Consider the following 48448-nt stretch of genomic DNA (forward strand, 5'->3'; position numbering starts at 1 on the left):
TGGCGACATAACCGAACTGGATGCCCACGGCAACCAACTGAATTTATTCAACTTTTAACCGGACACTAGTGCAGCGCAATATATGATATGGCCTCCCGAGGCCAATTTCCCTCGCCAATCAAGATTGGCCCCCGTGCATCGGCCTGGGTTGCCGCTGAAGTCGATGCCTGGATTGAGCGCAGGATCGTCGAGCGAATGACATCCTGAGACCAGTCCCCTCGGGGTCGGGGCGGGTGCGAGTTATCTCTGGCACCTCGGCTTCCCATGCTCCCTTACTCCGGCAGGGTTGGACCCAGCCCAAGCAGTCTGGATTTGAGGGCATCCTGTCTTTGCGCTGCATCATCTGGCAGCGAGGGTCTTTCCCCGTTAGCGGGTTGGCCTGCCGTAGACTGGCCACCTTTCAGAACAAGCTCTGCGTTTCCCAGGAGTGCCAGTCCCAGAGCGGCAAGATGTCGGAGACGCTCCGCGCGCTGCCGGGCAGGGATGCGAGCGAGTTCGGTATACAATTCCTGCGCAGCCCCCTCGGTCACGGTGACAATGACTCGCATTGCTCAGACCCCCAAGTACCAGAACCCGATGGCATTGGCGGCCACGGGATCAATCGGCACATGTATCGTCAGGTTCGGGAAAGCTTCGCGAATGGCGGGGTAGAAGAGGGTGGCGCCGCCTCCGGTGAGCAGTATCAGGTCCGCCTGAATGTCCAGGCTACGCATGTTTCGCTGCAACAGCTTTATCGCCTGGGCGGCCGCAGTCGCCGCGGCATTGCCGATGGCGGGCCTGATGTCGATCTGCTGTCCGCCCAACAGGGCGCGGTTGCGCTGTTCACGCAAGGCGCGCTCGAGGCGGTCTATTCCGGGATTGACCTTGGTGTCTTGAGCCAAGTCTGCGGCGGCTAACTCGAGCACGCGTGACACAGCTTCCAAACTGGTGCCCGATGACGATTGCCGGATCGCACCACGTTCCAGCGCGACCCAGTCCACGGAGAAAAATCCGGGGTCGATCACCACCACCCGGCCTTGCTCGATGAGATCCAGATGCAGTCCGCTGCGAACCAGATCCAGGTAGGCGCCCACGGGCTGCGGCAGCACAATCACCTCTCGGACTTCGATCACCCGATCTTCTTGAACACGATGTTTACCCTGGAGCCTCTCGATAAGCGACTTGCGCAGGGTGGTGTTCAGATACTGGCTGACCGGCAAGCCCGTGACCACCCGGTCCAGATATGGCTCCCCGGTCTGTAACAGCGCCGCGTGATAAAGGGCAAGATACGGGTCCGAGAATGGGAAGTCTGGGGTGAGCTCTCGCTCCCAGTGCTGGCAGTGCTCCGGATCCATCGCGGCGGCCCAGGGGTTATCCCGTACAGTGACCCCAAGATAGGGCGTATTGCGGCCCTGCTGGATCGCCTGCGCCACGCTCTCCAGCGGGCACGCCCCGCCAGGGCGGATCATGACGCGAGGTCCGGTACTGAAGTTACCGATGACGACTTTTAGGTTGGAGTAGCCGATATCAATGCCTGCCGTGACCATGGTGACTCCCAGTGCACCTGCAGTGCACTTTGCGTGAATGGAAACAGGTCGATGTACCGCCGCAACACCTACAGTGCACTTACCGATCCTGAAGCCATTCTCCGTATCCACGGGCCTGCTGGTGACGATCAAAGCGTTGAAATCGCGTGCCATGCTCGCTATTGGGGAGCCCTGATGTGCCGATGATGGGGCGTGATTCGCAACACCCTCGATTCAGCGGTTTTGGTGGGTCCGCCATACTCTACAGGCGCGGCCCGGGAGGGCGAGTCAGGTAGACCGACTCGGCCCGGGGAATTCGGGTTCATCCCGATCAACAGTGCGCATGGCCCAAAGTCGGGCCAGGCAATGGCCAGGATCATGTACGGGGGAGTAGGGCGCGCCGAGAGAAGAGCGTTTCCGGGGAACTTTCAGTCTGGCGTACCCTGCCAGGGTGAGTCAGTAGAGTAGGTAACCGGCGGACCCACCCTGGATGGGCCATGGCTTCATTGGACCAGAAGACAGATTGTGTAAGCGAGACATGGACAGATTCCAGGGCAAACCACATACTTTTGCAACTACTCCGAACAAGCCTGCCACCGTGTTGAGACTGTGCGCTGTTAAACAGCACCAAGCTGCCGCCGAGTTTCTCGGTAACCGCGCTGTGGATGGTTGGCCATGACCGCCCACAAATGGCAGTTCACCGCTCGCTTCCGCCGCCAGGCCTTCGGTTGGCGCTCTGACCTGCCCATCAAGCGGATCCAGGAAGCGGTCAAGGAAATCAAGCAGGCCGCCCGCAAGGAGCCTGTGCTGGCGGCTGAGGGCGCCGTCACCCTGCTGGTGAAACTCTCTCCGGCGCTGGAGCAGGTGGATAGCTCCTCGGGTGCCCTGGGTTCGGCGGTCAATAGAGCGATAGATACCCTGGTGCCGATCATTGCCAGGGCAGACGTCGATACGCCCCTGCGCGAGCGTTGGCTGAACCGCTTGTGGGAGGCGCTGCAGGAAGACGATATGCCTTACATCGAAATCCTGGGCGATTATTGGGGCGAGTTGTCCGTGACACCCGAGGTGGCGTCACAGTGGGCTGACGAATTCCTCCCTGTTCTCGAAAGTATGTGGAGTCCGAAAGCACCTCCCCACGGATTTTTTAAGGGCACGACGGCCTGCCTGGCATCCCTGCACACAGCGGGCCGCCACCGGGAGCTGCTGGCGTTGCTCGACAGGGCACCGTTCAAGTGGTGGCATGACCGTCGTTGGGGCGTAAAAGCTCTCGCCGCAATGGGCAAGAAATCCGAAGCCATCCGTTATGCGGAGGATTCCCGCGGTCTCAATGATCCCGGCTGGCAGATTGCTCAGGCTTGTGAAGCCATCCTGCTATCTTCCGGATTGGCCGACGAGGCGTACCGTCGCTATGCCATTGAGGCCAACCAGGCAACAACGTACCTGGCAACATTTCGCGCCATCGCCAGAAAGTATCCCGACAGGCCAGCGGAACAGATCCTGCGTGACCTGATCGCCAGCACGCCCGGCGCCGAGGGCAAATGGTTTGCCGCCGCCAAGGACGCAGGCCTGTTTGCGCTTGCTGCTGAACTCGCGACGCGCAGCCCGACCGATCCACGCACCCTGACGCGCGCTGCCCGTGACTACGCTGAGAAGCAGCCTGACTTCGCGCTGGCGGCGGGATTGGCTGCACTGCATTGGATCTCACAAGGCTACGGTTACGAGATTACCGGTGCTGATGTGCTCAATGCCTACTCGGCGGTAATGCAGGCGGCCTCAACGGCAGACATTACGGCGGAGGTTAGGACGCAGATCGGGGCCATGTATGCAGCACCGGAAGGAGAGTTCTTGCGGACCGTTCTGAGTCGCCAGTTTTAGAGTTGAAAGTCATTCCTGCGAGCAGTCCCGCAGTGCGTGCGCCAATGCAGCAGTCTTGTCACAACAGGCTTGGCATGTCGCCATGAGGTTGCATTATGTCGGTCTTTGTCAATAAATACCGACAAATGCAACATCATGAGTTGGCAGCGTCTTTAGGGTAGGTGATCAGCGGATCTACCCATGGATGGTCATGCAACATCCGCTATCGCGACCGAGCAACACGTGCAGTATTGACACCTTGCCGTCCACCATTCAGTCACAGAATCAGCATAATTCTGTTCAGATGCGCATGCCCGAGGACGGATTACAGCCGTCCTCTGGAGCCGCAACTGCATATTACATGTCTGAGAGGGAGGTGGCCGTGACGATACATGACCAGGACCCGTGGTATCTTAGTTTCCGGGAACTGATTGCCGTCGAGGTTTCTGCACTTCGGGAGCAGACGCAATCCCAAGTGAACTATTTCTGGCAGCAGCATCACGAGATTCACGCGACGCGCCCTTACGATGAGTGGGGGAGTCTTGGGTTACGTCTTCGCGAGCGCAGCGTGGTGTTCGGGATCGAGTGGTATGTGAATTCCTACTTCGGTCCGCGCAAAAAGCGGGTGGTTGTCAGCAAGGCGGTTACTCTGGCGGCTGATCGTAGTGCAAAGTTGGCCGATGGGACGGGTAAGTTGAAGGGATGGGAGCTGGAACTCAGCCAATCACTGGAGCCGCAGTTTACGCTGGTCCGTCGTCAGCTGGATGAATTTGTAAAAATGAACCTGCGTGCGCAGATCTACATCCAGCGCAAACAGAAATTGCAGAGCGCGAGCGAATAAATCGGAAAGATCCGGGCAGTGGGCGGGACTGCCACACTGCCGCAGGAAAACAAGTTTAGGTGGAAATCTCACAACTCTCGCGGGAATTGCCGGCGTCGAAGTACGCTTGGAATACTTTCGGGGTCCGCCCACGGCCTGACCATAGGTGTTCCTGGCCGTCGAGTTCCAAACGATAACGCGGCGGCACAGTGGCTCGTTTGCCAGCCTTCTTCGCGGCGGCGGGTTTACCTTTCGCGGCAGCTTTGCTCGCAGCCTTGGGGGTTTTGGCTTTGGCTTTGGTTTTCGCCTTGGTATTGATCTTGGCCTTCGCTTGGCCCTTTGTCTTTACGGTGGTCTTCTTCAGATCATTGGGCTGCAGGCCACTCTCTGCCAACAGCGCGTTCACCTTCTTGATGGTGGCACTGCGTTCCTGTGATTGTTTCTTTTCCAGTTTGGTTTTCTCGGCCGCAAGTGTTTTGTCGAGCGATGCGACTAGTTTTTCGAGATCGCCTATAGGGAGCCGGCGCGCTTCAGTCCGGGTCATCGTGATAGATTTGACAAAAGGTGCCAGAGCGGAGGTTTTGCCTTTCATAAAAGATTCCTGTTGAGATTACTGCGCGTATTATAATTTTTTATCACAGTTAAACGCAAAGCGTGTTTTCAGGCAAAAACTGTTCAATCATTTCGTACACGATTCTTCTAATGTCTATTTTTTCTCCATCAGCAAACCGATAATTTTCGACGTCTTGCGCAGCTCTACCCGACGTTATACCTGCCACTCTCTAATGTAGTTTCGGGAGGCCATGCATGCTGAAGATGTTATCAGGGAAGCTTCATCCGCAAGGTCTCGAACCGGAGCGGCCGGCGATACCTCGTTATCCACCGTTTCGCGAGGGCCTGCCCTATGTGCCGGTGGAGGCCATCCTGGAGAGCCAAGATGTTTTGGTCAGCCAGTTACAGCAGGTATCGGGTCTTAGGCGTGAAACATTCGGTCGACTGCTAATTCCGGTGCTGCGCGCTCTGGCGGACTGGATTCAGCTGCTACCCGCTTCGGAGCAGCACCATCACTGTGGCGCCGGTGGCCTTTTTCGGCACAGCCTGGCAGTGGCGGTACTGGCAGGACGGCTGGCGGACAGCGTTATCTTTGCCTCCGATGTAAGCCCGCTGCAGCGCAAGGAGTGTGAGGTCCGCTGGCGCGCCGCGGTCGTGGTTGCGGCCTTGCTGCATGATGGCGGCAAGCCGCTCAGTGACCTTGTGGTAAGTGATGCCGGAGGCAGCCAGCGCTGGCAACCGTTGCTGGAATCCTTGTCGGGCTGGACGCAGCGCTATGCGCTGGAACAGTACTACCTGCACTGGCGGGTAGGGCGGGGTAAGGCCCATGAACAGCAGGGATTGTTGTTAGTCCCCCGTCTTGTTCCCACGGCGGTTCTGGCATGGCTGACAGAGCCTGGGCAGGACATGCTGCAGTCCATGCTGCTGGCGATCGGCTGTCTTGATCTCGAGAACAAGGTATCCCGGCCCATACTGGAGGCGGACCGGTTGTAGCGGAGCAACTGTCGCATACGCGCCCCCCGATCGATTCAATGTCCGTGTTGCTTTATATCACAGCAGGGGCACCCCTAATGAATACGCTGCCGTGACACCATCAAGTATAGACAACCGCAGCTGCAGCGCTTGAGTGCGGCCTGTCGGCTGCGCAAGTCGCGGGCGAGTACCCAGCCTTCGTTCAGGGTCAGCCGGCGCCAGGGTTTGGTGTCCGGGAGGCAGGCCTCCTTTCTGGCCTGGAGATAGGCCCGGTAAGCCCTGCTTAGGGCGTCCAGGTCTACCTGTCGGTACACCTCCGGACCGCCAATCTCCACGTACAGCCCCATCAGCAGCGACCCCTCGACCAACACGCGCCGGGTATTTACGATGGCATCCGCCTCTGGCAGTTGGCCGGCTCTGGGCGGTCGCCCGGTGATTTCCTTGTGCAACTCGCGCAGGTATTGGCCGTTCAGTCCCGTATCCAGTGCGACAATCGTGGTGCGGTAGCCTGCATCCAGGAGCATCGCCGCCCGGTTGATCATTTCTCGTCGGTTTGGTGTGTTCATCGCGCTTCTCCTGGAGTGGAGAGGCTGGATAAAAGGTGCGCGATACGGGGGATGCCGTTGCCGCGGGCCTTGACCATGTCCAGCAATTGGTGCGGGTTCCCCCGAGGCTGAAACATGAGGAAGGAAGAGCTTGCCAGTCGGTGCAGGTCGTCGATACCGACCTCCTCCAGAGCCTTCATCAGGTCCAAACTGAGGCCAAGTCGAGCCACGGCCTCAGAAGGATCCAGTCGCGCCAGTTCCCGCGCGGCGTGGAGGTAAGCCAGGTTCAGTTCATAAAAGTCCTTCTCTCTCGGTGTCATCTTCGTCGCTCCATGCGAGTAATAAAGCCCCATAGATGGACAGCACACGGTCTCCGTACCAGCGCGCCCTGTCGTCCCGCCAACTTTGGCAACGCCCTATACCCAGGGCTGGGTCCTGCGGTGCTGAAGCCATCGCCTTAGCCAGGATTTGTGCGCCGACGTTGAGGTTAATCCTGCTATCCAGCAGGGCGGCGGGATTCTCCACACGGTGGCCATGCCAGTGCAGATTGATCTGCATAAGACCGACATCCAGTGTCCGTGACGATTCGGCCTCCAAGAGTGAGGCCAGCAAGGTGCTAGCGGACTGCACGTCTCGAGGGTAGTGGGTCTCGGTACCTGCCCGCAACGCATAGCGCCACGGGGTGACCTGACTAGTCCCTCTGGGAGTCGCGGACTCGGCCAAGGCGACCGCGTAAAGCAGAACGGGGTCCAAACCGTGGATCTGTCCGGCAATATGCCATTGCTCGCCGGGGAAGGCGTGGGCGGTGCTGCAGAGGGCAGCGATGCCTAAAGGGAGCAGACTGTAACCGTCCGGTAAACCCATCTATTCGCGCCCCGCAAACTGCGTAAGCTAGGTGCCCACCTAATCTTAAGTGGGCACGTGATATGGATAACGAAGCGGCTCTTCCAAGGATCATCAAGCGGCGCCGTCGCTACTCTGCGGGGTTCAAAAATCGAGTGTTGGCCGAGTGCCAGCAACCGAACACCTCCGTGGCCGAAGTTGCGCTGCGTCATGGCCTCAACCTCAACCTGGTACACAAGTGGCGCCAATTGATGACTGTCGAAGACACCGGAGAGTTTGTGCGGCTACCCATGCCGGCCAAAGACCAATCCAATCCACGCCAGAGCGTAGGGCGCGTTCAGCCCACTGTCAGCATCCGGCTGGATACGCCGCGCGGTCCGATCACCGTCGAGTGGCCATTGAGTGAGATTGACCACTCGGTCGCCTGGCTCAAGGCGCTCGTTCAGTGATCAAGATTGACGAGATCTGGCTATCCCGCGAGCCGCTGGATATGCGCGCCGGACCGGATACGGCGTTGGCGCGTGTCATCAACCGCTTTGGCAAAGCACGTCCGCATTGCGCGTATGTCTTTGCCAACAAGCGCGCCAACCGGATGAAGGTGCTGGTGTGTGACGGCTTCGGTATCTGGCTGGCATCGCGCCGGCTGCACCAGGGTCGGTTCGTCTGGAGTCAGCTGCGCACCGGCGATCCACTGGCCATTGATCTGCCACAGTTGCAGGCGCTGGTGGTCGGCTTACCCTGGCAGCATGCTGGCGCTGGGCACTTCATGGACCGGCATTAGATAACACCAGAATCCCGCTCGCAGTTCCAGAGAACGATTGCCGATGATTGCGGCTGGCACCGCTTTGCTTGTGCTGGCACAGTATTCCCATGCAAGCGCCTATCGATCTCAATCAGCTCAACGAGACCGAACTCCGCCAGATGGCGGAGCAAATGCTGGCGCAATTGGGCGAACGCGATGCGCGCCTCGTGGCGCAGGACGCCGAGCTTGCTGCACGTGACGAGGCCATTCGCCGCTACTCTATGCGCGAGGAGCAGCTGACTCACGAGATTGCCCTGCTTAGGCGCCATCGGTTCGGCAAACGCAGCGAAGGCGTCAACCGGCAGCAATACAACCTCCTTGAAGAACTCGTTGACGCAGACACGGCGGCCATTGAACAAGAGCTGGAGCGGCTGGCGGAGAGTCGTCCGCGGCCCGAGCCCAAGACCCGCACACCGAAGCGCCGACCCTTGCCGCCCCAGCTGCCACGCACCGAGATCCATCATGAACCGGAACACACCACCTGCAACTGTGGCTGCGCCCTGACCCGGATTGGCGAGGACGTTAGCGAGAAGCTGGATTATGAACCCGGCAGCTTCTCGGTGGAACGTCACATCCGCGGCAAGTGGGCCTGCCGGCAGTGTGAGACCATCACGCAGGCCCCGGTGGCACCGCACGTGATCGACAAGGGTATCCCCACCACGAACCTGCTGGCGCAAGTGCTGATCAGCAAGTATGCGGATCACCTCCCGCTGTACCGTCAGGAACAGATTTACGCCCGAGCAGGCGTTGAACTGCCGAGGTCCACCCTGGCGGACTGGGTCGGACGCTGTGGCGTGGAACTGACGCCGCTGGTGGAGCACCTCCGGAGCAAGTTGCTTGAGCACGCGGTGCTGCACGCTGACGAGACGCCGGTGCCCATGCTCTCGCCGGGTAAGAAACGAACGCACCAAGCCTACATCTGGGCCTACGCGACGACGCGCTATGCCCCGGTGCAGGGTGTTATTTACGACTTCCAACCCTCACGCTCCGGCAAGGCCTCCCGGGAATTCCTGGCGGACTGGCGAGGTCAGCTGGTCTGCGACGATTACACCGGCTACAAGGCCGGCTTCACCACAGGCATGACCGAAGTGGGTTGCTGGGCACATTATCTGGAGTTGTAATTTATCCAGAGTTTCATGCTGGAAAGACTAGTTTACAAGCAGTTTTCTCTATCCGATACGCTGCATAAATTTCGGTACTAAGTCTCCATTCACGTTCAATGCCGACAGTTTGGGCGCAGCTCAAACGTCATTACTCTATACAGGCTAATTGACATTCCGAGCTATGGAGTGACGATGACAATGCAGTCAGTGTGGGATAAGCGATTCTCAGCAGTCGCCAGGATTTGGCGGCAAAATCGATGCCTTAAATCCAGCTCGATTTCTGTCTACAAGCTTTGGGTATGGCGGTTTTCCCTCTACTGCCAAGACGGGAGGCTTGAGGAGAATTCCCAACTCACACTGCTACGAGTTTCCCGGTTTGCCGAGTGGTATGCACAGACGCATGATGTCGATAGTGTTGTCACGTTTGATGCGGCTCGTAGTGCACTCCGGAGCTGGGCTGTAGCACTGCAATTGCTGGGTGAGACGGTACCTCCGTGGACGCCGTCGAAGCGCCCATGTCACCCACGTGCAGCGCTACTGCGTGATTTCGCCGACCATCTGCGCCTTGATCGCGGCAACCCGGAGGGCACAGTCCATAAGAAGCTTAGGCATATTTCCCTGTTCAATACATTTCTGATCAGGCGAAGCCGACCGCTGCAACGACTCCGTTTACAGGATATTGATGATTTTGTAATTGAGAGCCGCAGGCGCTATGCACGTGTCACCGTCGCTGACTTTTGCTCAACGTTACGTGGTTTTGTCCGCTTCCTGCACATGAGTGGGCGCTTATCTGTCGATTTTTCCTCCTCGATCTCCGCGCCTGTAGTACGCCGCAGTGAACGTCCACATCGTACACTCCCGTGGGCGGATGTGCAGCGCATTCTGCGATCTGTCGATCGCCGAAGCCCTTGCGGGAAGCGCGACTATGCACTTTTGTTGATGATGAGTACTTACGGTCTGGGTGCAGGTGAAGTCATTCGACTAACGCTTGACGATATTGACTGGAAGGTCAGCACACTCCGAGTAACACGTCCTAAGACCGGCGTCGAGTTTATGTTGCCATTGCTGCCCGCTGTGGCGCGGGCACTGGGAAGTTATCTGCGTCACGGACGACCAGTGCACGCCCAGACCCGACATGTGTTCGTGACTATGAGCACGCCGCATAAACCTCTGGCCTGCGCGGTGACCATTCGTCACATCCTGCATACACACGCCCAGCGAGCTGGCGTATCTGCAGCCTATCTCGGCACCCACGTTTTGCGCCACACGCATGCTTGCCGCCAGATGGAACTGGGCACCCAGCCCAAGCTCATTGGCGATATTCTCGGGCATCGGGACCCAGAGTCAATTTCTGCATATCTGCGGGTCTCGATCGAGCGCTTACGTGATATGGCGCTGCCGGTACCGACATCATGACGAACGTCACAGGTGATGAATTGGCGCGTGACATCAAGGATTTTCTCGCGTTCAAACACGCTTTGGGTTATCCATATACGCGGGGGGAAGCCACCTTGCGTAGCTTTTACCGATTCGTTCAATGTGAACTCGAACAGCGTCTGACGAAGCAGCCGACAATAGCCCTTGAGCCAGCAATTCAGAGCTGGTTGTCACGAGTTGAAGGCCGCAAAGCCGTGACTATATCGCTCGACCTGGGAGTCGTGCGCCAGCTATGCCGCTATCGGCGACGCCGCCATCTAGGAGCATTTGTACCGGAACACGCGTACGCACCGCAGACCGAGTCGGTGTACTCCCCCTACATTTTTTCACACAAGGAGGTCCAACAGCTCATTACTGCCGCCAAACGGCACCAGGGACGCAATATCTGGGCGGCGATGCTGCATCTGTTGCTGCTGACCCTCTACTGTACCGGGCTACGCTTCGGGGAGGCAGTACGTTTGCGTCTGTCCGATGTCAATCTCAAACAGTGTCGGTTTGCTATTCGCGAGAGCAAAGGTCGCAGCCGACTCGTACCATTTGGCCCTGACCTTGCTCGCGAGATCAATACTTATCTGGAGAAACGGACGCGCATTACCGTCGACACCGAATACACAGGGACAGATGCCTTTTTCATCCGTCTCGATGGATCTCCGCTAACAATTGGAGCCGCCTCAGAAGCAGTTAGGCGGCTTTTACGCAAACAGGGGTTGAAGCCAACCAAGGGCCGGATCGGACCGCGTCCCTATGATTTTCGTCACGCCTATGCAGTTCATCGCCTGACCGATTGGTACCGCCAAGGCGTCGACGTCCATGCGCGACTGCCTTGGTTATCAGCTTACATGGGCCACCTCAATGTGCTCGGTACCGAGGTCTACCTGCATGCCACGCCGGAGCTGTTACAACTGGCCAGTAATCGCTTTGAACAGCAATACAGACGCCCAGGATCAGTCCGATGATACGGGAGAAGACACCTGGACTGTTGTCGTTAGTCCAGTCGTTTTTCCGGGAACACCTCGAGTCCAACTGCGGTGCAAGTCCCCATACCATCCGGGCATATAGGGATGCGCTTCGATTACTCTTTCGGTTCATGGCGGATAAAAGAGGATGTGCTATAAGTGATTTGCGACTCGAAGACCTAACTATCGAATCGATCCAGGCCTTCTTGGCGCACCTGGAAATCGAACGGGGTAATACACCGGCAAGTCGCAACTGCCGGCTCACCGCCATCCGAGGATTCTTCAAACATCTGATTCGTCATGACCTATCACGTGGCAATCAGTACTATCGTGTGATTGCACTGCCATCAAAGCGATCACGCACTTCGCCTGCTCACTATCTGGAGCCAGAGGACGTGCGACTGATTCTTCAACAGCCTGATCGCAGAACCGTCCTGGGTGCTCGCGATCACGCGTTGCTGCTCTTCCTTTACAATACCGGGGCGCGCGTCAGTGAAGCACTTTCCGTTCGTGTTCAGGACTTGAGCCTGCTACCGCCGAGACAGGTGTATCTTCAGGGTAAACGCAAAAAAGTTCGGCACTGTCCTTTGTGGGGGGAGACTGCGACCTCCCTGCAACATCTGTCCACTGTACGCGACGGTCGTCCAAATGAACCGATCTTCCGTAACCGATATGGCCATCCGCTGACCCGCGACGGGGTGGCCTACATTCTACAAAAGTACGCCAAGCTGGCATCTCGTGATTCTCCCGGGATTAATAAGCATCGTATCGCGCCGCATCTACTTCGTCACAGTTGCGCGGTGGCCCTACTCCAGGCCGGCGTCGACGTCACGGTGATACGCGACTACCTGGGACATTCCAGTATTTCTACTACCAGTCGCTACATCACCACCAATCTTCAGATGAAGCAAGATGCGCTTGAAGCATTCTGGCGCAAGTCAGGTCTCGTGCCTGGGCATACTTCACCCTGGAAGCCGAAACCCGATCTCCTGACTTTCCTGGAATCTTTGTAGCGTGTGTATTTATCCGGAGCAAATCGAGATTACGCTTTACCGTGGGGTCGCGAATATGCGATAAATAAGGCACTCGCTGACCAGGTTGATGAATGCAATACCAGGCAGTCCGGATAAATTACAACTCCAGATAATGCACCTTATCTGGAGCACGGGATAAGGTGCACGCCCGACGCAAGTTCCACGAGCTGTTGGAGCGGAACGAAAGCCCCATCGCCGAGAAAGCGCTATCGTACATCGGCATGCTCTATGACGTTGAGCGACAGGCCAGCGGCCTGCCGCCAGAGGAGAGGCAGCGGCTGCGCGACACCGAGGCGCGGCCCGTTGTAACGCATCTGCGTGAGTGGCTGACGGGCCAGCGATCCCGGCTAACCAACGGCACACGGACTGCGAAGGCCATCGATTACACGCTGAAACGGTGGGCCGCCCTGGTCCGCTACCTGGATGACGGCAATCTGCCTATCGATAACAACTGGGTGGAGAATCAGATCCGGCCCTGGGCCCTTGGCCGAAGCAATTGGCTGTTCGCTGGCTCCCTACGCAGTGGCCAGCGCGGTGCCAATGTGATGACCCTGATCCAGTCGGCAAAGATCAACGGTCTGGATCCGCAGGCTTACCTGCGTGACGTTCTGGCACGCTTGCCCAGCGCGCGACAGTCAGACCTTGATGCTCTGCTGCCGCATAACTGGACACCTCCGATCAAGGTGTAATCACCGGACGCATACAGCAGACTGCGTCGAAGGCGAGGCAAACGCTGCCTTAGCCCTGCCGCCAGATACCACTTGGCGTTCAGTGCCGCCGACGCCATACCAAACAGGTGATGGAAGGGTGGTGCTAAATGATGAGGACGGCAGTACCCCTGGCTGATACCCTGAGTTTCACTCGGGTGGCAGATGGTACCTTGGTCCCTGTATAGGCGCTGTGGCATGCCCTGACCTGCAGGAATAGTTGGTAGGCGCTATCAACTTACCGTAGGACAGGCTATGCCGAATGCAAGCAAAGTGCTGGAAATGATTGTTTTTCGGCCGTAAGTCGGTCCATTTCAGCTTTGCTTGGAAGGTCCCGAGCGAGTGTCCTAACATCTGCTGTCCGTTAGGTAATACGGACCCACAGCTGGTCATTGTTCCAGCATGTCACAAATATAACGTGCGAGATTACTTTCCAGATTTTTTAGCACAACCCGCTTAGGTTTGCCAAACCGCATTACGACCATGAGTCCGTCAAACTCGGATGTGATAAGCCAAGCAATCTCTTGCGCCTTGTCAGCCTTGAGATCTGGAGACGCGCTTAATAAAAATGAAGACAGAATATCAACATATTTCCTATAAAATCGCCCTGTGATTGCCTGGATTTCTTGGTCGTGAGCTGCCATGCCCCAGATTGCGAGCCATAGGAATAACGTTGATCGAGATTTGACGTCGCTGAGAAGAAAGGTAACGATCTCCTCTATCTTTTCGTACTTGCTGTGACCAGTGTGGGATACGCCCGACAGCCGATCCTTGTAGTTTTCCAGTTCAGGTAGTAAAACCGCCCAGAGGAGGTCTCTCTTATTGGCAAAATAATACTGAACGTTACCGGGTTCGACGCCTGCTTCCGTTGCCACTCTCCGAAAGACAAAGTTGTCATATCCTTCATCTAAAAGAAGTCTTCTGGCCGCAGCTACGATGGTGTCACGTGTCTGTTGACCTTTCTTGCGTCGTGGGGGGTTAATCACCGTTTAAAACTCTACTAACAAAAAAAGTCATCGCCATCTCTGCAGAAATTGGCCAATACACCGAGCGGCCAGCGGGGACCGAATATATCGGCGACAAATGGTAGCATTTGTAGGTGTGAGCAGAAAGGGTATTAGCTCTTCATATAGGAATTTTTGGGGTCACATAGAGGGAGCAAAGAGATCTCCGCAGGGTACCTCAATTTACCAACTTCAACTTCATAAAGCCCCTCGTTGAAAAACCCTTTACGAAACACCTCGGGGTGCTGTATATACGCCAGTCCGACTGGGCAATTGAGGGTATGAGAGAAGCCACCAGAGGTTACTCGACCGCTTATCATTTTATTAAGCAACAACGGCTCCTCGCCATAAATGAGCTTATCGCATGTGGGAAGAATAAAGCTTACGAGACGCTTGCCGGGCGGGCTATCCTTTTGTTTAAGCAGGGCTTCCCGGCCCCTGAAGCCACCCTTTTTGTTCCAGTCGACCAGAAAGGAGAGGCCAGCTTCAATTGGGGTATCGGTGGGACCAATGTCGTGACCCCATTCCCGGAAGCCCTTTTCCAGTCGTAGTGTATTAAGCGCATGATAGCCGGCGTGCTTGAGGCCAAAATCCTTTCCTTCGTTGACGATTCTTTCGTATACATGAGCCGTGTATTCGGTTGGTACGTAGAGCTCCCACCCAAGTTCACCAACGTAGGAAATTCTCAGTGCCTCTACATTCGCATAGCCTATTTCGATAGTTTTTTTAGTGGCGAAGGGAAATGCTCCATGGCTCACATCATTGGGAGTCAGTTTTTGCATCAGGAGCCTGGCGTTGGGACCCATGATGGCGAGTGTTGAGTAAGCTGATGCAACATCAGTCACAAAGAGGTGGTTGTCATTGGTGCAGGATCGGTTGAGGCAGGAGTATACGAAGTTATGGGTGGCCGCACCCGCTATTACCATGAACGTGTCTTCTTTAAGGCGCATAATGGTAACGTCGGCCTCGATACCAGCGTCGTTGTTGAGGAACTGTGTATACACTACCCGGCGTGCGTCTACAGCTACATTATTTGTACTTAAAAAATTTAAAGTTGCTTCCGCATCACGGCCCTGGACAAGAAACTTTGAAAAAGAAGAAAGCTCGAAGAATGTGACATTCTCCCGCGTTGCGCGATGTTCTTTGGCTGAGTAATCAAACCAATTTTGCCTGTCCCATGAATAGACATATTCAGCTTTCTCGCCTTCGGGTGCGTACCAGTTGGGGCGCTCCCAGCCGCCTACTACACCAAAACAGGCTCCCTGATGCGAGAGTTTCTCATACAAAGGAGTTTGCCTGGCATTCCGAGCGGTTTCTGGTTGTCTGTAGGGCCAATGCATTGCGTACAAAAGTCCAAGAGTTTCCTTGGTACGATCATAAAGGTACTGTGAGGTATTCTGAAAACTTTGTACTCGCTTCACGTTCACGGGCACGATATCCACAGAAGCTCTTCCTTCAAGAACAATCTCAGATAGCACCTTGCCGACTCCCCCTGCTGATTGGATTCCAATGGAATTAAAGCCGGCAGCGACGAAAAGATTTTGGATCTCATGTGATTCGCCGAGGTAATAATTGTCGTCAGGTGTAAAACTTTCTGGCCCATTAAAGACTAGCTGAAAGCCAGTATTCTCCAACTGTGGTACCCGACGAAGTGCATTTTCGAGGTAGGGCTGAATGTGTGCGAAGTCATCGGGTAATTGATCAAAGCTGAAGTCCTCGGGTATACCATCCATCCCCCAGGGGACAGCCTCGCGTTCGAATACGCCTATCAAAAGCTTCCCTGCGTCCTCCTTGAAGTAGATACAGTTATCCAAGTCTCTGATTATAGGAAGATCCGAGGGTAGATTGGGTATGTTTTCAGTTACCACGTAATAGTGCTCAGCGGCATGAAGAGGGATTACAGCTCCACAGTGATCGCCCAACGCACGTGCCCACATGCCTGTGCAGTTAATCACATAGCGTGCTTCCATGTGACCGAATGTTCCGCTCACCCCAACGGCCTTCCCATTTTTTAGATGGATACGATCTACGCAGGTGTTTTCAAAAATTAAGGCCCCATGCTGCCTGGCGCCTTTTGCCAATGAGAGTGTCGTATCAACTGGGTTAGTTTTACCGTCAACCGAAATATGCACCGCACCGTGAAGATCAGAGGCACAGATAAGCGGAAGTCGTTCTGCAATAGCATCCGGCGAAAGAACTTCCACATCGAGTCCGGAGTAAGCAGCGACAGATGCTGAACGTTTTAGCTCCTCGAATCGTTCGCTTGTGCTGGCAAGAGAGTAAGACCCAATCCGTTTATATCCGGTTGGCTGCCCAGTCTCGGCCTCAAGTCCGGCATAGAGGTCCGCCGTGTATTTCGCCATTTCAGTTAGTGCGTGGTTATTTCGCATGCATCCGACAAGCCCTGCTGCGTGCCAAGTGGTGCCGCAAGTTAGATTCTTTCGTTCTAAAAGAACAGTGTTCTTACAACCCGAGCGAGCTAAGTGGTATGCGACGCTGCATCCGATGATTCCCCCTCCTATGATTACGACTTCAGTTGAATCTGGCAGCGATTTAATGGACATGAAGATTATCCTTATAAAAAACAATAGGTTGGAAATTCGAAGATGTTTGCTTGTGTTTTACTCTTTGGGCTGTCGCCGCTACCGAAGCGAAATTTGATTCACCTCATACTAGTATAAAACACTAAAATATATATTGTACTAAAAACATTAATGGTCTAGGTTGAATATTGCGGATATGCTCGATCAGCTGGTAGTGAGGTAAGTCCGTGTCGAACAACAAAATGGAGTATAGGGGAGCTGTTATGATCAGGGGTAAAAAATGTTCTACAGCCATATTGATTTCCTTTTTTTGCTCAAGCCTTCCAGTACATTCACAGGTTCTTGAAGAAATAATCGTAACTGCCCAGAAGCGAGAGCAAAACATTCAGGATGTGGGAGTTTCAATTTCTGCATTCACGGGTGCTCGGGTACGAGCCATGGGTTGGCAGAGTAGTGAGGATATTGCAGCTCAAACACCAGGTTTGATAGCAACCTCTTTTTCGGGCGATTCCACTGTCTCATTATTTTCGATACGCGGGGTAGGCCAGAATGATTTCGCGGATCACCAAGAGGCGCCTACTGCAGTGTATGTAGATGGCGCCTACGTCGGCTTTACTGGCGCAGCGGGTATTCAACTGTACGATGTGGAGCGTGTAGAGGTACTACGGGGACCGCAGGGAACCTTGTTTGGAAGGAACGCAACCGGTGGGCTTATTCACATTATCAGCAAAAAGCCTACTAGAGAATTTGAGGCCTATGCTGATCTGACTATCGCCGAATATAATCAATTGCGTTTCGAAGGTGCCATCAGCGGACCGCTTACGGAGAACCTGGCCGCCCGTTTTTCTTTATTGCAGGATAAGGCGGATGGTTATTTCGATAATGCGTTGGGGGATGACGCACGGGACCGGGACTTCACCAGCGCACGACTCCAATTGGACTATAGTCCGACCTCATGGCTGGATGCAAATATTGCACTCAGAGCGACACGCAGCGATACGGTTGCTGGTGCGTATGACTTCCATCCCGCTTTCGAAGAGTTAGATGATATGCTGACCGACTTCCAGGGGACGCCAAACAACTTTCCTGGGGTTAACGATGGCGCACTAAACCCAACTGGAGTGAACGACCAGGAGGCCTACGGTGGTACAACAACATTAGTGTTCAAAGCGGACGACTTTACAGTGACATCGATCACAGATTTTACTGATCTGGAGAAGTATTATCTTGAGGACTCAAACGGTAATGAAAGCCGGTCTCTTGATTATTTCACGGATCAGGACAGTACACAGTTCTCGCAGGAGTTCCGTGTTAACGGCGAAACCCGGAACAGCCGCTGGGTCGCAGGTTTCTACTATCTGAACCTAGATGGCGATTACGTCAGCTTCCTGAATGCTCCCACCTTCGGTGGCGCGGTTACCAACAGCTATTCTCTGGAAACGGATTCGTGGTCACTTTTCGGGCAGGTCGAATACGATCTCTCCGATACCCTTACGCTTGTTACCGGCGCTCGGTTCGTGAAAGATAATAAGGATTATTCGTTGTTGTCGCAGTGCAGTCCGGCCACGGTGATCCCCGTTGGGGAGCCGTGGTTGCCTGGTTTTCCTCCCAACGACTGTAGTATATTTACCTCCGGCGATCCGACGAGCCCACTCGCAGTTGAAGCCGGGCCAATCTCTCTGCAAAGCAATGATGAGGATATTACCGCAACTGTTTCGTTAAATTATGTGCCCAAGGAAAATTTGCTGACTTACGTCAAATTTAGTAGAGGCATGAAAGGAGGAGGATTTACAAACCCCTTGGACGGTTTTCTTTTCCTGGACGAATTGTCGTACAAACCTGAAATCCTTCATAGCTATGAGGTGGGTGTCAAAGCTGACCTGTGGGAGGGTAGGGCAAGGGTAAACGCTAGCGCGTTCTACTATGATTACCAGGATTACCAAGGGTTTGTTTTTCAGGGTATCACGACACAGGTCAAAAATCTGGATGCGGAAATCTATGGTGGTGAACTCGAGTTCTTTCTATCACCCGCAGAAGGATGGGAGTTTGCCGCCGGACTTTCACTGATGGAGGCGACCGTAGAGGGTGTCGAGTTGGCGCCCGGGATTTTTGAAGATCAGAACATGATTACGGCGCCAGACGTGTCAGTTAACTTTCTCGGTCGCTATGGATGGCAGTTGCGGAACGGCGGCAATGTGTCTGCACAGATCGACGGCGTCTATGTCGACGAACAGCAATATAACACCAATAACAGCCCACTGACTCTCGGTGAAGACTATACACTTTGGAACGCGCGGGTCGGGTACGAGCATCCCCACGGGGACAACAGTTGGGAAGTGGCAATGTTTGTCAATAATTTGACTGATGAGGAATACCAGACCTATCGATTTGATCTCTCAGATTTCTTCGGCTACGCGCTACTGGTTTACGGGCCTCCCCGTTGGTTCGGAGCTGAATTTAGATATAACTGGAACTAATACTTCTGTGCAGCAGGTGTGGATGTGGTACGCCCGAAGAGCAAAGGAATGAGTTATGGCAAAGAAAATCGCAGTATTTCCTGAACCTGGTGCGATTGGGCCCCTCATGAATCTTATCGGTATCAGTCAGGGGCTGCGTAACCGGGGATATGACATATATTTTATTTTGGAGCCCGGTCTTCGTGGCACTGCTGAGCAATATGGGTTCAAGGAAAACTACATAAGTTGTATGCCGCCTATGTCAGAGGCGGAGCAGGCCAAGTATTGGGACGACTTCATGGTGGATTACATGCCGACGTTCCGTTACTCGCCACTGGGTCAAGTCGGAACCTATGTCAAGGCGTGTTGGGAAGCGATTACGGATACCTCCAGATGGTCTGTAAAAAACGGGCTCGACAAGGTAATTGCAGATATAAACCCTGACCTTATTATAAACGACAATGTAGCGGTTTACCCGGCAACGCAGAAGGCGGGCTGTCCTTGGGTCAGAATGATTTCATGTTCCGAGAATGAAATCATTGATCCCGATATACCGCCCCACCTTTCAGGTTGTGCGGAAAAAGACAAAAAGTGTTTTGAACAATATAACTGGGAATTTGAAAAGCAGATAAAGCCTCTGCACGATGAGTTTATGGATTTCCTGGAAGAGTGTGGATGCCAACGCCTTCCGTTCCCGGAATTCGTGTCGCCTTCACCCTATTTGAACCTACTGCTTTATCCTAAGCCTTTGCGCTTTAATAGACGTAACCCTCTCGATCCGAGCCGATTTGTCTACCTTGACGGTTGTGTCAGGGATGAACCCCAGAATTATACACTGCCTTCCTTCGAATCGAATAACGATTCTCCATTAATCTACCTAAGCTATGGAACGCTGGGTGGAGCCGATGTGGAACTTATAAAGCGCATGATAAATATTCTCGGAGACCAACCTTATCGTGTTCTAGTCAATGTCGGGGAATATATGGATCAGTACAAGGAAGGACTGCCTGACAATGTGCACATCAGCGCCTGGTATCCTCAGGTGGCGGTACTTCCACATGTGGACATTTTTATACAACACGGCGGAAACAATAGCTTCAATGAAAGCCTGTATCACGGTATACCGCCATTGATTATGCCTTTTGTCTGGGATGGGCATGATAACGCCCAGAGAGTGAATGATACGCGCCATGGTATCGGTATGCATCGTTACGAGTGGAGCGATAATGAATTCTTAGACAACATCAGGACCTTGTTGTCGGATGAGGAAATCCGATCCAATGTGCGGGCTACGAGCGAATACATGCGATCGCAGGACGGAAAGGAAAAAGCTGCTGAAGCAATTGACCAATTTCTCCAATCATCGACAGGATGACATTATGCTTGAAGCGAAGTTACTGACGAATCCTCTCGAACTGCAACAGCATGAACTGACGGATTGGGGTAAGGTTGCCGCGCCTATCGGCGACCCAGTTTCGCATGAAAGTGGCGTGCTCCTTTTCAGAAGGGAAGACAAATCCTCTGAAATGGGAATGTGGCAATGTACTCCCGGTGTCTGGCGTTGTGACGTAGTAAAAGACGAGTTCTGCTACTTCCTCTCAGGGAAAGCAATCTACCGGCCCGACGCGGGTGCGGAGTTTACCGTGACCACTGGTGTTGCGGCAGCATTCCCGGCCGGTTGGTCTGGCACCTGCGAAGTGCTGGAAACCGTCAGAAAAGTTTACATGGTCCGCTAACGAGCCGCTAGAGGTAGGTGTGATGTCAGGCTTCGATCCGGGGAAGGCCCAGCTCTTTTCCGAAAACCAGTATAGGGAACTATCCGGCACAGAACATGATGTGATCAATCCGGCTACCCTTGAATCAGTAGGGAAGAGAGGTGTGCCGCATGCACAAGAAATAGATCGCGTTTTGTCTTGCGCTCGGCGTGCCCAGCAGGAATGGAGTAAATTAGATCCTAAAACCCGAGCAGCGAAATTACACGAAGTTGCACATTCAATGAGCCATCAACTCCAACGGGAGGTGTCAAGGCTGATGACCATGGAAGTAGGTAAGCCTTTTCCGGAATCGATGGGAGAGCTAGCTAACATTGCGTCCATATTTGACTATTATGCCGAGCTCGCCAGAGGTGACGCGGGAAGTGTTGCGGGATCAATTCAGCCGGGCCTGTTCCAGTTCAAGCGCTATGACCCATGCGGCGTGACGGCCCACATTGTTCCGTATAATTACCCAATTCTCATTATGGCGTTCACGGTGGCCGCATCACTCGCAGCGGGCAACGCTGTGATCATAAAGCCATCAGAAATTAGCACGCTCTGTACGCTTTGTTTTATGCAGCACTTTCAATCGCTCCCGTCAGGGATTGTGTCCTGCATACCGGGCGACGGTTCTACTGGGGCATTCCTTGTTGATTCAGATCAAATCGATGTGGTTGCGTTTACTGGGTCTGCTGAGACGGCGCAATTGGTGGCGATTGCATGTGCGAAAAAAATGAAACCGTCGGTTCTGGAAGGCGGCGGAAACGATCCGCTCATAGTTAGTGATCATGCCGATATCGATTTCGCGGCGGCCGCTGTGACCTGCTCCGCCTTTCACCTGTCAGGTCAAATATGCACGTCTACTGAGCGGATTTACGTAATCGACTCTGTACACGATGACTTTGTACGGAGTTTTGTTGAACGTGTCCAGGCACTGCGTGTAGGAGATGGTTTTTCCCACAGTGAAATTGGCCCAATGTCTACTGAACGTTCACGTGCGAACGTGATCAGGCTTATCCAAGGTGCGGTGGAAGAGGGTGCCTCGGTTGCGTGCGGTGGAGGAGTTCCTCGAGAAAGGGATGTGGGTTGGTTTTTTGAGCCGACCGTCCTCTCAGATGTGACGCCTGACATGCAGATTATGCAGGAAGAACTATTCGGGCCTGTAGTGGCTGTGTGCCGCGTGAAGGATTTCGACCAGGCTCTCTTACTATGTAATCAGTCCCGATATGGGCTGGGCGCGTCCGTATTGACGACAAACCTCGGCGAGGCAATGAGAGCGGCAGAGGAACTTCAGTGCGGAATGGTGTGGATAAACAACCCTTTGGTTGACAATGATGCGTTGCCGTTCGGAGGGCGTAAGCGTTCTGGGCTGGGAAGAGAATTGGGCTCTGAAGGTCTTAATGCATTCAGGAACGTTAAATACGTAACCTTCGATGGTGAGCAGCGTATTCAGGATTGGTGGTATCCATACGATGATTCAACATTCGATGTTTGAATGCAGGGGTGAAGGCGCAATCGTTTTATATCTGTCGTTTTATCGTTGGGAGATTAGTCTATGAGAGTAGTCATACTCGGTGGCGCGGGGCTTATGGGTAAGGGGATTGCGCTCGATCTACTTTCTGAACAAAGCGAGGACGTTACGGCTGTTGTAGTAGCTGACAGTAACAAGAAAGCTTTGTCAGGGCTGAACGAGGCAATCCAGGACAAACGTTTCAGCGTTTTTCATATCGACGTTCGGGAAGCGGATGCTGTCAGGGATATCCTCAGCGAGGCTCAAGTGTGCATAAATGCCGTGCCTACATTCGCAGGGCTGCAAATGGACATTTTCAAGGCATCGCTTGACGCTGGCTGCCCCTACATTGATCTGGGCGGGATGGGTATATACACACAGAAGCAAAAAGACCTTCATCCTCTGTGGCAGGACGCAGGGTTGAGCGCAGTGCTAGGTTGCGGCGCCGACCCAGGGATGTCGAATGTACTTTGTAAAGCCGTCGCAGAAAAACTTGACAGTATTGAAAATATTAATCTGTTTTGGGCAGGAAAAATAGTGGGACCGGACAGCCCGGTGCTTATACCACTTTACAATATCTACACATTGTTAGCGGAGTATCACAATTCAAGTTGGCAGTTTTTAGATGGAAAACTGAGAGAACAACCGGCTCAAAGCGGTCATGAGACAATCATACTACCCGAACCATTCGGAGAGACCGAGTTTATGTTTTCGCAGCATTCCGAGCCGCTTACCGTGCCATTTGCAAAAGGGATCGCGGAGAAGGGTATAAATGAAATGACTTGGAAGCTACATTTACCCGAGCAGGATGACCGGATCTGGAAGAGCTTGGTTAAAGCGGGTTTTGGAAGCTTTGATGAACCTGTGGACCTGAATGGAATGAAAGTTAGCCCCGGGGAGCTTCTGAGTGCTGTTATATCGCGTAATATTGAGCGTAATCATGAGCGGCTTCCCGAACAGGAAGATTATCAGATTCACTTTGCTGTCGGACACGGGGAGTGCGGTGGACTCCCGACTACTGTGCGTGCAACTGTAACGTCGGTACCTGATGAATTCTTCAGTGAGTATCATGATGCCGGTACCTCCATGAACGCTTCCATCGCTGCACAGCTTTTGGTGCGGCAGGAAGGGCAGGCAGGTGTTTTTAGTCCGGAGGAGTTTTTTGATGTTTCGAGATATTTCGCTGAGCTGAAAAAACGGCGTTTTAAAATAACACTTGACGTATGCACGGACGTGCCAGTTTAGCGATGAACAAAAAGGAGTGCAGTCCCTCGTTCGACGACATACTGGATCGTTACAACTTGAAAGGTGCTTCCGTCTGCAGGGTCGAAGAGGGGTTGATAAACAAAACGTTCCGTGTTCATTGCCCCAGTGGTCGGATCTATATATTGCAAAAGGTCAACCCTGTTTTTCCGCTTTCCGTAAACCGTAATATCGATTTCGTGACGCAGCATCTGTTACGCCAGGGGATGCTGTCGCCTGCTATCTTGCGAACTTTGGATGATAGCACCGAGGTCACAGCAGAAGACGGGGTCTGGCGAATGCTGACATATATAGATGGCGTCAGCGAGGCAACCCTGAGTTGCCAGAGAGGAGCCTTCGAGGCAGGGCGGCTGGTTTCATCGTTCCATTCTGCTCTTGTTGATCCTCCCGCGGGATTGGATTTTCATGATCTGCACCTTCTTGACATGGCGTACCATACGGAGCAGTTGCTTTCCTGTGAAGCAGAATTGCGTAGACACAGGCGTTACGATTATCTGGCGCCGCTTGTGGAATCGCTCCTTGAATACGTGAGACACAGTGAGAGGCTGCCTGACCTATCCCATCGAATCTGCCACGGAGACCTAAAGATTTCCAATGTTATTTTTGACAAGACAACATATCGCGCTTTGTGCTTGATTGACTTAGATACGATTGGGCCCAACCTTCTCCCGCTCGAACTTGGTGACGCTATGCGGTCCTGGTGCAACCCCGTCGGAGAAGACCTTAATGAAGCGCAATTCGATACACAGATATTTGCTGCTGCAATTGACGGATATGCTTCTGTAGGGCGTGATTTTATAGAGGATGTCGAACGAGCCTCTATCGCCACTGGTATTGAGAACGTTTGTTTGACGCTTGCGTTGCGTTTCTGTGTCGACGCGGTTCGGGAGGATTATTTTGGATGGGATAATGCCCGGTTCAGCAGCCATAGCGAGCATTCACAAGTTCGTTCTGAGTCTCAGCTATCTTTGTTCCAAAGTGTGCGTTCTATCCGGTCTGAATTGGAGCGTGTTGTAGAACGCGCATTTTTAGTATGAACAATCTGGTGAACGGAGGGTACTCAATGCGAAGCGATCTGTTTATCAATGGCGAATGGGTCAGCAGTGATAGCGATGAAAGAATTAGTGTGGTAAACCCGGCGACTGGGTCTGAATTTCATTCGGTGCCGGCGGCAAGTGTGATTGATATAGATCGCGCCGTTACGGCGGCCAGAGAAGCACACAAAGCTTGGGCGGAAATTGGCGGAAAGAGGCGTGCGCGCTACCTGCATGACATGGCTTCTCAGATCGGTGCGCGACGAGAGGAACTGGCGCGATTGGAAGTGGCGGACAACGGAAAACCACTTGCCGAGGCCTTTGACGATATGGATGAGGCTGCCAGGTGCTTTACATACTACGCGGAACACGCCAGAGCGCTCGAGAATAAGCAATTTGAGATCTTGGATTGGCCTCATAAGGAATTCAGGTGTCGGATACGTTATGAGCCGATGGGAGTCGTTGCGGGGATCATTCCTTGGAATTATCCGTTTCTTATGGCGGTTTGGAAAGTAGCGCCAGCGTTGGCGGCCGGATGTACGATTGTCCTAAAACCATCTGAGATAACGCCGTTGACTGCCCTGGAGCTAGGTGCAATGGCCCGCGAGGTAGCGTTACCGCCAGGTGTACTCAATATTGTCACTGGAACCGGCCAAGGTGCCGGTGCCCCTCTGGCGGGCCATCTGGGTATAGATAAGATCGCCTTTACTGGAAGTGTGGAGACAGGGCGGAAAATAATGTCAGCGGCATCCCGCGACGTCAAGAACATAGGTCTTGAGCTTGGTGGAAAGTCCGCTTTGCTGGTGTTCGATGACTGCGATTTTGAGAACGCGATCGAATGGATCTTGTTTGGGATTTTTTGGAATAAGGGTGAGATATGCTCGGCTACCTCGCGCGTCCTCATTCACCGCGCTATATACCGGCGTGTCGTAGACAGGCTGGTCGAGGAAGCCGATAAGCTGGTAATCGGCAACGGCCTGGAAGATGGCGTTCAGATCGGTCCGTTGGTGAGTGAGCAGCAATACAAAAAAGTAAGCAGCGCGATAAGCAAGGGTAAGGCTGAAGGAGCAATGTTGCTTACGTCAGAACAATTGCCGGCACATCTGCCAGGCGGCTACTTCCTGCGTCCAGCCATTTTTGAAGAGGTCGATTTTTCCAGCGATCTTTGGCGGGAAGAAATTTTCGGTCCGGTTCTCTGCGTAGCGCCTTTTGATACCGAAGAAGAAGCGATTCAAATCGCTAACGATTCAGAGTACGGCCTGGCGGCTAGTGTAATGTCGCGTGACAAGGAGCGCTGTGATCGAGTTGCAATATCGCTGCAGGCCGGCACAGTTTGGCTCAATTGTTCCCAGCCCAATTTTGTCGAAGCGCCTTGGGGCGGCGTTAAACGCAGTGGCATCGGCAGGGAACTCGGTCGCTGGGGTCTGGAAGGGTACCTGGAAGTTAAGCAGGTAACAGATTTCGATACCAGAGAGCGGTGGGGATGGTTTCTGGGTTGAGCATCACCCGCCAGAAGCGGCTGCAGCAGACATGAACTCAAACGCTACGCGTCGCCTCAGACCCCGTCACGGAACAGTGAGATAGTCCACCTACTCCTGCATCATAAGCCGTCGTTTGGCAAAAAGGCCCTCCATGCCAGTAGGCAGCCTCGATTTTGTTTTCGCACAATCGTCAGGTGCGTATTCCGGCCCAACGTGACCACTCATTCGGGTTCTACCCCACCGTAGCCGGCAAGTGGAGGACCGTTCTTCACCCGGGGAGTCAGTCCATAGCCTTCCTCGCGAGGCAGATGGACGAGCATGGTGAATCGACTTGATCGCTCGACAAGCGTCCCTATCGCTGATCGGTTCAGACCGATGATCAGATCACCCTCCCAGTGACCTGGCAACGCACGATCTTCTACCTCGGCAGGACGACGGGAGATCATGACGTCTTCGCTGACGTGCGCCCATGCTTTGGCCTGCGCCCTGGCTCTCGGTACACGCAACGCCCGCCCGGTGCGCAGACAGCTCACCAGTTCGCGCTTGCGAGCGGCGCGCCCCTGAATGAAGAGAGCTTGGTATATGCATTCATGAGAGATGCGCATGGATTCGTCATCCGGGAAATCAATCCGCAGCCGGTTCGAAATCTGTTCAGGCGACCAGCCATTGACCCATTTACGGTCACCGCGATGGGGTTTGTTTCGACCCTTGAACGGTGCCTGTAGAGGCCCAGCAATCTCACGGCCACCTGCGTCCTGAACCTTACCCTCCAAGCGCTCTTGTACGTAATGGCGCAGTCGCGGGTTAGTCACCAGTTTCGCCTGCTTTGGTCTTTTGGCAATCAATTCCGCTTTCCACTGCGCAACTGANTTTCAAGTCGGCGAGCAATCTCACGTATGCTAACACTTTGCGCCTGGAGCAGCCCGATCTCTTCTCGCTCAGACAACGACAAATACCTTCCTAAAATGGGGGTAGACATGAACAATGGCATTCCGCCGCGATGACGAAACCAGCGTGCGCCTACCGCTGACGAAACGCCAATAGTCTCTGCCGCCTTCTCGCTTGTGATCCCGGTTGCAATCTGCTCCCAAAATAGCCGCTCGGTCTCACGGCGAAGTGACGGCGCACCTGGTGAGCGCATCGCACCACGCCCGGTCAATTCCTGCATCCATCCCGCAGGCCTTCCCATAAACACCTCCAATATCAAAGGTGTTGCGACGACCGGTTGAATCCACCATGGTAGCCCCGATCTGAATGAAACTGTCGGTCTCTCACCAGATGCCAGCGTACCGATGGCCTCATCAAGCATGTCGTGCACAAGATCGGCATTGGGTATCGGACTGATTGACCAAATGACCATCAGACCGTCGAAGCAATCGATCCTCGGTGAGAGATGGACCTTGCCGGAAGGGATCGCGAACTCGCTCAGGTCCGTAAGCCACTTTCTGTTCGGCGCAGGCGATCGGAAGTCTCGAGCGATGATGTTATCCGGCGCCGGACTCAACTCACCGCGATAGATTTTGAAGTGGTTGCGCCGTGTGCTGCCAACCACCAGGCCTTCTTCCAGCATCAGCCGGCGGACCACCTTTTCAGAGACCTGTGATCCGCTGCGCCGAAGGCACTCGCCAATGCGCCGATAGCCATAGCAGCGGTAGTTGCTCTCGAAGATGATCCCGATCTCTTGTCGCGTCTCGGCATACTTATCGGGGCGCTGCAGCGCTTCTCGGTCGTAGTAGTACGAGCTCCTGGGCAGGTCGAGGGCCGTGAGCAGCGTGGCGAGCGGATACATGTTTTTCAGGGCGTCAACCAGTAGGGTCTTCTCCTGATTGCTCAGGGCCCGCGGATCGACACCCTCGTCTTTTTTTACGAGTTCGTTCGCCTTGATGAGAATGTCGTACTCTAGTTGTAGTTCGTGGACGCGCTTTTCGAGGGCTTCTACTTCGGCCCTCAGTTCATCACGATCGTCATCAGTGGTCCGGTTACGTCGTTGCTTCATCGTTATGCCCGTCTCAGCGTCGAGTAGCTGGTTACGCTATTTATACAGGGCTTGACGGGTGACGCCGAACTTGTTGGCAACCTCAGCGGCCGAGGTTTGACGGGTGCATAGGTCAATGACCGCGCGTTTTCTCTCTGCACCCGAGCGATCTGCCGGCGCCACCAAGTTGGGCAGTTTCGTCGTTGCAGCTGGCGTTTCACCGTTCAGCCAGGTACGCTACCACCCTTTACTCGGATAGCCGAGCACTCTGACCGTTCGAGCGAGGCATTTGCCCGTAAGGAAATACTGTTCGACAGTTCGGCGACGCTCAGCCGCTGTGTATTTTGCCTTGCGCTTTTTACGCGGTGGTACCTGGCCGGAAGCCGCGTAGTTTCGATACCAACGCCGTAGCTGCTTCTTGGACGGATAGCCGAGAACTCGGACCGTTGCCGCCGCGCTCTTGCCATACTGGATGTACAGTCCGATAGCCTTCAGGCGATCAGAATAGGAATACATGAACTACCTCCAAAGTAGTCCAAGATTTTGGCCGCACCCTCGGGGGTCAGTTTTATATTGCCGTTGACAATTGGTTTACACTCCTTCCAAGGCATCTGAAGTCCTCCCTCAACAGCGTTATTATGTCGATGATGGTGCTGTAAAGGAGTTTTCTAAATCTGGTGTTAATTGAGATGGCGTCGCGTGGACTGAGTGCTCGTGTGTTTGCCTGACAACTGTAGTTCTTTGTCTTTCTATGTAATCGTTGTCGGCGCGCCTCTCAGGCTACACAGAACAACACCAGTCTCCTTGATCATGTAGTCGTCGTTGCTGAGGGCGACCACTTCCTTCACTCCATCGATGAAATATTTGATGGTGGTCTGTGACCTCGTCTCGCGGCTAAATGTCATGATCGGCGCTGTGCATCGAACGCTTCTAATTAGATAGGTGATGCCATCTTTGCAGACCGCGTCGAATTCATCCAAATGTTCCAACATTGAAGCCGTAACTCCACGCGCCTCTCGTTACGAGAGTTGATAATTATTCGTCTAGTGATGCTCGGATATTTTCCAGGCGCTCAATCATGCCGATGAATTCGTTCAGTAGCTCGAAGTCAAAGAAACGCTGGTCTCGTTGCAGAATCTTCAGAGTGTCATCACAACTCACGCCCTTGTGGTAGGGCCGGTCTTCCGTGAGGGCATCAAAAGTATCGCATATCCTCATCATCCTCCCGAAAATGGGGATTTCATTTCCGCCTATGCCGGCGGGGTAACCAGTTCCGTCATAGTTCTCGTGGTGGAAGAGAACCGTGTCCCTGACGCACTGTTTAAGACCCAGCGGATAGATAATTTCGTGTCCGATATTCGTGTGCTGCTTGATCAACATCATTTCAGCCGGAGTAAGTCGAGAAGGTTTGTTGAGGATGTGCTCGGGTATGGCCATCTTCCCGATGTCGTGAATCTCGGCGCCTGTTTTGAAAGTCGCAGTTTGCTCGTTCGAATACCCCAAGTGAAGGGCAAAATTCTCGGCATGTTCCCCCAGGCGCTGATGGTGCCCAGCAAGATCCGGATCTCGATATGACACAATGCGCTCTACGAACTGAGCAATCTCATCCATCTCCGGCCCCGAATCCCTTCCACCGTTTGCTATTTTGAGGACGTTTCAAAGCCCTATGCGCACCGGCTTGGTGGGTTTTGTACAACGTTTGTCCAGGTATTGTCAAATTGATAAGCTACGGAGCGTTAGTAATCTAGATTTTTCGGTGCTGGGCCAAACTTGGCCAGGGACGGGTTGAGTTTTACCAGGGGTCCGTATCGTCACCTTTCCCGCCAGTACAGCGGGTGCAGCCACTTGGCGCCTGAAGCACACCCGTGACGTGGAGGTCGACGACGACGGTTCGCTTCTCCTGATCACCGATCAGGAAGACGGACGTATTCTGCGCATCACGCGGCCCTGATCCGGCTCGGGGCGCAGATCAAAAACCAGGACACCCATTAAATTCACCGCAAAACTTGCACGTTGTCGGCAGGACTCGGATCATGGCCGAGAGGACACTTCGCTGCACAGGGCTTGGGACCGAGGAAGGCACCGATGCTGAATTTCATTCGACAGGGCGCAGGCCCGCCGCTTCTCCTCGTGCACGGCCTCGGCGGCTCGTGGCGATCCTGGACCACGATCCTTCCTGCGCTTTCCGAGGCGCGCGAGGTTGTGGCCCTGGACCTGCCGGGGCATGGCGAAACTCCGGCGCTTGCCGACAGCGGCACGTTCAGGGCGCTCGCCGACAGCGTCGATGCCTTCATCACCGAACAGGGCCTTGACGGCATCGACATCGTCGGCAGCTCGCTCGGCGCAAGGATCGTGCTCGAGATGGCGCGCCGCGGCAAGGTCGGCGCGACAATTGCCCTCGATCCGGGCGGCTTCTGGCAAGGCTGGGAAAGGAAGTACTTCCGTGCCACGCTCATAGCGTCGATCCGCCTCTTGCGCGGCCTTGGGCCAGCATTGCCGGCCCTCTCCCGGTCTGCCGTGACCCGCAGCATGCTGCTGGCGCAGCTGTCGGCACGGCCCTGGAAGCTGGACGGCGATATCGTGGCGACCGAACTGAAGAGCTTTGCCGCGACGAAGACCTTCAAGGCGCTCGTGCGCGACCTCGCCACGGCGCCGGCACAGGAGGGACCGGCGGCAGAGACATCCCGTCCCGTCGTCATCGGATGGGGGCGCCAGGATCGCCTGTGTCTGTCGCGCCAGGCGGCCAGAGCGAAAGAAGCGTTTCCATCCGCCAGGCTGCACTGGTTCGGCACATGCGGCCATTTCCCGATGTGGGATCGGCCCGAAGAGACCATTCGGCTCATCCTTCAGGAAACGGAAAACCGGGACACCCACGACCCCGATTTTCTCGGCTAAATCAGGCTCGTCTCGGTCCGCTGGGAGGACAAGAGCGGAGTTTTCTGAGAGAAGATTCACAGCATGGTGGATTCTTTGCACGACAAGCCTTGCAGCCCGGGGATTGTCTTGGGCAATGTAGTCGGCCTCTTGGTTGAGGTTTTGAAGGGCTGTGGCCAGCCCTGCTGCAACGCAACTTATGCGTTCGACACCGAACAGACATCGCTCAGACGAGTGAAGGTTAATAAGAAGTCTGTGCCAGGCTTTTTAACACTAGTAGAAAAAGACGTCAGTTTCCTGGGCTCTAGGCTTGCAGCCTGAGCAGCGATTGCGCGACCTTAAATCTGCACTTTTCTCATTTTGGAGGACTTTAACATGGACCAGGATAAAGAGATGATGGGGGGAAGCTGGGGCCGGTTTGCGGCGATGATTGCGACATCGGCTTTTATTATGTTCTTCTTGATGTACCAGCTCGTCTACTCGTTCGATCATGCAACGTTCAGTATAAACCGGTTGGTCGCCTCCCTGGTTATGGCCTGTGTCATGACTATCGTCATGCTTTCATTTATGTGGTCAATGTACAAAGGCAAGGGTACCAAGATTGCGGTATTGGTTGTAGCGGCAGTTTTGGGCGTGGTTTTACTATTCGTGAATAGGGGCCAGTCGCTGATCGGGGATGGGAACTTTATGAAGTCTATGATTCCTCACCACTCAATTGCCATCAACAACGCGCGCAGAGCAAGCATCAGTGATCCTCGAGTCCGCGAGTTGGCTGATGAAATTATTGCGGCCCAGGTTCGCGAAATTGCCGAGATGAAGCTGCTCCTTGAGGACATCGATCGGAACGGAGAAAGAGGGGAGGGGGCATTACCCCCGCGCTCTACTGAGATAACCCCTGAAATGAGACGTAAAATCGAAGAGGTGGTGCAGTAACAGGACAAATGCTACCGATCTCCGGGGCTCCTTTAATTGGTCCAGAGCCGGGTCTGAATATACTATTTCCGCAACTTTCATGTTTGGCCAGATTTACCTGAATACCTATCAGCCTGACCATGTGTGGCTCAGCCAAACTCGCCTGTTTATGACCTTCATCATGGCGGGCTCAATGGCGTTGGTCATGCTCTTCTTTATGCGGCATATGGACAAGGACAAGCGCGCAAATATAGCGATGGTAGTTGGGAGCACGCTCCGGTACCACCAGTCCTTATACAGGAAAATTCAGACGATATTCTCTGCCTGTAGCCGGCTACGCGTTGCTCGCGGTCGTGGGAAAAAGAGCGTAAAAGTGGTGCTACCCCCGGCCGAGGCTGCCTCCACGCGGCCACCGTGGGCCTCGACTATGGAGCGCACTATGGCCAGCCCCAGTCCGGCGCCCTCGGTTTGTCGCGTCCTGGAAGGATCAACACGGTAAAAGCGATCAAAAATGTTGGGCAGGTGTTCAGCAGGTACCGCTGGCCCCGGATTCAGCACGCTCAGTGAGACTTCTTGTTCCGACGGCATGGCCAGCCGAATCAGTACCGCGCCACCCGGGGGCGTGTGGCGGATGGCATTGGATAGCAGGTTGGAGATCCCCCGGCGCAACATGGCGCGATCCCCCTGGATGATCGGTGCGTCGCCCTCCAGAGCCAGTCGAATGTGTCGCTCCTCCGCCAGCGCCTCGAAAAAATCGAAAAGTTCATTGACCTCACTGGCCAGATTCAGCGGCACCTGTACCAGTTTGAGCAGGCCATGGTCACTTTTGGCCAGCCACAGCATGTCATTGACCATCTTGGCCAGGCGTTCCTGTTCCTCCAGGTTGGAATACAGGAGTTCGCGGTATTCTTCGGCGGACCTGGCCTTGCCCAGCCCGACCTGGGTCTGGGTGATGACGTTCGTCAGTGGGGTACGCAGCTCGTGGGCGATGTCGGCAGAAAAGTGTGAAAGACGAGTAAAGCTGTCTTCCAGGCGACCGATCATATGATTGAAGGAGATTACCAGGTCCTGTAATTCTCGCGGGACCGAGGATGGCGCAAGTCGCACGTGCAGCCGGTCAGCCTGAATGTCTCCTATCTTATTGGAGAGTGCTCGAAGAGGAGCGTGCGCCTGGTGTACACCATACCAGGCGGCGATCAGGATAGTGACGCCGGCGAGACTCATGATCAGCCACAGGCTGGGGCGGAACCGACGAAGAAACTGCAGGTGGAAGTCCATGTCGATGGCGGTGATGATCGTGTAGTTCTGGCCATTGACGCTACTTTTTGTCAGCCCCCCCCGAAACGTCCTCTCGCCTGCCTGCCAGGTCTGCAGGTTGTCCGCGAGAACACTGGCCACGGGTGTGAGCGTTTTTGCTGCTTGCGACAGAACCGCCCCGGGGGTGCCGTAGACAACCCTGTCTTGCCGGTCCCGAACCTGAAAATACACACCGTGGTGTCCCGATACCGCGCGGGACAAGGCCTCGCGCCTCAGTTTCTGGTCGTTGCCGCCATGGCGCAGGGCATTGATTACGGCTTCATTCACCACCGTAAGTTCACCGGCATCCTGCTCCGCAAAGTGGCGTTCGACGGCACTGAGCACCAGGTTCCCGATCAGTAGGAGACTTAGTCCGATGGCCAACCCGACGAATGCAATTACCCGCGTGGCCAGAGACAGTGGCTGCCGTTCAGTCGGCTTCATCGTTGGTTTCCACGTCAAGCTTGTACCCCATGCCGCGCACGGTATGGATCAGCTTGGGCTGGAAGTCGTCATCCATTTTGGCGCGCAGCCGGCGAATCGCCACATCGATCACGTTGGTGTCGGAGTCAAAGTTCATGTCCCATACCTGGGACGCAATCAGAGAGCGAGGTAATACCTCACCGCGACGACGAACCATCAACTCCAGAAGGCAAAATTCCTTGTGGCTGAGATTGATTTTCCTGCCTGCTCGGGTGACGCGGTGCTTGGGAAGATCGAGGACCAGATTGGCTACATGCAGTTGGTCCGACAGTGTGGGCGTGGGGCTACGGCGTAGCAGTGTACGCACCCGGGCCAACAGTTCGGCAAACGCGAAGGGCTTGACCAGGTAGTCGTCAGCGCCCAACTCCAGGCCCTTGACGCGGTCGTCAACCGAATCACGGGCAGTGAGAAAGAGTACGGGGGTCTTGCGGTCCGCGTCACGTAACGACTGCACGATTCGCCAGCCGTCCACATCCGGCAACATGACATCCAGTACAATCAGGTCGAATGACTCGGTCATGGCCAGATGATGACCGTCGAGTCCATTGCGCACCAGCTCGACGATGAAGCCAGCTTCAGCCAGCCCCTGGCGGAGATAATCGCCTGTTTTCACTTCGTCTTCCACCAACAGCAGTCGCATGATGAATGTCTCCAGGTCGTGCATTCCAGCCTAGATGGCTGTGCCCAACACCAAGATTACACAATGATTACGAAAGTGTAATGAGTGGGTCACGCAACAGACAGGGCTCACTGGTTACGCTGATCTTGGGTCTGGGAAGGATACGCTATTCACATTCATCGTGCCCTGCGGAGGTCTTTTATGCCCGAACGTAAAATCGATAACGAGAGAAGGCGACTGCTTCAGGCGTTAGTCAGTACCGGCCTGCTCGCCGGCCTGGACACGCTACTGCCAACCTATGCGCGCGCTGGAAATGGCCATGATGGGGTCACGATGGCGGGACGGGTTCCGGGCGGACCGGCGCACGACGTGGTGATGGACCTTCACATCCGGCGCAAGACTATCGATATCGCCGGTGGCCGGGCGTCGGCAATCACGATCAACCATTCTCTGCCCGGACCACTTGTGGAACTGTGGGAAGGCAGAAATGCTCTGTTGCGTGTGCACAACCACCTGGACGAGTCCACTTCCGTCCACTGGCACGGCATTCTGCTGCCGTTCACCATGGACGGAGTTCCAGGCGTGGCCTTCCCCGGGCTTGACCCGGGCAATATCTTCGAAGCGCATTTTCCGGTACGTCAGTACGGCACCTACTGGTACCACAGCCACACCGGCGTGCAGGAGCAGCTCGGACAGTATGGTCCGCTGGTCATCCATCCAGAGCGCCGCGAGGACCACATCCCTGCCGATCGCGAATTTGTGCTGGTGCTCAGCGACTGGACCTTCGAGGACCCGCACAAAATCGTCGCGACGCTGAAGAAAATGAGCGACTACTACAACTTCAATCAACGTACCGTTGAGGATCTCGCCGAGGATATTTCCGCGGCAGGTTTGCAGGCAACGCTGCGCGACAGACTGGCGTGGGGGGAGATGCGTATGTCGCCGCGCGATATCGCGGACGTCACCGGCTATACCTACACGTACCTGATGAACGGCATGCACCCGGAGACCAATTGGACCGGATTGTTCAAACCCGGGGAACGGGTGCGGCTGAGAGTGATCAACGCTTCGGCAATGACCTACTTCAATATACGCATTCCGGGCTTGCCCATGACTGTGGTGGCGTCTGACGGCCAGAATGTGGAGCCCGTCGAGACTGATGAGTTCCAGATCGGTGTGGCGGAACGCTATGACGTTGTGGTCCAGCCTCGGGAAGATCAAGCCTATACGATCATGGCCGAATCCATGGACCGCAGCGGCTTTGCGCGCGGCACGCTGGCGCCGCGACCTGGCATGAGCGCGACGGTGCCGGCACTGCGGGAGCAGCCAAACCGCACCATGGTAGACATGGGTATGGCCATGGACAATATGGCCATGGACGATATGGGTCAGCCCGGTCATGGCGAGAAGAACATGTCTGACATGTCCGGGCAGGGCCATGCAATGGACGCCGAGAAGCAGGGAGACCACCCGATGTCGGGCATGGGTGAGGACGATAGCCTCGCCCTGATGGAGCCAGCCGGTCCCGTCGTCGCCCGGCACGGGCCGGACCAGCACGGCCCCGGCAATATCAGCGTGGCCGATGTCCAGCGTGATCGTCTGGCGGAGCGAGGTACTGGTCTGAAGGACGTTCCCCACCGGGTTCTGACTTACAGCCAGCTGCGCAACACCAAGGCCATGGCGGACCGGCGCGAGCCGAGCCGCACGGTGGAGCTTCACCTGACCGGCAACATGGAACGCTACATGTGGTCCTTTGACGGGGTGAAGTACACTGAGGCCGACAGTCCGATCGATTTCCCCTACAACGAGCGCGTGCGGCTGGTCCTCATCAACGACACCATGATGGAGCACCCCATCCACCTGCATGGCATGTTCATGGAGCTGGAGAACGACCAGGGTGACTTTCTGCCGTTCAAGGACACCATCAGCGTGCTGCCGGGGTCGCGGGTCTCGCTTCGGATTACCGCCAATGAGCCCGGTCGCTGGGCCTTCCATTGTCATTTTCTCTACCACATGGAGATGGGCATGTTTCGCGTGGTCCGCGTCATCCCGACTGAAAACGAAGGAGCCCGTAATGCGTAATTCGATTCTTGATGGCGCTATTGCTCTGGTGCTGCTGGGTTCCATCTCCACGGCCATTAACGCTGCACCCGAAGACACCAGGCCAGCCGAACTTGCCGGATCAGAAAACCGCCAACGGGACACTGAGGAAAGCGACAGCTTGCCTGGCAAAATCACGGACCCGGATATTGTCCTGCCGCCGGGTGATCGCGCCTCATTCAGCGGCGCACCCGCTGGCTGGAAGAATTTCATCCCGGATTCCAAAATATATACCTTTACCATATTGGATCGCCTCGAGTATGGCGCGAGTGACGAAGGAGATTCGTACCTGTGGGGCATACAGGGCTGGGTCGGCGGTGATTACAACAAACTCTGGTGGAAAACCGAGGGCGAAGGCCCGACGTCCGGCGATCCGGAAACAGTGGAGCTACAGGCGCTGTATTATCGTACGATTGCGCCATTCTGGGGTGCACAGGCAGGCCTGCGGCATGACACGACCAGCTCCGGGCCGGACACCAGTTACGCGGTGCTTGGCCTGCAGGGCCTGGCACCTTATTGGTTCGAGACAGCTACCGCCCTGTTCGTCAGCGACGAAGGAGACGTGAGTTTTCGTGGCGAACTCGAATATGACTTCCTGCTGACCCAGCGCCTGATTCTGCAGCCGAGACTGGAGTTCAATCTCAGCGCCAGCGATGTCCCCGAGCGGGGGCTTGCCAGTGGCCTCAATAGTACCGAGATGGGATTGCGCCTGCGCTATGAGATCAAGCGCGAGTTCGCGCCCTACATTGGTGTACGCTGGGAGCAGCTTTACGGCGACACCGGGGACATCGCGGAAAACGCGGGTGAGCCCACTTCGGTGACGTCGTTGGTGCTCGGGTTTCGAGTCTGGTTTTAGCGCACAGGAACAACTGGAGGAGTTATGGCGAAGGAGCAGGATAGAACAACACATTACAAGGAAGGTAGCCTCACGTTACCGGGAACGGTGATGTTGGGAACCGGCGTCATGATAGGCGCGGGCATTTTTGCGCTGACCGGGCAGATGGCGCAAATGACAGGCGTTCTGTTCCCGCTGGCATTTCTCGCTGCCGCCGTTGTCGTTGCCTTTAGCGCTTATTCCTACATCAAGATTTCCAACGCCTATCCCTCCGCCGGAGGCATCGGCATGTATTTGCACAAGGCCTACGGCGACCGGTTGCCGACGGGCTTCAATGCCTTGCTGATGTATTTTTCGATGGTGATCGCCCAGAGTTTTCTGGCGCGCACTTTTGGCTCATATACCATGCAACTCTTTGGAGGTGACGAAAGTGGCTTGATGGTGCCCGTTCTCGGCGTGGCGCTTATTCTTGCAGCGTTCCTGATTAACCTCTCAGGTAATCGACTGATCCAGGGCGTGGCCTCTTTCATTGGTGTTCTGAAGATCGTCGGCATCCTCATTTTTGGACTGGTGGGAATCTGGATCGCTGACAGTCTCTCGGTCGACTTCTCAAACCCGGGAGAGGCCGGAACCGCAGGCAACTTCCTTGGCGCAACGGCACTCGGGATACTGGCGTTCAAGGGCTTCACAACGATTACCAACAGTGGTTCTGAGGTCAAGGACCCAACACGGAACGTGGGTCGTGCCATCGTGATCTCCATCGCAGCCTGCGTGGTGATCTACACCCTGGTCGGCTTTGCCGTTGCGAGTAATCTTTCGCTTGCCGAAATCATTGAGACACGGGACTACTCCCTTGCTGCCGCCGCCCGACCGGCATTGGGCAACTATGGCGTCTGGTTCACGGTGGCCATTGCCATGATGGCGACCGCTGGCGGAATTCTGGCGAGCATTTTTGCAGTCTCGCGGATGCTGGCGATGCTGACGGAAATGAAACTGGTTCCCCACAGCCACTTCGGCATGCCGGGCAGTATCCAGAAGCATACGCTGGTCTATACCGTGGTTCTCGGCCTGTTCCTGACGGCATTCTTTGACCTGTCCCGGATCGCGGCGCTGGGAATCGTGTTCTACCTGATCATGGACATTGCCATTCACTGGGGTGTTATCCGGTATCTCCGTGAGGACATCAAGGCCAGTGCGTGGGTGCCAGTCACCGCAATTTTTCTCGATGTTCTTGTGCTTGGAGGCTTTGTCTGGGTCAAGCTGAATTCCGATCCGTTCGTGATTGGGGTTGCTGTTGTCGCAATGATCGTCATAGCGATTGCCGAGCAGATCTTTCTAAAAAGATCGCTGTCGGCCAGACAAGCGGGACAGAAGGAATCTCATGCACACGACCACTGATCCCCGGAATTGAAACGGACATCACTGATTTCAGTGCTAACCCGTATTGTTTGAAAAAAACCGGTACAGGGGAACGAATATAACCGCGATGTACCAGCCATACAGGTAGGCTTCCACCAGGCCGATCGCAAATCCCGACCACGTCAACCACTCAAAGCCTGGCAACAAGGGAGCCCATGCTTCGTACATGCGCATTTCTTGCGGAGCGATAAGACCAAACCCCACACACAGCAAGTAGCTGATTGCGAAGAGCATTGAAAGACTGTTCCCCACTGGGGATATCTGTAATCGAGAGTCTTTTGAAGTCGGGTTCTGCATGTTCTTTTCCTCGCAGCAGTGGGCATGGCAGGATAATTAGAGCAGGGAAATACGCAAGAAAGTGGGCAGCGTGCACGCGCGTTTTTACGGAGTGTAGAATAGAAACGTTTACCTCAGCATGGCCAAAAGATTACAACTATGTAATTATTGGGTAATCATTCTGTTGGGTCTCTCTTCTATTATAATAATTGAGGATGTCTGCCATGGCCGCGGTTTATTACGAGCTGAAGTAAGAGGTCACATGGGGCGTTCTGTGTGGAGTATTGATGATTCGAGACAGGCGAAGGCGCACACGGACGATTTGTAGCATACGCTGTGTAGTGGCACTGATATTGGCAGCGCTGTGGCAAGCTTCTGCTGCGGCGGTACCTGCCTGTTGCGCCATGGAGAAAGCAGCAGACGCGCTGGCGCCAATATCCCAGCCTGCTGACGCTCGCCTGGACCAGGAGACGATGCGTCCTGTGGCCTTTCCACCGGCGCCGGTCTTTCCTTTGCTACGGCCTCCCATCGTCTGATTTAACGCGCGCAATCCGTTCTGAATATTCAGGCAGGGGAACCGGCCTGGAAGGGCAGGCTTATGCAAACAACCCTGTCGCTGAAACCTGAATTTCATTGGCGATGTATCGCCGGAGGTAACCATGAATCTATCGCGAGTTAAAGGCCTTGTGCTGGTCCTGCTTCTCGCGCTCGACGCAGCGCCGGGCAGTGCGCAGACACAAGACGCAGAGTTGACCGTGAGCGAGGCCATAGCCATCGCCATCGAGACTGATCCCTGGCTGACGGGCAGTCGCCTGACACAAGCTGCGTTGACTGCGGAGGCGATTGCCGCCGCCGCTCTGCCGGATCCCAGAATGAATTTGATGGCCGGTAATTTTCCTGTCGACAGTTTCGATATCGATCAGGAGGCAATGACACAGTTTTCAGTCAGTGTCAGCCAGATGTTTCCGCGGGGGGATACGCTCTTACTTGCGAAGCAAAAAAGGCTGCAGCTTGCACTGCAACATCCGCTGTTGCGGGAGGACCGCCGGGCCAAAGTGACAGCCACGGTTGTGCAGCTGTGGCTGGATGCCTATAACGCGCAGGAAAGTATCCGGTTAATCGAGCAGGACCGGTCGTTATTCGAGCAACTGGTCGACTCGGCACAGGCGAGTTATGCCTCCGCCGTGGGTCGTACAAGGCAACAGGACGTCATACGTGCCCAACTCGAGCTGACGCGACTCGAAGACCGATTGACGGTTCTCGCGCAACAACGGGAAACCGCACAGCGGCGGCTTTCCGAATGGATTGGCGTCCCCGCGCGGAGTCCTCTCAGACCCGTGATGCCGACAGAGCACACAGCCAAACCGGTATCGATCCAGGCTTCCGGACAGCAGCGTTACGAATGGGTTAGCAATCACCCCACCCTGCGAGCATTGGACATGCGGATCGAGGCCATGGAAACCGATGTCGACCTCGCGCGACAGAAATACAAGCCAGAGTGGGGCCTCAATGCCCAGTATGGCTATCGGCACCAGGATCCGTTGGGCCGCGACAGGGCCGATCTGTTTTCTGTTGGTGTCACCTTTGACCTGCCCATATTCACCGCTAACCGGCAGGACAAGGCAGTCAGCGCAGCCGCAAGCCGTGCCGAGACGATCAGGACCGACAAACAGTTATTGATACGCCGACTGATGGCGGAGCTGGAAACGGCCACAGTACAGCTGGCACGGCTGGGCGAGCGGAGGGCGCTTTATGCAGATCAGCTGTTACCGCAAATGGCCGAGCAGGCCGAGGCCGCTCTGGCGGCCTACAACAACGATGACGGCGACTTTGCCGAGGCGGTGCGCGCTCGAATCGCCGAGTTGAATGCCAGGATCGAAGCACTCGCCATCGCCGTTGAACGCCAGAAAACCATCGCACAGATCAATTACCTGCTTGCCGAGGCGTCCCCCGACGCCGCTCAGCCGCTGGAAGACTTCTGAGGTGCAGACAATGAAATCCTATGCAAAGATCCTGCTGGGCGTCGCTATCGGCGTGGTGGTGGGAGCGGGCGGCATCGTGTTGTTGGGTGATTCAGGCGAAGATGGCGTCAATGCAGCCGCCGGCGCGAGCGAACCCCTCTACTGGGCGGCGCCCATGGACCCGGATTACAGGCGCGACCAGCCTGGAAAATCGCCGATGGGCATGGATCTGATCCCCGTCTACGAGGGTGAGGGTGCCAGCAGCGAGGCAGGCACTGTTGAGATTTCGCCGCATGTTGTCAATAACCTCGGTGTTCGCACCGCCCCCGTCGAATCGGGTCGCCTGCAGCTGGATGTGAGAACAGTGGGGTATGCGCAGTACGATGAGGATCGCCTGGTAAATATCAGCCCACGGGTGGAAGGCTGGTTGGAGACATTGCACGTCAAGGCCGCCGGAGACCCTGTCACGCAGGGCGAACCGCTCTATACGCTCTATTCTCCGACTCTGGTCAACGCTCAGGAAGAATTGTTGCTGGCGCTGAAGCGGGACAATCCAGTCCTGATACAGGCTGCCGTGGAACGGTTGTCGGCTTTGCAGGTACCGCAGGCGAGTATTGAGCGGCTGCGCCAGACACGTAAACTCAGCCAGACGATCACCATCGCCGCGCCGCAGTCAGGTGTTGTAGATAACCTGAGCGTGCGCGAGGGGATGTATGTAAAACCTGGCTCAATGCTGATGTCCATAGGGCAGCTTGAGCACATCTGGGTTATCGGCGAAGTGTTTGAGCGTCAGGCCGGTCTTGTCAGCGTCGGCGACAAAGTTCGCATGCAGCTCGATTACCTACCCGGCAAGGATTTGATGGGTCAGGTGGACTATATCTACCCGTCACTGAACGAAAAGACGCGCACCGTGCAGATTCGCGCGCGGTTTGATAATTCTGACGGGTTGCTAAAGCCGGGCATGTTCCTGCAAATGGTCATCGACACTCAGCCCGGCGCTCCGACCCTGCTGATCCCGCGAGAGGCGTTGATCCGCACGGGGACTCAGGCGCGTGTGGTGCTGGCCCAGGGTGAGGGTCGCTTCAAGTCGATTGCCGTCGAGGTAGGGCGCGTGGGGGAGCGGCAGGTTGAGATTCTCTCGGGTCTCAGTAAAGGGGAGCGCATTGTCACCTCTGCGCAGTTCCTGATTGACTCGGAGTCCAGCAAAACTTCGGATTTCAAGCGGATGTCACACGTGATGGAAGAGGATCACAGTCAGCACGCTGGCATGGGAAAAGGATCGACTTCGGATTCCAGCATGGATCAGGGCAAAAAGCACGGTAGCCAAGCCCGTGAGGAAAGCGACCGTGATTGAATCCATTATCCGCTGGTCGATTGGCAATCGCTTCTTCGTATTGCTCGCCACCGTGGTCCTGATTGGCGGTGGGCTGTTTGCGGTGAAAAACACGCCGGTAGACGCCATTCCAGACCTGTCTGACGTCCAGGTGATCATCAAGACGAGTTATCCGGGACAGGCGCCGCAGGTCGTCCAGGATCAGGTGACGTATCCCCTGACCACCGCCATGCTGTCGGTGCCGGGGGCCGTTACCGTGAGGGGCTATTCTTTTTTTGGCGACTCGTTTGTTTACGTGATTTTTGATGAGGACACGGATGCCTACTGGGCGCGCTCGCGCGTTCTGGAGTATCTGTCCCAGGTCGCGCCCACCCTGCCACCCAGCGCCAGGCCGCAGCTGGGGCCAGATGCTACGGGTGTTGGCTGGGTGTATCTCTACGCCCTGGTGGACCGCACCGGTACTCTAGACCTCAGCCAGCTGCGCAGCCTGCAGGACTGGTTTCTGAAGTACGAGTTGCAGACAGTGCCTGGAGTTTCTGAGGTCGCCGCGCTCGGTGGCATGGTCAAGCAGTATCAGGTGAAGGTGAACCCCGAGAAACTGCGCGCGTTTGGTATTCCGTTGTCTCACATCCAGATGGCCATTCAGCGAGGTAACCAGGAGGTGGGTGCCTCGGTGGTGGAAATGGCTGAAGCCGAATACATGTTGCGGACAAGCGGCTACATTCAATCCATTGAGGATCTCGCCAACATCCCCCTGGGCGTGGACGACAACGGCACGCCGTTGCTACTCAAGGACGTAGCCGACATCGGAATGGGGCCTCAGATGCGGCGGGGCATCGCCGAGCTCAATGGAGAGGGCGAGACGGTTGGCGGCATTGTGGTGATGCGCTTTGGCGAGAACGCCCAGGAAACCATCGATGGTGTTAAAGCGAAGCTGGAGACGCTCAAGGCAGGTTTGCCTGAAGGAGTGGAGATCGTCACCGTTTATGATCGCTCCGGTCTGATTTCCCGTGCGGTCGAAAGCCTGTGGAAAAGCCTGGTCGAGGAGCTTGCCATCGTCGCGCTTATCTGCGTTATATTTCTCTTTCACGTCAGGTCGTCCCTGGTGGCAGTCATCAGCCTGCCATTGGGAATCCTGACAGCTTTCATTGTCATGTACTGGCAAGGCATCAATGCCAATATCATGTCTCTCGGTGGCATTGCGATTGCGATTGGCGCCATGATTGACGGCGCCATCGTCTTGATCGAGAACATGCACAAGCACATGGAGCGCACGCCGTTAACGCCGGAGAACCGCTGGAAAATCGTGGCGGAATCAGCGACAGAGGTGGGGCCAGCACTGTTTTTCAGCCTGCTGATCATTACGGTGAGCTTCATGCCGGTTTTTACTCTGGAGGCTCAGGAAGGCCGTATGTTCAGTCCGCTGGCGTACACCAAGACCTATGCCATGGCCGCCAGCGCGGCTCTCGCGGTGACGGTCATACCGGTATTGATGGGGTATTTCATTCGGGGAAAAGTAGTCGCTGAAAACAGGAACCCGGTCAACCGGTTTCTGATCGCGGGGTATATGCCGCTGCTCAAGGGTGTGTTGCGTTTCCCCAAAGCCACGCTCCTCATGGCGGCGCTGATCTTCCTGGTGGGAATATGGCCGGTACACAAGATCGGAAGTGAGTTCATCCCTGATCTTGACGAGGGTGATCTCATGTACATGCCCACGACCTACCCTGGGCTGTCTATCGGCAAAGCCAGGCAACTGTTACAGCAGACCGACAAGCTGATCGCGACCGTGCCGGAGGTGGAGACGGTTTTCGGCAAGATTGGCCGTGCAGAAACTGCCACAGATCCCGCGCCGCTGACCATGATCGAGACCTTCATCCAGCTCAAACCCAAAGAGGAATGGCGCGAGGGAATGACGCTTGAGAGCCTGAAGAAGGAACTGGATGCACTGGTCAAGTTCCCCGGTCTGACCAACGCCTGGGTAATGCCCATCAAGACCCGGATTGACATGCTGGCCACGGGGATCAAAACCCCGGTCGGCATCAAGATTGCGGGCGAGGACTTGAACGTAATCCAGGATATCGGCCAACAATTGGAGCAGATCCTGAAGGATGTTCCGGGCACCGCCTCGGTCTATTCGGAACGGGTCGCGGGTGGGCGTTATATCAAGGTGGATATTCAGCGGGGGAGGGCGGCGCGCTATGGTCTAAACATCGCCGATGTACAACAGGTAGTAGCCACTGCGATTGGCGGTATGAACGTGACCCAGACAATCGAGGGGCTTGAGCGCTATCCGGTCAATCTGCGCTATCCGCAGGACTATCGCGACTCGCCCGAACAGCTGGAGCTTTTGCCGATCGTCACGCCCGGGGGGCAGCGCATTGCGCTGGCCGACGTGGCAAGGGTCTACATCGAGGATGGTCCTCCGGCGATCAAGAGCGAAAACGCGCGGCTCAATGGCTGGACATTCGTGGACATTGAAGGTGTGGATGTCGGTACCTACGTTGAGGGCGCCATGGTGACCGTCCAGGAGCAGTTGGAGTTGCCGGCGGGCTACTCGGTGTCCTGGTCCGGTCAGTATGAATACATGTTACGCGCCAAGGAAAAGCTGATGTACGTGGTGCCTTTGACGCTGGCTATCATTATCGTCCTGCTCTACATGAATTTTCGTAATGTCGCCGAAATTGCCATCATTCTCGGAACTCTGCCACTGGCGGTCATCGGCTCCATATGGTTGATGTACCTGCTGAACTACAATTTCTCGGTGGCCGTGGCCGTTGGGTTCATCGCTTTGGCCGGGGTCACGGTGGAGATCGGGATTATCATGCTGACCTATCTCAACCAGGCCTACACACAGTTACTCAGCCGCTGCGCCGAAAAGGGCGTGGAACCGCTGAAGCGGGACGTGCTGGAAGCTGTCACAAAAGGGGCCGGCCTTCGTGTAAGACCGGTGATGATGACGACAGTCTCCACCATCGCCGGTTTGCTTCCTATCATGCTCAGCTCTGGTACCGGCGCCGAAGTGGTTAGCAGAATTGCGGCACCAATGGTGGGCGGTATGATAAGCGCAGTCGTGTTGACTCTGCTGGTTTTGCCCGTGGTGTATTACCTGTGGCGGGGTTTTCGGTTGCTGTAGTTGTAGAAGTTAAAAGACATACAGTATCCGGGCGAATAGGTTCATACCCTGAGCCGGTAGGCGCTGCCCTGTCGCGACATCAGGGTTACTCACCCTATTGTAGCCGCCCAGATGCGGGGCGTATTTCCTGTCGAACAGGTTTTCCGCGCCCACGGCAAGTTGCAGGACGGGACTGACGTGCCAGGTGCCGCGCAGATTCACCACCCCGTGGCCCGAGGAAACCTGCTCCCGGTTAGTCTTGCTGACATCGCGCTGCGCCGCGTATACGACGGTCTCCAGCGTTGCGCTCATCGAGCCGAGGTCCAGCGATGTCCGCAGCGTCGCATTCGGTGGCGCGATGCGGTACAGATCGTCGTGGATATCCCGGCGCTTACCGCGCACGTAATTTAAAAGCCCGGAGAACTCAAGGCGATCACTGGCGCGCCACGACCAGTCCATGTCGAAACCATATAGCTCCGCATCGACGTTGCCGAAGCGCAGGGGGTCGGGGCGCTGCGTCCCGTTGGTAGCATTCATCATGCGGACCATCCTCGTGGCCGGGTGATCTTCCGCCAGCGGGGTGCCTTGGATATAGTTGTGGATGCGGGTGTAGAACACGCGCGGATGCAGTTGCATGCGCTCGCTACTGTGATCAACCCCTAATTCCACCGTCCGCGCACGCTCCGAATCCAGCGCGATGTCCCCGATATACAGCTGTCCATCTGCCAGACCACCGGTGGCCTCCAGGGGCAACCAGAGGTAGCGCTCCTGGTAACTTGGAGCCCGCTGCTTCTGTGCGACACCTGCGTACAGCACAAGCGTGTCACCAAGGTGGTGGTTGAGCTTCGCCACCAGGTCGACGTTGCTGTCCGTCTGCTCGCGATCTGCCGCGTTGAAGGCTTCGCGAAGCGCCTGCGCTGGCGGCATCATCATCGCCGGCGTCGCATTGACTGCACCAGCGTCGCTGCGCGCGCGGTTGAGCCGCAGTCCTGCTTCACCGCGCAGCCGCGAGTTGAAAGACTGTCCGCGCTCAACGAACGCCCCGAGGACGCGTCGCTCTGCACGATTGAAATTATCGACGAAGAACATCGGATTATTTGGGTTGTCGATATTGGAGTCGTGCTCTTCACTGAAGCCGTCAATCCCGACACGCCATAGGCTACGGTCATCTCCCTTGGAGACCTGCAGGCGGAAACCGCGGTTCCGGGTTGTCGCGATGTTCTTTCGGTGCAGCGCCGATGCCGGTGGCGGACGCAGGTGAAAGTTGCTCATGCCGTGATCGAGCTCGCTTGCATAGGTCGCGGCGACAACCTGCAGTGTGTTCGCGGGCTCATAGCGATAGGTTGCCTTGTAAAGGTCGCCCTCGAAGTAGCTAATGTCCATGGGCAGGGCCGGTGTGCCGGCGTCGCCGGTATCGTTGTGGCCATAATCCAATTGCAGGCCGTGATCACCCCAACGCGTTCCATAACCTACGTCGTAGCGCTCTCGTTGGTAGCGCGACGGCAGGATCTCCCCGCCCGGAAACTCGGCGTCGTCACCATCCTGCAGCATTGCCGACAGCTTGAAGCGGTGGTGTTCATTACTGCCCTGGATGTCCGTATCCAGCTGGTAGCCAGAATTTATTGACTGGCCGCTGCCCACGAGCCGCCCCTCAAAGTGAAAATCCTCGCTACCGCCGAAATCCATGCGTCGCGTGCGTGCGTCGATGGCCCCACCCAGAGATTCCTGCGCTACGCTGACCGGCGCGATACCGCGATAGACCTCAAGGCTTTCCAACTGAGCCGTGACGGCATAGGAAATTGGGGGGTCCATCCAGTTGGGACCCGCAGGCGCCAGCTGGGAGCCGTCCATGGTTACTGCGATCCGCGGGCCGAACAGGCCGCGGTATTGTGGAATACCGGTGAGCGGGCCATTGCTGGTCACATTGGCGCCTGGAGCATGATATAGAAGCCGGGCAGCGTCGGGGGCTACGGACAAGGCCGTGGTCACATCGATGGTGCGCGAGTCATGCCGCGCGGACACCAGTAGTTCTTCAAGATCCTGGGCTGTAGCAAAAGGGTTGGCGGCTGCGCCCAGCAGGACGCAGCAGAAAATATGTGTTCGCATAGTTATCTCCGTCGGGCGGCGATAAGCACAGCCCGATACAATAGTAGGGAGCTGTCGCAGACAGGCCCCGGTCAATGGAATGAGTGGTGTCGCCGTCAGAGCCGGCGCGGAGAGTCAGGCCGGGGGCGAACGTACCGGCGGGCGCAGCCACGAAGCTTCCCGATGTGCGGGTTCGCGCTGAACGGTTTGCACCAGCAGCGCGGGTAGGGGTTTGTCGGCCGCAACGAAGGCCTTGCCAAGGGAAACCGTACTGATGCCGGCAAAACGACAGTCTGGTTCCGCAGAAGTGGTAGCACCGGAACTGTCGCCGTCGAGACCGCCATGACCGTGTTGATGGTGGTCGTGATGGTCCACGGCGGGTGCAGCGTTTGTCAGCGCATTGATGAGCAGCGAGCTGCGGGCATCGCCAGGACAGAGGTGGAAAGCGGTGCCGGAGGCCAGGGGCGCAGCCATGTATCCCGGCGGAACGACGGCCACGGCGATCAGGTAAGCCAGGACGGCAAGGCTCACCATCGCCGGACTGCGGGCCTGTCGTGTAAGTTGGATCAGCGGCATAGTAGGAGAATTGTATCGCAGTCCAGTACTTTCCGGTTGATTTTTGAATAAATTCAGCTAGTTGCAATCCATGTCGTGCTCGTGCGTCTGCTCGGCGTCGAAAATGTCATTTTTTAGGGGATATAGATCTGCACCTTAACGGCATACTCCGGTGTGCCGTAGTACGTATTGATTCGGAGGTCGCTAGACTCCTGACCGGGTACATGCGCTCTTTCCAGATGCAAAAATTCCCGGGTAGCCTGGTTGGCGGAACAGGCTCGCCGGGCATCAGCCAACTCAGCCTCAACGTGGGGTGCTATTTTCGCGGTGAAGTTAGGTGCCATTTTGATCTCCTCGGACGGGTATAGGTAGTGTCCCCATGAGTGGTGTAAATCTTCACGGTGGAGTGGCGGCCACCGTGGGTCTCCGTAAACTGGA

40 protein-coding genes and 4 pseudogenes are annotated in these 48448 nt (G+C 55.6%); 26 read left to right on the forward strand and 18 right to left on the reverse strand.

Going from position 1 to position 48448, the window contains the following annotated elements; translation table 11 throughout:
- Nucleotides 1-78: 78 nt before the first annotated feature.
- Entirely contained in the window at nt 79-207 is a 129-nt protein-coding gene (locus Q6D67_RS21930; protein WP_370551999.1) for a helix-turn-helix transcriptional regulator, read from the forward strand.
- Between the two features lie 344 nt (nt 208-551).
- Here the strand turns inward: Q6D67_RS21930 and Q6D67_RS19135 are convergent, their stop codons facing one another.
- Nucleotides 552-1679, reverse strand: coding sequence for a ParM/StbA family protein (locus tag Q6D67_RS19135; RefSeq protein WP_304707276.1), 1128 nt, complete (start codon nt 1677-1679; stop codon nt 552-554).
- A 501-nt stretch (nt 1680-2180) separates the two neighbouring features.
- On the opposite strand from Q6D67_RS19135, the gene Q6D67_RS19140 reads away from it, so the two are divergent.
- Nucleotides 2181-3380 (forward strand): hypothetical protein, encoded by a 1200-nt coding sequence (locus Q6D67_RS19140; RefSeq protein WP_304707277.1) that lies wholly within the window; start codon nt 2181-2183, stop codon nt 3378-3380.
- A gap of 361 nt (nt 3381-3741) precedes the next feature.
- The gene (gene mobI / locus Q6D67_RS19145) at nt 3742-4200 is read left to right on the forward strand and encodes a conjugative transfer protein MobI(A/C) (RefSeq protein ID WP_304707278.1); all 459 of its coding nucleotides are present in this window, start codon (nt 3742-3744) and stop codon (nt 4198-4200) included.
- Between the two features lie 55 nt (nt 4201-4255).
- On the opposite strand, the gene Q6D67_RS19150 is transcribed toward mobI, so the two are convergent.
- The gene (locus tag Q6D67_RS19150; protein ID WP_304707279.1) at nt 4256-4771 is read right to left on the reverse strand and encodes an H-NS histone family protein; all 516 of its coding nucleotides are present in this window, start codon (nt 4769-4771) and stop codon (nt 4256-4258) included.
- Nucleotides 4772-4986: 215 nt separating this feature from the next.
- Between Q6D67_RS19150 and mobH the strand changes: the two genes are divergently transcribed.
- A complete protein-coding gene (gene mobH / locus Q6D67_RS19155; RefSeq protein WP_304707280.1) occupies nt 4987-5724 on the forward strand; it encodes a MobH family relaxase in 738 nt (245 codons plus the stop codon).
- A 74-nt stretch (nt 5725-5798) separates the two neighbouring features.
- On the opposite strand, the gene Q6D67_RS19160 is transcribed toward mobH, so the two are convergent.
- From Q6D67_RS19160 to Q6D67_RS19170, 3 genes are read right to left on the reverse strand one after another with little or no spacing between them, the layout of a single operon-like run.
- Nucleotides 5799-6269, reverse strand: coding sequence for a FlhC family transcriptional regulator (locus Q6D67_RS19160; RefSeq protein WP_304707281.1), 471 nt, complete (start codon nt 6267-6269; stop codon nt 5799-5801).
- The gene (locus Q6D67_RS19165) at nt 6266-6568 is read right to left on the reverse strand and encodes a flagellar transcriptional regulator FlhD (protein ID WP_304707282.1); all 303 of its coding nucleotides are present in this window, start codon (nt 6566-6568) and stop codon (nt 6266-6268) included. The genes Q6D67_RS19160 and Q6D67_RS19165 overlap by 4 nt, the downstream gene beginning before the upstream one ends.
- Nucleotides 6540-7112: a transglycosylase SLT domain-containing protein gene (locus tag Q6D67_RS19170; RefSeq protein WP_304707283.1), complete on the reverse strand. Its 573-nt coding sequence runs from the start codon at nt 7110-7112 to the stop codon at nt 6540-6542. Before Q6D67_RS19170 ends, Q6D67_RS19165 begins: the two co-directional genes overlap by 29 nt.
- Nucleotides 7113-7174: 62 nt before the next feature.
- Between Q6D67_RS19170 and Q6D67_RS19175 the strand changes: the two genes are divergently transcribed.
- From Q6D67_RS19175 to Q6D67_RS19205, 7 genes and pseudogenes are all read left to right on the forward strand, one after another.
- On the forward strand, nt 7175-7540 hold the full coding sequence (locus Q6D67_RS19175; RefSeq protein ID WP_304707284.1) for a transposase: 366 nt from the start codon (nt 7175-7177) through the stop codon (nt 7538-7540).
- Entirely contained in the window at nt 7537-7872 is a 336-nt protein-coding gene (tnpB, locus tag Q6D67_RS19180; protein WP_304707285.1) for an IS66 family insertion sequence element accessory protein TnpB, read from the forward strand. The genes Q6D67_RS19175 and tnpB overlap by 4 nt, the downstream gene beginning before the upstream one ends.
- An 89-nt stretch (nt 7873-7961) precedes the next feature.
- A pseudogene (locus tag Q6D67_RS19185) lies at nt 7962-8999 on the forward strand (IS66 family transposase); the annotation flags it as partial.
- A gap of 189 nt (nt 9000-9188) precedes the next feature.
- Nucleotides 9189-10412, forward strand: coding sequence for a site-specific integrase (locus Q6D67_RS19190; RefSeq protein WP_304707287.1), 1224 nt, complete (start codon nt 9189-9191; stop codon nt 10410-10412).
- Nucleotides 10409-11389, forward strand: a complete 981-nt coding sequence (locus Q6D67_RS19195) for a tyrosine-type recombinase/integrase (protein ID WP_304707288.1) — start codon at nt 10409-10411, stop codon at nt 11387-11389. Before Q6D67_RS19190 ends, Q6D67_RS19195 begins: the two co-directional genes overlap by 4 nt.
- Nucleotides 11386-12402, forward strand: a complete 1017-nt coding sequence (locus Q6D67_RS19200) for a tyrosine-type recombinase/integrase (RefSeq protein ID WP_304707289.1) — start codon at nt 11386-11388, stop codon at nt 12400-12402. The genes Q6D67_RS19195 and Q6D67_RS19200 overlap by 4 nt, the downstream gene beginning before the upstream one ends.
- A 164-nt stretch (nt 12403-12566) precedes the next feature.
- Nucleotides 12567-13112: pseudogene (locus Q6D67_RS19205) on the forward strand (IS66 family transposase); the annotation flags it as partial.
- 407 nt (nt 13113-13519) lie between these two features.
- Here the strand turns inward: Q6D67_RS19205 and Q6D67_RS19210 are convergent.
- Together Q6D67_RS19210 and Q6D67_RS19215 are read right to left on the reverse strand one after the other, a co-directional pair.
- Nucleotides 13520-14116: a TetR/AcrR family transcriptional regulator gene (locus tag Q6D67_RS19210; RefSeq protein WP_304707290.1), complete on the reverse strand. Its 597-nt coding sequence runs from the start codon at nt 14114-14116 to the stop codon at nt 13520-13522.
- A gap of 131 nt (nt 14117-14247) precedes the next feature.
- Entirely contained in the window at nt 14248-16698 is a 2451-nt protein-coding gene (locus Q6D67_RS19215) for an FAD-dependent oxidoreductase (protein WP_304707291.1), read from the reverse strand.
- A gap of 242 nt (nt 16699-16940) precedes the next feature.
- Here Q6D67_RS19215 and Q6D67_RS19220 point away from each other — a divergent pair, with 242 nt between their 5' ends.
- Genes Q6D67_RS19220 through Q6D67_RS19250 form a run of 7 tightly spaced genes read left to right on the forward strand, consistent with a single transcriptional unit; the run spans nt 16941 to nt 26193 of the window.
- Complete coding sequence (locus tag Q6D67_RS19220) at nt 16941-19154, forward strand: TonB-dependent receptor (RefSeq protein ID WP_304707292.1); 2214 nt, start codon at nt 16941-16943, stop codon at nt 19152-19154.
- A gap of 55 nt (nt 19155-19209) precedes the next feature.
- A complete protein-coding gene (locus Q6D67_RS19225) occupies nt 19210-20508 on the forward strand; it encodes a glycosyltransferase (protein ID WP_304707294.1) in 1299 nt (432 codons plus the stop codon).
- A gap of 4 nt (nt 20509-20512) precedes the next feature.
- Nucleotides 20513-20869, forward strand: a complete 357-nt coding sequence (locus tag Q6D67_RS19230; protein WP_304707295.1) for a cupin domain-containing protein — start codon at nt 20513-20515, stop codon at nt 20867-20869.
- Nucleotides 20870-20891: 22 nt separating this feature from the next.
- The gene (locus tag Q6D67_RS19235; RefSeq protein WP_304707297.1) at nt 20892-22382 is read left to right on the forward strand and encodes an aldehyde dehydrogenase; all 1491 of its coding nucleotides are present in this window, start codon (nt 20892-20894) and stop codon (nt 22380-22382) included.
- 60 nt (nt 22383-22442) lie between these two features.
- A complete protein-coding gene (locus Q6D67_RS19240; RefSeq protein ID WP_304707298.1) occupies nt 22443-23642 on the forward strand; it encodes a saccharopine dehydrogenase family protein in 1200 nt (399 codons plus the stop codon).
- A 2-nt stretch (nt 23643-23644) separates the two neighbouring features.
- On the forward strand, nt 23645-24697 hold the full coding sequence (locus tag Q6D67_RS19245; protein ID WP_304707300.1) for a phosphotransferase enzyme family protein: 1053 nt from the start codon (nt 23645-23647) through the stop codon (nt 24695-24697).
- 26 nt (nt 24698-24723) lie between these two features.
- Nucleotides 24724-26193, forward strand: coding sequence for an aldehyde dehydrogenase family protein (locus Q6D67_RS19250; protein ID WP_304707301.1), 1470 nt, complete (start codon nt 24724-24726; stop codon nt 26191-26193).
- A gap of 215 nt (nt 26194-26408) precedes the next feature.
- Here the strand turns inward: Q6D67_RS19250 and Q6D67_RS19255 are convergent.
- The 5 genes and pseudogenes from Q6D67_RS19255 to Q6D67_RS19270 all read right to left on the reverse strand — a co-directional run.
- Nucleotides 26409-27343, reverse strand: a pseudogene (locus Q6D67_RS19255) (IS30 family transposase); the annotation flags it as partial.
- A 123-nt stretch (nt 27344-27466) separates the two neighbouring features.
- Nucleotides 27467-28171, reverse strand: a pseudogene (locus Q6D67_RS19260) (IS3 family transposase); the annotation flags it as partial.
- 216 nt (nt 28172-28387) lie between these two features.
- Nucleotides 28388-28666: a helix-turn-helix domain-containing protein gene (locus tag Q6D67_RS21935; protein WP_370551996.1), complete on the reverse strand. Its 279-nt coding sequence runs from the start codon at nt 28664-28666 to the stop codon at nt 28388-28390.
- A gap of 233 nt (nt 28667-28899) precedes the next feature.
- Nucleotides 28900-29142 carry a hypothetical protein gene (locus Q6D67_RS19265; RefSeq protein ID WP_304707302.1) on the reverse strand — a complete coding sequence of 81 codons (243 nt, stop codon included), beginning with the start codon at nt 29140-29142 and terminating at the stop codon, nt 28900-28902.
- A 43-nt stretch (nt 29143-29185) separates the two neighbouring features.
- A complete protein-coding gene (locus tag Q6D67_RS19270) occupies nt 29186-29761 on the reverse strand; it encodes an HD-GYP domain-containing protein (RefSeq protein ID WP_304707303.1) in 576 nt (191 codons plus the stop codon).
- A gap of 474 nt (nt 29762-30235) precedes the next feature.
- On the opposite strand from Q6D67_RS19270, the gene Q6D67_RS19275 reads away from it, so the two are divergent.
- Complete coding sequence (locus Q6D67_RS19275; RefSeq protein ID WP_304707304.1) at nt 30236-31045, forward strand: alpha/beta fold hydrolase; 810 nt, start codon at nt 30236-30238, stop codon at nt 31043-31045.
- 354 nt (nt 31046-31399) lie between these two features.
- A complete protein-coding gene (locus Q6D67_RS19280; RefSeq protein WP_304707305.1) occupies nt 31400-31957 on the forward strand; it encodes a DUF305 domain-containing protein in 558 nt (185 codons plus the stop codon).
- A gap of 285 nt (nt 31958-32242) precedes the next feature.
- On the opposite strand, the gene Q6D67_RS19285 is transcribed toward Q6D67_RS19280, so the two are convergent.
- Together Q6D67_RS19285 and Q6D67_RS19290 are read right to left on the reverse strand one after the other, a co-directional pair.
- The gene (locus Q6D67_RS19285; RefSeq protein ID WP_304707306.1) at nt 32243-33676 is read right to left on the reverse strand and encodes a heavy metal sensor histidine kinase; all 1434 of its coding nucleotides are present in this window, start codon (nt 33674-33676) and stop codon (nt 32243-32245) included.
- Nucleotides 33663-34355, reverse strand: a complete 693-nt coding sequence (locus Q6D67_RS19290; RefSeq protein ID WP_304707307.1) for a heavy metal response regulator transcription factor — start codon at nt 34353-34355, stop codon at nt 33663-33665. Before Q6D67_RS19290 ends, Q6D67_RS19285 begins: the two co-directional genes overlap by 14 nt.
- A 180-nt stretch (nt 34356-34535) precedes the next feature.
- On the opposite strand from Q6D67_RS19290, the gene Q6D67_RS19295 reads away from it, so the two are divergent.
- Genes Q6D67_RS19295 through Q6D67_RS19305 form a run of 3 tightly spaced genes read left to right on the forward strand, consistent with a single transcriptional unit; the run spans nt 34536 to nt 38667 of the window.
- Nucleotides 34536-36416, forward strand: a complete 1881-nt coding sequence (locus Q6D67_RS19295) for a copper resistance system multicopper oxidase (RefSeq protein ID WP_304707308.1) — start codon at nt 34536-34538, stop codon at nt 36414-36416.
- Nucleotides 36409-37290 (forward strand): copper resistance protein B, encoded by an 882-nt coding sequence (locus tag Q6D67_RS19300; protein WP_304707309.1) that lies wholly within the window; start codon nt 36409-36411, stop codon nt 37288-37290. The genes Q6D67_RS19295 and Q6D67_RS19300 overlap by 8 nt, the downstream gene beginning before the upstream one ends.
- 24 nt (nt 37291-37314) lie before the next feature.
- Nucleotides 37315-38667, forward strand: a complete 1353-nt coding sequence (locus Q6D67_RS19305; protein WP_304707310.1) for an APC family permease — start codon at nt 37315-37317, stop codon at nt 38665-38667.
- Nucleotides 38668-38703: 36 nt separating this feature from the next.
- On the opposite strand, the gene Q6D67_RS19310 is transcribed toward Q6D67_RS19305, so the two are convergent.
- Nucleotides 38704-38985, reverse strand: a complete 282-nt coding sequence (locus tag Q6D67_RS19310; protein ID WP_304707311.1) for a DUF5676 family membrane protein — start codon at nt 38983-38985, stop codon at nt 38704-38706.
- 638 nt (nt 38986-39623) lie between these two features.
- On the opposite strand from Q6D67_RS19310, the gene Q6D67_RS19315 reads away from it, so the two are divergent.
- Genes Q6D67_RS19315 through Q6D67_RS19325 form a run of 3 tightly spaced genes read left to right on the forward strand, consistent with a single transcriptional unit; the run spans nt 39624 to nt 45391 of the window.
- Nucleotides 39624-40946: a TolC family protein gene (locus Q6D67_RS19315; RefSeq protein WP_304707312.1), complete on the forward strand. Its 1323-nt coding sequence runs from the start codon at nt 39624-39626 to the stop codon at nt 40944-40946.
- Between the two features lie 10 nt (nt 40947-40956).
- Nucleotides 40957-42279, forward strand: a complete 1323-nt coding sequence (locus tag Q6D67_RS19320) for an efflux RND transporter periplasmic adaptor subunit (RefSeq protein ID WP_304707313.1) — start codon at nt 40957-40959, stop codon at nt 42277-42279.
- On the forward strand, nt 42272-45391 hold the full coding sequence (locus Q6D67_RS19325; RefSeq protein ID WP_304707314.1) for an efflux RND transporter permease subunit: 3120 nt from the start codon (nt 42272-42274) through the stop codon (nt 45389-45391). The genes Q6D67_RS19320 and Q6D67_RS19325 overlap by 8 nt, the downstream gene beginning before the upstream one ends.
- A 9-nt stretch (nt 45392-45400) precedes the next feature.
- On the opposite strand, the gene Q6D67_RS19330 is transcribed toward Q6D67_RS19325, so the two are convergent.
- The 3 genes from Q6D67_RS19330 to Q6D67_RS21940 form a co-directional block, all read right to left on the reverse strand.
- Nucleotides 45401-47476 carry a TonB-dependent receptor gene (locus Q6D67_RS19330; protein WP_304707315.1) on the reverse strand — a complete coding sequence of 692 codons (2076 nt, stop codon included), beginning with the start codon at nt 47474-47476 and terminating at the stop codon, nt 45401-45403.
- A 114-nt stretch (nt 47477-47590) separates the two neighbouring features.
- Nucleotides 47591-47986, reverse strand: a complete 396-nt coding sequence (locus Q6D67_RS19335) for a hypothetical protein (protein WP_304707316.1) — start codon at nt 47984-47986, stop codon at nt 47591-47593.
- A 158-nt stretch (nt 47987-48144) separates the two neighbouring features.
- On the reverse strand, nt 48145-48354 hold the full coding sequence (locus Q6D67_RS21940; RefSeq protein WP_370551998.1) for a DUF3703 domain-containing protein: 210 nt from the start codon (nt 48352-48354) through the stop codon (nt 48145-48147).
- Between the last annotated feature and the right edge of the window lie 94 nt (nt 48355-48448).

Origin of the sequence: Haliea sp. E1-2-M8, from assembly GCF_030649675.1 — a bacterium.
Lineage (GTDB): Bacteria > Pseudomonadota > Gammaproteobacteria > Pseudomonadales > Halieaceae > Haliea.

Bases quoted from the DNA above. Each gene is read 5' to 3' on its own strand.
- Q6D67_RS19135 (WP_304707276.1), bottom strand. From the start codon at position 1,679: ATGGCACGCGATTTCAACGCTTTGATCGTCACCAGCAGGCCCGTGGAT.
- Q6D67_RS19140 (WP_304707277.1), top strand. From the start codon at position 2,181: ATGACCGCCCACAAATGGCAGTTCACCGCTCGCTTCCGCCGCCAGGCC.
- Q6D67_RS19150 (WP_304707279.1), bottom strand. From the start codon at position 4,771: ATGAAAGGCAAAACCTCCGCTCTGGCACCTTTTGTCAAATCTATCACG.
- mobH (WP_304707280.1), top strand. From the start codon at position 4,987: ATGCTGAAGATGTTATCAGGGAAGCTTCATCCGCAAGGTCTCGAACCG.
- Q6D67_RS19160 (WP_304707281.1), bottom strand. From the start codon at position 6,269: ATGAACACACCAAACCGACGAGAAATGATCAACCGGGCGGCGATGCTC.
- Q6D67_RS19165 (WP_304707282.1), bottom strand. From the start codon at position 6,568: ATGACACCGAGAGAGAAGGACTTTTATGAACTGAACCTGGCTTACCTC.
- Q6D67_RS19170 (WP_304707283.1), bottom strand. From the start codon at position 7,112: ATGGGTTTACCGGACGGTTACAGTCTGCTCCCTTTAGGCATCGCTGCC.
- Q6D67_RS19175 (WP_304707284.1), top strand. From the start codon at position 7,175: ATGGATAACGAAGCGGCTCTTCCAAGGATCATCAAGCGGCGCCGTCGC.
- Q6D67_RS19190 (WP_304707287.1), top strand. From the start codon at position 9,189: ATGACAATGCAGTCAGTGTGGGATAAGCGATTCTCAGCAGTCGCCAGG.
- Q6D67_RS19195 (WP_304707288.1), top strand. From the start codon at position 10,409: ATGACGAACGTCACAGGTGATGAATTGGCGCGTGACATCAAGGATTTT.
- Q6D67_RS19200 (WP_304707289.1), top strand. From the start codon at position 11,386: ATGATACGGGAGAAGACACCTGGACTGTTGTCGTTAGTCCAGTCGTTT.
- Q6D67_RS19215 (WP_304707291.1), bottom strand. From the start codon at position 16,698: ATGTCCATTAAATCGCTGCCAGATTCAACTGAAGTCGTAATCATAGGA.
- Q6D67_RS19220 (WP_304707292.1), top strand. From the start codon at position 16,941: ATGATCAGGGGTAAAAAATGTTCTACAGCCATATTGATTTCCTTTTTT.
- Q6D67_RS19225 (WP_304707294.1), top strand. From the start codon at position 19,210: ATGGCAAAGAAAATCGCAGTATTTCCTGAACCTGGTGCGATTGGGCCC.
- Q6D67_RS19230 (WP_304707295.1), top strand. From the start codon at position 20,513: ATGCTTGAAGCGAAGTTACTGACGAATCCTCTCGAACTGCAACAGCAT.
- Q6D67_RS19235 (WP_304707297.1), top strand. From the start codon at position 20,892: ATGTCAGGCTTCGATCCGGGGAAGGCCCAGCTCTTTTCCGAAAACCAG.
- Q6D67_RS19240 (WP_304707298.1), top strand. From the start codon at position 22,443: ATGAGAGTAGTCATACTCGGTGGCGCGGGGCTTATGGGTAAGGGGATT.
- Q6D67_RS19245 (WP_304707300.1), top strand. From the start codon at position 23,645: ATGAACAAAAAGGAGTGCAGTCCCTCGTTCGACGACATACTGGATCGT.
- Q6D67_RS19250 (WP_304707301.1), top strand. From the start codon at position 24,724: ATGCGAAGCGATCTGTTTATCAATGGCGAATGGGTCAGCAGTGATAGC.
- Q6D67_RS21935 (WP_370551996.1), bottom strand. From the start codon at position 28,666: ATGTATTCCTATTCTGATCGCCTGAAGGCTATCGGACTGTACATCCAG.
- Q6D67_RS19265 (WP_304707302.1), bottom strand. From the start codon at position 29,142: ATGTTGGAACATTTGGATGAATTCGACGCGGTCTGCAAAGATGGCATC.
- Q6D67_RS19270 (WP_304707303.1), bottom strand. From the start codon at position 29,761: ATGGATGAGATTGCTCAGTTCGTAGAGCGCATTGTGTCATATCGAGAT.
- Q6D67_RS19275 (WP_304707304.1), top strand. From the start codon at position 30,236: ATGCTGAATTTCATTCGACAGGGCGCAGGCCCGCCGCTTCTCCTCGTG.
- Q6D67_RS19280 (WP_304707305.1), top strand. From the start codon at position 31,400: ATGGACCAGGATAAAGAGATGATGGGGGGAAGCTGGGGCCGGTTTGCG.
- Q6D67_RS19285 (WP_304707306.1), bottom strand. From the start codon at position 33,676: ATGAAGCCGACTGAACGGCAGCCACTGTCTCTGGCCACGCGGGTAATT.
- Q6D67_RS19290 (WP_304707307.1), bottom strand. From the start codon at position 34,355: ATGCGACTGCTGTTGGTGGAAGACGAAGTGAAAACAGGCGATTATCTC.
- Q6D67_RS19295 (WP_304707308.1), top strand. From the start codon at position 34,536: ATGCCCGAACGTAAAATCGATAACGAGAGAAGGCGACTGCTTCAGGCG.
- Q6D67_RS19300 (WP_304707309.1), top strand. From the start codon at position 36,409: ATGCGTAATTCGATTCTTGATGGCGCTATTGCTCTGGTGCTGCTGGGT.
- Q6D67_RS19305 (WP_304707310.1), top strand. From the start codon at position 37,315: ATGGCGAAGGAGCAGGATAGAACAACACATTACAAGGAAGGTAGCCTC.
- Q6D67_RS19310 (WP_304707311.1), bottom strand. From the start codon at position 38,985: ATGCAGAACCCGACTTCAAAAGACTCTCGATTACAGATATCCCCAGTG.
- Q6D67_RS19315 (WP_304707312.1), top strand. From the start codon at position 39,624: ATGAATCTATCGCGAGTTAAAGGCCTTGTGCTGGTCCTGCTTCTCGCG.
- Q6D67_RS19320 (WP_304707313.1), top strand. From the start codon at position 40,957: ATGAAATCCTATGCAAAGATCCTGCTGGGCGTCGCTATCGGCGTGGTG.
- Q6D67_RS19330 (WP_304707315.1), bottom strand. From the start codon at position 47,476: ATGCGAACACATATTTTCTGCTGCGTCCTGCTGGGCGCAGCCGCCAAC.
- Q6D67_RS21940 (WP_370551998.1), bottom strand. From the start codon at position 48,354: ATGGCACCTAACTTCACCGCGAAAATAGCACCCCACGTTGAGGCTGAG.